58 protein-coding genes, 4 pseudogenes and 1 other annotated feature are annotated in these 57,165 nt (G+C 63.5%); of the genes and pseudogenes, 38 read left to right on the forward strand and 24 right to left on the reverse strand.

All coding sequences use genetic code 11. From position 1 onward, the window contains the following. Both IPP90_14495 and IPP90_14500 read right to left on the reverse strand, forming a co-directional pair. A partial coding sequence (locus tag IPP90_14495) for a DDE-type integrase/transposase/recombinase (GenBank protein MBL0171901.1) occupies positions 1-555 on the reverse strand: 555 nt, incomplete at its 3' end. Positions 556-691: 136 nt separating this feature from the next. Further along, positions 692-807: a sequence feature (AL1L pseudoknot), on the reverse strand. Continuing rightward, positions 765-1,085: a transposase gene (locus IPP90_14500; GenBank protein ID MBL0171902.1), complete on the reverse strand. Its 321-nt coding sequence runs from the start codon at positions 1,083-1,085 to the stop codon at positions 765-767. (Overlaps the previous feature by 43 nt.) Before the next feature lie 1,598 nt (positions 1,086-2,683). On the opposite strand from IPP90_14500, the gene IPP90_14505 reads away from it, so the two are divergent. Beyond that, complete coding sequence (locus IPP90_14505) at positions 2,684-3,766, forward strand: IS630 family transposase (protein ID MBL0171903.1); 1,083 nt, start codon at positions 2,684-2,686, stop codon at positions 3,764-3,766. Between the two features lie 384 nt (positions 3,767-4,150). Here IPP90_14505 and IPP90_14510 read toward each other — a convergent pair whose 3' ends face one another. Together IPP90_14510 and IPP90_14515 are read right to left on the reverse strand one after the other, a co-directional pair. Further along, positions 4,151-4,423: an ADP-ribosylglycohydrolase family protein gene (locus tag IPP90_14510; GenBank protein ID MBL0171904.1), complete on the reverse strand. Its 273-nt coding sequence runs from the start codon at positions 4,421-4,423 to the stop codon at positions 4,151-4,153. A 118-nt stretch (positions 4,424-4,541) separates the two neighbouring features. Continuing rightward, positions 4,542-5,108 (reverse strand): hypothetical protein, encoded by a 567-nt coding sequence (locus IPP90_14515; protein MBL0171905.1) that lies wholly within the window; start codon positions 5,106-5,108, stop codon positions 4,542-4,544. 264 nt (positions 5,109-5,372) lie between these two features. Here IPP90_14515 and IPP90_14520 point away from each other — a divergent pair, with 264 nt between their 5' ends. Further along, complete coding sequence (locus IPP90_14520; GenBank protein ID MBL0171906.1) at positions 5,373-6,122, forward strand: endonuclease/exonuclease/phosphatase family protein; 750 nt, start codon at positions 5,373-5,375, stop codon at positions 6,120-6,122. 59 nt (positions 6,123-6,181) lie between these two features. Here IPP90_14520 and IPP90_14525 read toward each other — a convergent pair whose 3' ends face one another. After that, positions 6,182-6,448 (reverse strand): hypothetical protein, encoded by a 267-nt coding sequence (locus IPP90_14525; GenBank protein ID MBL0171907.1) that lies wholly within the window; start codon positions 6,446-6,448, stop codon positions 6,182-6,184. Between IPP90_14525 and IPP90_14530 the strand changes: the two are divergent. From IPP90_14530 to IPP90_14540, 3 genes and pseudogenes are all read left to right on the forward strand, one after another. Then, a pseudogene (locus IPP90_14530) lies at positions 6,416-6,684 on the forward strand (dual specificity protein phosphatase family protein). The gene IPP90_14525 and the pseudogene IPP90_14530 overlap by 33 nt on opposite strands. Further along, positions 6,681-7,609 (forward strand): annotated as a pseudogene (locus tag IPP90_14535) (ADP-ribosylglycohydrolase family protein). Before IPP90_14530 ends, IPP90_14535 begins: the two co-directional pseudogenes overlap by 4 nt. 337 nt (positions 7,610-7,946) lie before the next feature. Further along, positions 7,947-8,153: a DUF2283 domain-containing protein gene (locus IPP90_14540; GenBank protein MBL0171908.1), complete on the forward strand. Its 207-nt coding sequence runs from the start codon at positions 7,947-7,949 to the stop codon at positions 8,151-8,153. A 385-nt stretch (positions 8,154-8,538) separates the two neighbouring features. Here the strand turns inward: IPP90_14540 and IPP90_14545 are convergent, their stop codons facing one another. Then, entirely contained in the window at positions 8,539-8,751 is a 213-nt protein-coding gene (locus IPP90_14545) for an addiction module protein (GenBank protein MBL0171909.1), read from the reverse strand. A 157-nt stretch (positions 8,752-8,908) separates the two neighbouring features. Between IPP90_14545 and IPP90_14550 the strand changes: the two genes are divergently transcribed. The 3 genes from IPP90_14550 (at position 8,909) to IPP90_14560 (ending at position 9,818) form a co-directional block, all read left to right on the forward strand. After that, positions 8,909-9,160: a helix-turn-helix domain-containing protein gene (locus IPP90_14550; protein MBL0171910.1), complete on the forward strand. Its 252-nt coding sequence runs from the start codon at positions 8,909-8,911 to the stop codon at positions 9,158-9,160. 206 nt (positions 9,161-9,366) lie between these two features. After that, positions 9,367-9,567, forward strand: coding sequence for a hypothetical protein (locus tag IPP90_14555; protein MBL0171911.1), 201 nt, complete (start codon positions 9,367-9,369; stop codon positions 9,565-9,567). Next, a complete protein-coding gene (locus IPP90_14560) occupies positions 9,564-9,818 on the forward strand; it encodes a hypothetical protein (GenBank protein ID MBL0171912.1) in 255 nt (84 codons plus the stop codon). The genes IPP90_14555 and IPP90_14560 overlap by 4 nt, the downstream gene beginning before the upstream one ends. Before the next feature lie 137 nt (positions 9,819-9,955). Here the strand turns inward: IPP90_14560 and IPP90_14565 are convergent, their stop codons facing one another. Both IPP90_14565 and IPP90_14570 read right to left on the reverse strand, forming a co-directional pair. After that, the gene (locus tag IPP90_14565; GenBank protein ID MBL0171913.1) at positions 9,956-10,429 is read right to left on the reverse strand and encodes a hypothetical protein; all 474 of its coding nucleotides are present in this window, start codon (positions 10,427-10,429) and stop codon (positions 9,956-9,958) included. Between the two features lie 580 nt (positions 10,430-11,009). Then, positions 11,010-11,222: a hypothetical protein gene (locus tag IPP90_14570; GenBank protein ID MBL0171914.1), complete on the reverse strand. Its 213-nt coding sequence runs from the start codon at positions 11,220-11,222 to the stop codon at positions 11,010-11,012. Between the two features lie 335 nt (positions 11,223-11,557). On the opposite strand from IPP90_14570, the gene IPP90_14575 reads away from it, so the two are divergent. The 5 genes and pseudogenes from IPP90_14575 to IPP90_14595 all read left to right on the forward strand — a co-directional run bounded on the left by IPP90_14575 (position 11,558) and on the right by IPP90_14595 (position 13,351). Continuing rightward, the gene (locus tag IPP90_14575) at positions 11,558-11,998 is read left to right on the forward strand and encodes a helix-turn-helix domain-containing protein (GenBank protein ID MBL0171915.1); all 441 of its coding nucleotides are present in this window, start codon (positions 11,558-11,560) and stop codon (positions 11,996-11,998) included. 135 nt (positions 11,999-12,133) lie between these two features. Continuing rightward, positions 12,134-12,355, forward strand: coding sequence for a type II toxin-antitoxin system HicB family antitoxin (locus IPP90_14580; GenBank protein MBL0171916.1), 222 nt, complete (start codon positions 12,134-12,136; stop codon positions 12,353-12,355). Between the two features lie 17 nt (positions 12,356-12,372). Further along, positions 12,373-12,507: pseudogene (locus tag IPP90_14585) on the forward strand (type II toxin-antitoxin system HicA family toxin). A gap of 227 nt (positions 12,508-12,734) precedes the next feature. Then, positions 12,735-13,025 carry a type II toxin-antitoxin system RelE/ParE family toxin gene (locus tag IPP90_14590; protein ID MBL0171917.1) on the forward strand — a complete coding sequence of 97 codons (291 nt, stop codon included), beginning with the start codon at positions 12,735-12,737 and terminating at the stop codon, positions 13,023-13,025. A 26-nt stretch (positions 13,026-13,051) separates the two neighbouring features. Continuing rightward, complete coding sequence (locus IPP90_14595; protein MBL0171918.1) at positions 13,052-13,351, forward strand: HigA family addiction module antidote protein; 300 nt, start codon at positions 13,052-13,054, stop codon at positions 13,349-13,351. On the opposite strand, the gene IPP90_14600 is transcribed toward IPP90_14595, so the two are convergent. Together IPP90_14600 and IPP90_14605 are read right to left on the reverse strand one after the other, a co-directional pair. Continuing rightward, on the reverse strand, positions 13,323-13,529 hold the full coding sequence (locus tag IPP90_14600) for a DUF433 domain-containing protein (protein ID MBL0171919.1): 207 nt from the start codon (positions 13,527-13,529) through the stop codon (positions 13,323-13,325). The genes IPP90_14595 and IPP90_14600 overlap by 29 nt on opposite strands. 119 nt (positions 13,530-13,648) lie before the next feature. Beyond that, positions 13,649-14,188, reverse strand: coding sequence for a DUF433 domain-containing protein (locus IPP90_14605; GenBank protein MBL0171920.1), 540 nt, complete (start codon positions 14,186-14,188; stop codon positions 13,649-13,651). A 267-nt stretch (positions 14,189-14,455) separates the two neighbouring features. Between IPP90_14605 and IPP90_14610 the strand changes: the two genes are divergently transcribed. The 7 genes and pseudogenes from IPP90_14610 (at position 14,456) to IPP90_14640 (ending at position 18,215) form a co-directional block, all read left to right on the forward strand. After that, positions 14,456-14,692 carry a DUF433 domain-containing protein gene (locus IPP90_14610; GenBank protein MBL0171921.1) on the forward strand — a complete coding sequence of 79 codons (237 nt, stop codon included), beginning with the start codon at positions 14,456-14,458 and terminating at the stop codon, positions 14,690-14,692. A gap of 7 nt (positions 14,693-14,699) precedes the next feature. After that, positions 14,700-14,996 carry a hypothetical protein gene (locus IPP90_14615; GenBank protein ID MBL0171922.1) on the forward strand — a complete coding sequence of 99 codons (297 nt, stop codon included), beginning with the start codon at positions 14,700-14,702 and terminating at the stop codon, positions 14,994-14,996. A 409-nt stretch (positions 14,997-15,405) separates the two neighbouring features. After that, a pseudogene (locus IPP90_14620) lies at positions 15,406-16,485 on the forward strand (IS630 family transposase). A gap of 357 nt (positions 16,486-16,842) precedes the next feature. Next, positions 16,843-17,019 carry a type II toxin-antitoxin system MqsR family toxin gene (locus IPP90_14625; GenBank protein ID MBL0171923.1) on the forward strand — a complete coding sequence of 59 codons (177 nt, stop codon included), beginning with the start codon at positions 16,843-16,845 and terminating at the stop codon, positions 17,017-17,019. Beyond that, positions 17,016-17,459, forward strand: a complete 444-nt coding sequence (locus IPP90_14630) for a type II toxin-antitoxin system MqsA family antitoxin (protein MBL0171924.1) — start codon at positions 17,016-17,018, stop codon at positions 17,457-17,459. Before IPP90_14625 ends, IPP90_14630 begins: the two co-directional genes overlap by 4 nt. A gap of 214 nt (positions 17,460-17,673) precedes the next feature. After that, positions 17,674-17,901, forward strand: a complete 228-nt coding sequence (locus IPP90_14635) for a DUF433 domain-containing protein (GenBank protein ID MBL0171925.1) — start codon at positions 17,674-17,676, stop codon at positions 17,899-17,901. A 152-nt stretch (positions 17,902-18,053) separates the two neighbouring features. Further along, positions 18,054-18,215 carry a DUF5615 family PIN-like protein gene (locus IPP90_14640; protein ID MBL0171926.1) on the forward strand — a complete coding sequence of 54 codons (162 nt, stop codon included), beginning with the start codon at positions 18,054-18,056 and terminating at the stop codon, positions 18,213-18,215. Positions 18,216-18,465: 250 nt separating this feature from the next. On the opposite strand, the gene IPP90_14645 is transcribed toward IPP90_14640, so the two are convergent. Continuing rightward, a complete protein-coding gene (locus tag IPP90_14645; protein MBL0171927.1) occupies positions 18,466-19,104 on the reverse strand; it encodes a hypothetical protein in 639 nt (212 codons plus the stop codon). Positions 19,105-19,184: 80 nt separating this feature from the next. Beyond that, positions 19,185-19,466 carry a hypothetical protein gene (locus IPP90_14650; protein ID MBL0171928.1) on the reverse strand — a complete coding sequence of 94 codons (282 nt, stop codon included), beginning with the start codon at positions 19,464-19,466 and terminating at the stop codon, positions 19,185-19,187. Between the two features lie 821 nt (positions 19,467-20,287). Here IPP90_14650 and IPP90_14655 point away from each other — a divergent pair. The 8 genes from IPP90_14655 (at position 20,288) to IPP90_14690 (ending at position 27,391) form a co-directional block, all read left to right on the forward strand. Further along, positions 20,288-21,436, forward strand: coding sequence for a Fic family protein (locus tag IPP90_14655; protein ID MBL0171929.1), 1,149 nt, complete (start codon positions 20,288-20,290; stop codon positions 21,434-21,436). Between the two features lie 88 nt (positions 21,437-21,524). Further along, positions 21,525-21,743, forward strand: coding sequence for a DUF4160 domain-containing protein (locus IPP90_14660; GenBank protein MBL0171930.1), 219 nt, complete (start codon positions 21,525-21,527; stop codon positions 21,741-21,743). Positions 21,744-21,786: 43 nt separating this feature from the next. Then, positions 21,787-22,005 (forward strand): DUF2442 domain-containing protein, encoded by a 219-nt coding sequence (locus IPP90_14665; GenBank protein MBL0171931.1) that lies wholly within the window; start codon positions 21,787-21,789, stop codon positions 22,003-22,005. Positions 22,006-22,076: 71 nt separating this feature from the next. Continuing rightward, on the forward strand, positions 22,077-22,892 hold the full coding sequence (locus tag IPP90_14670; GenBank protein ID MBL0171932.1) for a hypothetical protein: 816 nt from the start codon (positions 22,077-22,079) through the stop codon (positions 22,890-22,892). Next, entirely contained in the window at positions 22,889-24,802 is a 1,914-nt protein-coding gene (locus IPP90_14675) for a prolipoprotein diacylglyceryl transferase (protein ID MBL0171933.1), read from the forward strand. The genes IPP90_14670 and IPP90_14675 overlap by 4 nt, the downstream gene beginning before the upstream one ends. A gap of 1,321 nt (positions 24,803-26,123) precedes the next feature. Next, positions 26,124-26,822, forward strand: a complete 699-nt coding sequence (locus tag IPP90_14680) for a DUF2779 domain-containing protein (protein MBL0171934.1) — start codon at positions 26,124-26,126, stop codon at positions 26,820-26,822. Positions 26,823-26,895: 73 nt separating this feature from the next. Continuing rightward, positions 26,896-27,183: a type II toxin-antitoxin system HicA family toxin gene (locus IPP90_14685; protein ID MBL0171935.1), complete on the forward strand. Its 288-nt coding sequence runs from the start codon at positions 26,896-26,898 to the stop codon at positions 27,181-27,183. Further along, positions 27,173-27,391 carry a type II toxin-antitoxin system HicB family antitoxin gene (locus IPP90_14690; protein MBL0171936.1) on the forward strand — a complete coding sequence of 73 codons (219 nt, stop codon included), beginning with the start codon at positions 27,173-27,175 and terminating at the stop codon, positions 27,389-27,391. Before IPP90_14685 ends, IPP90_14690 begins: the two co-directional genes overlap by 11 nt. 75 nt (positions 27,392-27,466) lie before the next feature. Here the strand turns inward: IPP90_14690 and IPP90_14695 are convergent, their stop codons facing one another. Together IPP90_14695 and IPP90_14700 are read right to left on the reverse strand one after the other, a co-directional pair. Further along, a complete protein-coding gene (locus IPP90_14695; protein ID MBL0171937.1) occupies positions 27,467-27,928 on the reverse strand; it encodes a hypothetical protein in 462 nt (153 codons plus the stop codon). Beyond that, on the reverse strand, positions 27,825-28,406 hold the full coding sequence (locus tag IPP90_14700; protein MBL0171938.1) for a DUF2442 domain-containing protein: 582 nt from the start codon (positions 28,404-28,406) through the stop codon (positions 27,825-27,827). Before IPP90_14700 ends, IPP90_14695 begins: the two co-directional genes overlap by 104 nt. 322 nt (positions 28,407-28,728) lie before the next feature. On the opposite strand from IPP90_14700, the gene IPP90_14705 reads away from it, so the two are divergent. Beyond that, a complete protein-coding gene (locus tag IPP90_14705) occupies positions 28,729-29,898 on the forward strand; it encodes a hypothetical protein (protein MBL0171939.1) in 1,170 nt (389 codons plus the stop codon). Between the two features lie 52 nt (positions 29,899-29,950). Here IPP90_14705 and IPP90_14710 read toward each other — a convergent pair whose 3' ends face one another. From IPP90_14710 to IPP90_14720, 3 genes are all read right to left on the reverse strand, one after another. Next, positions 29,951-30,262, reverse strand: coding sequence for a type II toxin-antitoxin system RelE/ParE family toxin (locus tag IPP90_14710; GenBank protein ID MBL0171940.1), 312 nt, complete (start codon positions 30,260-30,262; stop codon positions 29,951-29,953). After that, a complete protein-coding gene (locus IPP90_14715) occupies positions 30,259-30,612 on the reverse strand; it encodes an addiction module protein (GenBank protein MBL0171941.1) in 354 nt (117 codons plus the stop codon). The genes IPP90_14710 and IPP90_14715 overlap by 4 nt, the downstream gene beginning before the upstream one ends. 123 nt (positions 30,613-30,735) lie before the next feature. After that, entirely contained in the window at positions 30,736-34,140 is a 3,405-nt protein-coding gene (locus tag IPP90_14720; GenBank protein ID MBL0171942.1) for a TM0106 family RecB-like putative nuclease, read from the reverse strand. A 197-nt stretch (positions 34,141-34,337) separates the two neighbouring features. On the opposite strand from IPP90_14720, the gene IPP90_14725 reads away from it, so the two are divergent. The 6 genes from IPP90_14725 (at position 34,338) to IPP90_14750 (ending at position 39,500) form a co-directional block, all read left to right on the forward strand. After that, positions 34,338-34,745 carry a hypothetical protein gene (locus IPP90_14725; GenBank protein ID MBL0171943.1) on the forward strand — a complete coding sequence of 136 codons (408 nt, stop codon included), beginning with the start codon at positions 34,338-34,340 and terminating at the stop codon, positions 34,743-34,745. A gap of 44 nt (positions 34,746-34,789) precedes the next feature. Then, positions 34,790-35,062 (forward strand): hypothetical protein, encoded by a 273-nt coding sequence (locus tag IPP90_14730; protein ID MBL0171944.1) that lies wholly within the window; start codon positions 34,790-34,792, stop codon positions 35,060-35,062. 74 nt (positions 35,063-35,136) lie between these two features. Continuing rightward, positions 35,137-36,567 (forward strand): TolC family protein, encoded by a 1,431-nt coding sequence (locus tag IPP90_14735; protein MBL0171945.1) that lies wholly within the window; start codon positions 35,137-35,139, stop codon positions 36,565-36,567. Between the two features lie 115 nt (positions 36,568-36,682). Beyond that, a complete protein-coding gene (locus IPP90_14740; GenBank protein MBL0171946.1) occupies positions 36,683-37,687 on the forward strand; it encodes a flippase-like domain-containing protein in 1,005 nt (334 codons plus the stop codon). Next, entirely contained in the window at positions 37,684-38,808 is a 1,125-nt protein-coding gene (locus tag IPP90_14745; GenBank protein ID MBL0171947.1) for a glycosyltransferase family 4 protein, read from the forward strand. The genes IPP90_14740 and IPP90_14745 overlap by 4 nt, the downstream gene beginning before the upstream one ends. Further along, positions 38,805-39,500, forward strand: coding sequence for a polysaccharide deacetylase family protein (locus tag IPP90_14750; protein ID MBL0171948.1), 696 nt, complete (start codon positions 38,805-38,807; stop codon positions 39,498-39,500). Before IPP90_14745 ends, IPP90_14750 begins: the two co-directional genes overlap by 4 nt. A 56-nt stretch (positions 39,501-39,556) precedes the next feature. Here the strand turns inward: IPP90_14750 and IPP90_14755 are convergent, their stop codons facing one another. The 3 genes from IPP90_14755 to IPP90_14765 all read right to left on the reverse strand — a co-directional run bounded on the left by IPP90_14755 (position 39,557) and on the right by IPP90_14765 (position 47,889). After that, positions 39,557-42,745 carry a hypothetical protein gene (locus IPP90_14755; protein ID MBL0171949.1) on the reverse strand — a complete coding sequence of 1,063 codons (3,189 nt, stop codon included), beginning with the start codon at positions 42,743-42,745 and terminating at the stop codon, positions 39,557-39,559. 167 nt (positions 42,746-42,912) lie between these two features. Then, a complete protein-coding gene (locus tag IPP90_14760) occupies positions 42,913-44,859 on the reverse strand; it encodes a Xaa-Pro dipeptidyl-peptidase (protein MBL0171950.1) in 1,947 nt (648 codons plus the stop codon). 81 nt (positions 44,860-44,940) lie between these two features. Beyond that, complete coding sequence (locus IPP90_14765; protein ID MBL0171951.1) at positions 44,941-47,889, reverse strand: S9 family peptidase; 2,949 nt, start codon at positions 47,887-47,889, stop codon at positions 44,941-44,943. 74 nt (positions 47,890-47,963) lie between these two features. On the opposite strand from IPP90_14765, the gene IPP90_14770 reads away from it, so the two are divergent. After that, a complete protein-coding gene (locus IPP90_14770; protein MBL0171952.1) occupies positions 47,964-49,130 on the forward strand; it encodes a carboxypeptidase regulatory-like domain-containing protein in 1,167 nt (388 codons plus the stop codon). A 9-nt stretch (positions 49,131-49,139) separates the two neighbouring features. Here the strand turns inward: IPP90_14770 and IPP90_14775 are convergent, their stop codons facing one another. The 3 genes from IPP90_14775 to IPP90_14785 are packed head-to-tail and all read right to left on the reverse strand — an operon-like array spanning position 49,140 to position 53,433. Further along, the gene (locus tag IPP90_14775) at positions 49,140-49,421 is read right to left on the reverse strand and encodes a hypothetical protein (GenBank protein MBL0171953.1); all 282 of its coding nucleotides are present in this window, start codon (positions 49,419-49,421) and stop codon (positions 49,140-49,142) included. Further along, a complete protein-coding gene (locus IPP90_14780) occupies positions 49,418-49,954 on the reverse strand; it encodes a hypothetical protein (protein ID MBL0171954.1) in 537 nt (178 codons plus the stop codon). Before IPP90_14780 ends, IPP90_14775 begins: the two co-directional genes overlap by 4 nt. Further along, on the reverse strand, positions 49,951-53,433 hold the full coding sequence (locus IPP90_14785; GenBank protein ID MBL0171955.1) for an Ig-like domain-containing protein: 3,483 nt from the start codon (positions 53,431-53,433) through the stop codon (positions 49,951-49,953). The genes IPP90_14780 and IPP90_14785 overlap by 4 nt, the downstream gene beginning before the upstream one ends. A 178-nt stretch (positions 53,434-53,611) precedes the next feature. Here IPP90_14785 and IPP90_14790 point away from each other — a divergent pair, with 178 nt between their 5' ends. Further along, positions 53,612-55,447 (forward strand): multicopper oxidase domain-containing protein, encoded by a 1,836-nt coding sequence (locus tag IPP90_14790; protein ID MBL0171956.1) that lies wholly within the window; start codon positions 53,612-53,614, stop codon positions 55,445-55,447. 125 nt (positions 55,448-55,572) lie between these two features. Continuing rightward, on the forward strand, positions 55,573-56,037 hold the full coding sequence (locus tag IPP90_14795; protein ID MBL0171957.1) for a ferritin: 465 nt from the start codon (positions 55,573-55,575) through the stop codon (positions 56,035-56,037). Between the two features lie 99 nt (positions 56,038-56,136). On the opposite strand, the gene IPP90_14800 is transcribed toward IPP90_14795, so the two are convergent. Beyond that, positions 56,137-56,298, reverse strand: a complete 162-nt coding sequence (locus tag IPP90_14800) for a hypothetical protein (protein ID MBL0171958.1) — start codon at positions 56,296-56,298, stop codon at positions 56,137-56,139. Positions 56,299-57,165: the final 867 nt, after the last annotated feature.

Genomic DNA, 57,165 nt, shown 5'->3' on the forward strand with positions numbered 1-57,165 from the left:
CATTCGACGGCGTCGAAACTCTTCCACGGTCCGTCGCGATAGATGACCCGTCTTGAAGAGCCCAATGATCGTTCGGCCAGGGCGTTGTCGTAGGAGTCGCCACGGCTGCCGACCGACGGCGCAATGCCGGCTTCCGCCAGCCGCTCGGTGTACCGAATGCAGATACCGCCCGCCGTGGTCGCTGTGATGTACCAGCGGCCCGTCGGTGTCGCGATCCGCCAGCGCTTGTTCGAGTGCATCGAGGGCCAGGTCACTGCGCATCGAGGTACTCGCGCGCCAGCCCACAATACGCCGCGCAAACACGTCAATCACAAACGCGACGTACACGAAGCCGCGCCACGTGGAGACGTACGTGAAGTCCGACACCCACAGCTGATTCGGGCGCGTCGCCGTGAAGTTGCGTTGCACCAGATCGCGCGGCGGTTCGCTGTGCACGTCCGGGATGGTCGTCTGCACGCGTCGCCCGCGCACGACACCGCGCTGCCCATCCGCCTGCATCAGGCGGCTACCGTGCAGCGCGCGACGCTGTGGCGTTCGCGGCGCAGCTCCTTCCACACTTCTTCGCGCCGTACACGCGCCGATTAGCGCGCCAGACGCGCGCAATCTCGGGGCGGAGTTCGGCATCGCGCTGCGCACGCGCCGGCACCCGCGACGGGTCCACCGCACGCGCTTTCTGCTCGTAGTACCAGGACGGAGCGGTCTGCAACTGCGCAGATCGGCTCGACTCCAAACCTCTTCCCGATGCGCGTCGATGAAGGACACGATCACGGCCCGCGGCGGTCGAGCTCCGCCTGGGCAAAATACGCAGACGCCTTGCGGAGGATTTCATTCGCGCGGCGCAGTTCCTTGTTCTCGCGTTCGAGCGCCTTGACGCGCGCGTGTTCCTCGGTGGTCACCCCGGCGCGTCGGCCGGTGTCGACCGCTCGCCGCTTGATCCAGCTGCTGAGCGTCTGCGCCGAGCAGCCAATCTTGGCCGCGACGGACGTGATCGCCGCCCACTGCGAGGTATGCTCCTTCTCGTGCTCATACACCAGCCGCACTGCCCGCTCACGCACTTCTGAGGAAAACCGTGGTCGTTTCGCCATGACTCCAACCTCTCACACTTTGGAGTCTCCTGTAAACCCGGGTCGATTCAAGTCGACAAATCGCCTTGTCCTGGGCGAACGAGACGCTGAGTGATCTACAGAGTCCGAGGGTGGAGTCGGCTGTGGACTCTGCCATAGCGCGCGAGACCTCTGCACGTCTAAGGCCTGATGGATCAGCGCCGAATGCCAACCCGCGAAGCAGGGTCGCTTCCGGCAACTCTGCGCATTCAGTTTTCGGGCGAGGCAGAGTGTTGAGGTCAGCGTTGCGTGCGCCGACGTTGTATGACGGCCATCGCTCGAGCCACCACTCATCTTCGCGGACCTCGACCACGCGAGGCGCTGGACGTTGACGGTGCTCCCTCGCTCTCGGTGTTCGAATGCAAGACCCACGTAGGCCGCGCAGCGAGCAGGCGCGCATCGAGCCAGTCGGCCAATGCGATGCACGCTTTAGACGGCGTCCAACCGTCGGCGTTTTCAGTGAGTCCAGGCAAGTCCGAAAAACCAATCGATAGCCGCCGTACATCCCCGACTGCCTATACCGATCAAACTTTTCATCGGAAAGGCCGAACCGTTTGCCTTCTGGCGATTCCCCTTACACCATGCGGAGACGCCACGAATGCCCGAAAGCGGTCGCGTCTTAGCGTCGTTCGCCAGTAGGTTCGTGCGTGCAATCCACATTAGCTCGAGAGGGCGAAGCCATGCATAGCGATCACGCTGCTCTGACCTACTGCTCACGCCCGTACCGCCAGCTGCTGTGAACGCTGCGTGCGAGCGCACAAGACTCCAAGCGAGAATAGTTACCCAGCGACCATCCGAGATGCGACCACTCATGTTCGGAGCAACCGCATCAGCGAACTGGTCAGCAAGCGCACGAATGCTGGTAAGCGGATCTCCGCGTCGCTCGACGATTGGCTCCCCAAGGCGCGGTAAATAGGGCGCGAGGTTTTGGCGGCCCTTCGATTGACGCAGCAGCGACCATTAGTTTCTCTGCTCAACGTGGATTCAACAAGTCGATGAGCGGCGACGCTCATCGCAAGGCATCAGCGTCCTGCTTTGTGGATGAGTAGGCGATAATCCCCATTCAGGGCGCTACGCGCAAGTCTGCGGTGTACTCTTGTGAAGCGATTGGGGGGAATATGCGGACTGGGTCCGACAGTCGGACCTCACCCCGGTCGGAGAAGTCCTTCCAACAGTTCAGGTCGTCAGAGTCTCCGCGTCCGTATCCATCGTCGCGTACGATGGTTGAGGAAGCGGTGACTTTGTCAGATCCGAGATTTCGCGAATTGCGGTCGCTGAATGTCCCTGTTTCGTGCTCGGATTCGCTCGTGTGAGCGATGCCTGCAACAACAAACGCAAGTGCGCCTGCTCGAAGGCACCAATGCGCTTTGCAAGGTTCTTGCAGTTCTCGACGTCAAACACCAGAAACACTGAACCCGGCACGCTGCCGTAGACGCCTTTCGCACGCTCATCCAGGTCTACTGGATGTAGCGTCCAACCCTTCCCTGAGGATGGCCCACTTGGCAATGCCTCATTTGCTACTAGTGTAGTGTCGCAGAAATAGCGTGCATAATACGGCGAGTGGTGTTATCTTGTGGTCCATGCCACTGCCGATTCGGAAAATCGCATTGCGTCGCGGCGACCGCAGCCAGTTGGAGCACCTGGTGCGGTCGCGGACGACAGCCCACCGCGTCGTCGAGCGGGCGCAGATCGTGTTGGCCTCCGCGGTCGGCGAGGCGGGGAATGCGATCTGTGCGCAGTTCGGCGTGTCGCGGCCCACGGTGTCGCGCTGGTTGGATCGCTATGAGGCGGAGGGGCTGACCGGGCTCGAAGCCGATCGTCCGCGCGCCGGTCGGCCGAAGCAAATCACCCTCGTGGAAGAAGCGGCGATCGTCGAGCGCACGCTGCATACCGCTCCGCCCAGCGGCACGCATTGGAGTACGCGCCTGATGGCGCAGGTCAGCGGCCACCATCACGCGACCATTGCGCGCATCTGGCAGGCGCACGGGCTGAAGCCGCATCGGGTGAAGCGGTTTAAGCTGTCGACCGATCCTGAGTTCGTCAGCAAGCTGCGCGATGTGGTGGGGCTCTATCTGAATCCGCCGGAACGCGCCGTCGTCTTTTCGTTCGACGAGAAGAGTCAGATCCAGGCGCTCGATCGCACGCAACCGGGGCTGCCCTTGAAGAAAGGCCGCGCCGGCACGATGACGCACGACTACAAACGGCATGGGACGACGACGCTGTTCGCCGCGCTCGACGTCGCCACCGGGAAGATTCTGCAGGACTGCATGCCGCAGCACCGCCATCAGGAATTCCTCGTGTTTCTCAAGCAGATGGCGCGCAGCGTCCCGAAAGAATTCGCCATCCATGTCATCCTCGACAACTACGCCACGCACAAACATGCGGACGTAAAGCGGTGGTTGCAGCGCAATAAGCGCGTGCACTTCCACTTCACACCCACGTCCGCCTCTTGGCTCAATCTGGTCGAGCGCTTCTTCGGTGAGCTGACCGAACGCCAGATTCGTCGCCTCGCCGTCACCAGCGTCGATCAACTCATTGCGGCGATCACCGCGTACATCGACCGCCGCAACGCACACCCCACCCCGTTTGTTTGGACCGCCACCGTGCAACAGATTCTCAAGAAGGTCGGGAAAGCGAACGCAACTTTGGCGACACTACACTAGTAGGATAAGTCTGGTCGGCGACACCCCTCATGACTTCGATCATCCCAAGGTTCAAGCGGCAGCTTGGGAAGTGCTGATAAGCCCCACCTTGCGGGCGCGAGCGTGTGCGCCTTCAGGATCGATGCAGCCAGGCGTTTCAAAACGATCAGTCCGGTGTCACCTGGCGGGAAGTAGCTGGCGATGGCTTTGTTCAGCTTTGGCATCGGTCCATCAAGAGTGGGAGGGTGATTGCGACGCAGCCAAGTCCTTGGAAGTATTGCAGCTTGGCAAGGTGATACTAGCACGGCGGGCTAACTCAGGCATCTCCACTTTCGTAGACACGATGTCAATGGAAATCCTGCTTCCGAGGCGGGCGGAAACTCTACAGTGCTGATCAGCCAAGGACTACTCCACCGTCGCGCGAGGCACAAACCGTTCCACCGCCCCCTCAATAAGCTCAAACACGCGTCCATCATCATCCGCCTGCGTCCGCCCCAGCAACCCATCCACCCAGCGCTGCGGAATCCACGCGGTCCCATGCGCCGCCCCCAGCGCCCCGCCCACAATCGACGCAATCGTGTCGTTGTCCCGTGTCTCGTTCACGGCCTGCTCCATGGCCACCACCGGTTCGTGACCGTGCCGAGCGAGGATGTACATCACACTCGGCACCGTCTCCATAGAGCCGGAGACACCTGCTTCAGTGGCTCAGCATTCGTGCCGATGATGGCGGAGATGACGAGCCGTACGGTACTTTGTGCGTGGCGGGAGTAAGGCCGCTGGCCGGTTGCACATCAGCCTATATCGCGAACTCAGCAGGAAGCCCGTAAAGCCTGTGCTGGCACGAGAGCACCACCTCGATCGGCTCCTCAATGGCATGGCGTGGCGCAAGCATCATCCCGCGATCCGGTATGTCACACAAGGGATTGGGTTGCGCATAAAGAAACTGCATGACCGCTGCTTCAAATCTCTCAAGTATTCTGGGAGCGGTTCCCACGTCCACCACGAAAATTCGAAAGCTTGACAACTGTCTTCGCGCAGCCGCCTCGAGTTCCAGTCGACGTACCTCGTACTCAGCAACCCGCTCCCGTGGGCGCGCCTTTGTCCAGAATCCATGCCAATGCTCGACGCGCTTCCCGTCTCGCAGCGCGTCAACATCAAGGATGGTGTACACGCCGTTCAAGTATCCCCGAGTGTGCTCCCTCAATCGAGTGGAGACCGGACGCCTAGTGATGCCCGCGCCATACAGCAGGAACCCATCGGCGTATTCAAACGTCCAAAGGTAGACTCCGGGGGTTGAGGGCGCGCCTGGCAGTATTGATTCGGTGTTGGGCCACGCAAATGGTCCTTCCCAGACAGATTCGATGCGTTTCGTCACTAGGCGCAAGACCGGGTTTGGAGTTCTTGTCGGCACAATATAGAACGACCACTGGGAAACGTTCAAAGGATCGGACGTCGAACAAGTTTGACATACGATTCTGCGCGGTCGCAGCGACATTGGCAATGACGTGCGTGACCAATGCGCAGCGACGTCGCTTACTCTACCTTGGGGCGCGACAGTCAGTGGCGCGCATCCCTCACCCGATACGATCGCCTTAGTCGAGATCCATCAGCTCGTTCAATCCTCCCCGTGCGCATTGTCTCCTGGAATGTCCTCATCGGCGGTGGCCTTCGCATCAGGTCCATCGTTGACTGCCTGCTTCAGCGTCAACCCGATGTGATCGTCCTGCAGGAAACCCTCGCCAAGCGCGAGGATGCACTCTGCGGACGGCTGCGTGACGCCGGATTCTCACATCATGCGACCGCCCCTCGTGAATCCGGCCAACGCGGGCTTTGTGTGCTGTCCCGTCACGCATTCGAGGTATTGGACTCCCCGTCGCACGCCGCCCTGCACACCCGCGGATGGTTGGAGTTGAGACTCCCGCATGCCGGCATCGACGTCGGCGCGGTATACGCGCCTGCATCGGCGCCAAAGCTTCCGGCATTCTGGTCGGCCGCTCAGGCGTGGTGGCCGGCGTGTGTTGATCGGCCGTACCTGCTCATTGGAGACTTCAATGCCGGAGAGTCCCACGTCGACTCCAACCATCGGTTCCAGGCCGACGCAGGTATGGTCGCTCTTCGCAATTCCGGCCTGGTCGACGCTTGGCGACTCATGCACCGCGACAAGCGCGAGTTCACATGGCACGTGACGAACAGGGGAAAGACTTTTCCGTTCCGCCTCGACCATGCATTTGTGTCACCTGCGCTGGCATCGCAGGTCTCTGCGTGCACCTACGATCACACCGTGCGCGAGACGAAACTATCCGACCACTCGATGCTGTTGCTCGATATCGATGTTGCCGTCGCTTCGCCCCTGGCACCGATTGGTGAGGCGTCATGAACCCTGATCGACTCGTGACCCAGCCGCCTATCGTCAATGCGTATTGCGTCTCCCCCGGCCTAGTGTACGCCGGCGAATATCCCGGGAGCCGGCCGCACACACCCGATGCGCAAACCAATGCGAGACTCGCGGCTTTTCTCGACGCTGGCATCACCGCCTACATCGACCTCACCGAGCCGCAGGAACTCAATCCGTACGCCGAGTCGCTTCACCAGCTCGCCCGCGCACGCCATAGCGCGATCATCCATCAGCGTCACGCGATTCGCGATGTCAGCACCTGCACCGAGTCCACCATGCGCGGCATCCTCGATACTATCGATGCGCACCACGCCGCGCCGGGCGCTCGGTCTATGTCCACTGCTGGGGTGGCATTGGCCGTACCGGCATGGTGGTCGGTTGCTGGTTGGTCCGGCAAGGCGCCACGCCCGAACAGGCGCTGGCCCAGGTGAGCGCCGGCTGGCAGTCCATGTCGCCCCACAAATTGCACCGTAACGCCGGCAAGACGTCACCGGAAACCGCTGAGCAGATTGCCATGGTGCGCGCGTGGCAGCCAAACACATGACCCAATCCTCCACGCGCGATCGCGCCGTTGGCGCACTGCTCGGCCTCGCCGTCGGTGACGCACTCGGCACCACCCTCGAGTTCAAGCGTCCTGGCAGCTTCACTCCGCTCACCGACATGATCGGTGGTGGCCCATTCGACCTGCAACCGGGGCAGTGGACCGACGACACGTCCATGGCGCTCTGCCTCGGCGAAAGTCTGCTCGCGTGCAACGGGTTCGACGCGCACGATCAGATGTCGCGCTACCTGCGCTGGTATCGCGACGGATATTGGTCCAGCACCGGCCACTGCTTCGACATCGGCAACACGGTGCGCGAAGCGCTCTCGGCACCTTTGAGCGCGGTGGCGCGCCACCGTGGGGCCCCACCCGCGAGCAATCCGCCGGGAACGGGTCACTCATGCGTCTCGCCCCGGTGCCCATCTACTGGCATCGCGATCCGGCAACCGCCATTGCGCGCGCTGCCGACAGTTCGCGCACCACGCATGGCGCGCCCGTCGCCGTCGATGCATGTCGCTTCGCCAGTGGCCTGATCGTCGGCGCAATCAACGGCGCCACCAGGGAACAACTGCTTGCGCCGCGATACGCGCCGGTGCCCGACGCATGGGTGGCCGAGCCGTTGCATCCGCTCATCGATGCCATTGCCGGCGGCTCGTACGCGCGCAAGTCGCCGCCAGACATCCAAGGCACTGGCTATGTCGTGCACTCGCTCGAAGCCGCGCTCTGGGCGTTCGCCACCACCAGTGACTTTCGCACTGGCGCGCTGGCCGCCGTCAACCTCGGAGATGATGCGGACACCACTGGGGCGATCTATGGGCAGCTGGCCGGTGCGTACTACGGCGTGGACGGGATTCCGCAGGCGTGGCGCGAACGCGTGACACGCGCGGACGAGATCGTGGAGATGGCGGAGCGGTTGGCGCGCGGATAGCGGGGTCTGTTGAAGGATCAAGCATGATTCCACTCGGCTGTAGGCCGACCCATCCGGCAAGCAGTCAGCCATGCAATGATTTGATCATGGCGGCCCGTGCGCGGGCTCACGATGTTGCGAATGTTTGAGCGTTCGCCGTCCGACGGAGCGTGAACATTTCAAGTCCAGCGCGGTCCGCTACACTCGCCGCCGTCCCGAGACCGATTGGCGATTCGGGACGAATGGATCGGGCGGGCGGGCCCCCGCCGGCGGGCGCCCCGCGGGGGGCGCCGCGGGGGGGCCGGGGCGGGCCGCCGGGGGCGGCGGGGGGGGCGTTCCTCGACCGCAGGTTCCGCCCATGAACGTGAAGTACTTCAAGGACACCGATACCGCACTTTTGGAGTTCTCTGACGCGCCCGTGGACGAGACGCGCGAGATCGCCGAAAACGTGGTGGTGGACCTCGACAAAGATGGCAACCTGGTCAGCATGACCATCGAGCACGCGGCCGTCGTCGCCAAGCTCCCGCAGCTCAGTCTCGAGGAGTTCGATGTCAGCGCGGCGTAACGCAGATCGTTCGGTTACTGCTCGACGCTGGTCGAACTCGCGCGGCCGAATCAAGCCCAGCACGCATGTGGTCCGGCTGCGCAAGCCAGACCTGCCAGTCGCCGATGAAGCCGGGGGCGGGTGCTCGCGCAGCCGTGTTTGGGCACGCCCCGCGCCATCGCGATCTTCGTCTTTGGCGACTCCCTGACGAAGAAGCCGTAGGGCATGCGACCTGCGGCTTCGCGAGCGGCGTGTCGATGAAGTCCTCGTCGCGAGGGGATTCAGCGTGCCCGAAGCAGCCGGTCTACGTTTCGTCGTTGATGAAGGCAGGCGCGAACTTCGATCATGTCGGCGGTGACGCGATAGTAGATCGAGTACGGGAAGCGCCGCAGCAGAATCCGCCGAACTACGGCGTCTTCAATCGCTGCTTGAGCTCGTCCCAGGGCTCCGACGGCTGTTCAGATGGATCACGCAGTCGTGACTCCAACGTCTCGCGATGCCATTCGGGCACCGGCACCGCCTGCGGGTCGTCAAGACTGTCCCACACCTCCTCGAGGAGGCGGAGGCGTGCCTCCGAGGGCAAGCTCAGAATTTCGTCGCGCAGCGGTCGGGATGCCATGTATGGAGTCTCGCGCAAAGATCCAGCCGAATCAAGCCGTGCGTGATTTTGATGCGCCATGAACGCGTGTCGTTGTCCCCCACCACATCGTCACGCGAGATGGTATTCGTGACATCTTGAACCTCCAGCCACGTCGCGGCGGTGAGGCAAAGCGGAGATTGCGCGTGCCGACCATGGGCTGCTGACACCGCAGGAGCTCCGCGACATTCGCGGTCAGCACGATCTCACCCAGCAACAACTCGAGCAGTTGCTCAACGTGGGACCAAAGACCGTCGTGCGGTGGGAGAAGGGGACGGTCGTGCAGAATGCAGCCACCGTTACTCTGCTGCGCTTGTTGCGCGATGTGCCGGCCGTCTATCGGCATCTCCGTCGTACCCGCCACCACGCAATCCGCGAGACCACACCGTAGCCAAGGGTAGCGGGCCTTCTCTTCGAACCGCATGCAATGATTCGATGATGGCGGATGGCGTTCGAAATCACGAAGTTGGGAGAGCCATCCTGCGGACATAGCTGAGGAACGGCGGCTGGCTGGCAGTCCGGACGGGTACGCCCTATTGTTAGGAGTATGGAAACGAACTGGCCACTTCTACGATTCGCGAACACGGGAGGACAGCTGTGACCAAAGTCGAGCAACTAGAACACGAAAGCCAAAAACTCTCAGCCGGCGAACTCGCGAACTTCCGCGACTGGTTTGCGGAGTTTGACGCCGCCGTCTGGGATCAACAGATCGACGCCGATGCGTCCAACGGAAACCTGGATCGACTCGCCGATGCGGCGCTCGCGGATCATGTCGCGGGTCGTTCGCGCAAACTTTGATCCATCACGCCGCGCCGAGTTTCTGGCGGTGCTACGACGCGCTGCCCGCTATCGTGCGCGCGCTCGCTGACAAGCAATTCCAACTCCTCAAGGCCGACCCACGCCATCCATCGTTGCACTTCAAGCACGTGAAGCGCTTTCACTCGGTTCGCATCGGCGCACATTACCGCGCGTTGGCCGTCGACGCACCCGATGGCGTCCTGTGGTTCTGGATCGGATCGCATTCAGATTACGATCGCCTCGTCACCTAACAACACGCGCAAAGTTCTGCGACGACAATGACCCGATGGGGGCGGCCAGGCGAAGCGAGATCACGAGGCCGTGAGATTCCCGCCTGCAGCGGTGCCCGATTGTCTCATTGCGGATTTCCGAACGGCCTCGAATCGGCCTACGCCTGTTCTTCTATCCAGCCCGCCAGCGCCCGCACAGACCGTTCGACGAAGTCCGCCCAATCGTTCACCGGTGAATGCGCACTCCATACGGCCACCATGTCGTTCGCGCAGAAGGCGCGCCGGTGTTGCTCCAGCAGTTCACGTCCGTGCACGCCGAAGGCATAGCCGCTGAGCGGTCGCGAGTTCGCAGCGTCTGCCCAGTGCATGAAGGACGCCACGAACAGGACTCGCTCATGCCAGCTCGCCCATTGCGGTGTTGGCTCTACTGGCGCGAGAAGCGGAGCCCAGGCGGCCGAGAGCGCCCGGTATCCCGCCGGCTGCCCTTCGCGCGATTCGATGAGTCGCGCAGTAGCCAGGTCGTCGGCAGCCCGCCGAACGGCTGCCGGTGGTAGACGGTGGCGTCGGCTATCGCGGACGGTCGCCCACTCATCGCGCCGCGAGAGCAGCATCGCGATTAGGTCTGCCTTCATCCCCACGCCGATGCCAAGGCGCAGGCGAAGGAGTAACGACGCGCCCTCGGTCAGGCGGGCACGCGTCGCTCGTTGCTTTGGATCGGAGCGCCGTCCGGCCCCCGGATTCCTGCGTCTTACTCCTCGCCGCCCACGCTTGTGCGACGGCGCGCCAACGGAGGTCCTTGCCCGCATCCCTCGCGATCGCCGCGAACCAGGCAATCTCCTGGTCCAGCGCATGGCGAATGGAGTCCGGGTAGCGCGCCACGAGGTTCTTCATGCGCTGCACGCTCAGCAAGTCGGCGTTCTTCGCGGCCCAGTCGTGCAGGAGATCGCCGAGACGGCGTTCGACCGGCAGGAGCACCAACGAGATGAGCACCAACGATTCCGGGTCAATCAGGAGTGCAACGTTCGCCCGGCACTTCCATTGGTTGAGATGCCGTTCGTGGAGCGCCCTGATGCCCCCGCTCCCAGCGCACGCCATTGGCGCCACACGACGTGCAGCGTGGACTCGCGCAAGACGCCGGCCAGACGTTGCAGTCGAACGCGCGCGTCATGATCAGGGACGTCTGGAGCGTCACCCGTCGGTGCGCCCGGAGTCCTAGGTGAGTTGTTGTACATGTGCCAGCAGTCGTTGAAGAACATCGGCAAATGCCAGGATATCCACGTCCGAAGTGGCGCGTTCGACGATGCCGAGCATGTTGAGCGCGGCTCCGCCGAGGATGGTCACCGCATACTGGTGCCCTTCCGCGGCCAGCAATTCGCCAACCAATGTCAGCGCTTCGTTGATGTCCGATGAGCCTGAAAGAACCATTATAGTCCGTTACGAGATGTATTATGTATCGTTATAGCAACGTTAAGGGTGTGTCAAGCCTATCGCAAGAGGGCTAACTCGCTGGAGCAATGGATCGCGGGCTTAATTGCTCGCCACCTGAGGAACGTGACGGGCGATCGACATGGGCCTGCCGATCACAACCGCCGATGCGATCATCGAGCACCTTGCTCGCTATGTGAGTGAGATCGTTCGCGACGTTGCATACGTTGGCCATGAACTCTGACGTTACCTGACAACATGGCTCCATAAGAGTCTTGTTACTTTCGTTTGCTGCGGTTGTTGCGGTTACTGCGAATGGTCGTAGATTGTATACCATGACCGCAGCCACCGTACCTGTCCCTACCCCTGAGCAAGCCGAAGAGGCAAAACGCGCACTTCGTTCGCTGTCTCCCGCGTCCCGCGGGACTCAGCCCACCGTGCGCGTTCGCGCGGGCAACAAAGACGCCATCGTTCCCAGAGAGGCCTTCGAACTGCTGCTGGAGATTCTCGGGCAGATGGCCAATGGTAACGCCGTCACGATCGTGCCAGTACAGGCAGAGTTCACCACCCAACAAGCCGCCGATTTCTTGAACGTCTCGCGCCCGCATTTCATCGCGCTACTGGAATCCCGTGAACTGCCGTACCGCAAAGTGGGTACGCATCGACGCGTGCGATTCGAAGATCTGCTGCGGTACAAACAGATCGACGATGCGCGTCGTCAGGACGTGCTCGACGAGTTGGCGGCTGACGCTCAAGTGCATCGCCTGGGATACTGACACGCAAATAGCCATACCATGCATTGATTTGATGATGGCAGCCGGTGTGCGGATTCACGATCTTGGAGATTCGCACCAGCCGTCCACCCTCTCTCGGTGTCTTATGAGGTCATCGCCAGGCTTATGAGGACCATCATGCATCTGGAACTGAGCGCCGTCTTTCGCCGCGTGCCACTCGGCTATGTCGCCTATGTCGAGGAACTACCCGGCGCCAATACGCAGGGCGCAACGCTCGAGGAGGCACGCATCAATCTGCGTGAAGCGGTCGAGCTCATCATCGAAAGCAACCGCGCGCTCGCGCAGCTGGATGCCGCCGGTGCCGACGTGATTCGCGAGCCGCTGAGTCTATCGGCGTAGGCGCAAGGGATCGCGCGATGAAGCGAGCCGATCTTGTGCGCCATCTCGAGGCATGTGGCGGCCGACTTCTCCGAGAAGGGGGCAGCCACTCTGTCTACGTGAACGCCGCCGCCGCGCGGACCTCGACGGTGCCGCGTCATCGACGCATTTCGCTCACGACGTTGAAGACGTCCCTGCTGCGCTTGCTGCGCGATGTGTCGGTCGTCTATCGGTATCTTCGTCGTGCCCGCGACCACGCAATCCGCGAGACCACACCGTAACCAAGGGTAGCGGGCCTTCTCTTCGAACCGCATGCAACGATTCGATGATGGCGCCCGGCGCGAGCGGCTGTCTCGGTGCAATCTCCATTTGACACTTGTAACGTTACGGGCTACACTTAGTGAAGATCAGAAATATCGTACATAAAACCCTGCGGCGGTTGCATTCAGAGGATAGTGCGAAAGGCCTGCCCCCCGACTGTGTGCCGAAGCTGCGCAACATGCTGGCGTTCCTTCAGGACATGAACGATCCCGAAGAACTCGTGAGCCTTCCGACGTGGAATGCCCACCGGCTGAGCGGATCGCGCGCCGGAACGTGGAGCCTCCATGTGACACGCAACTGGCGTCTGACGTTCTGGATTAACACTGATGATGCGACGGTATGCGATGTCGACTTTGAAGACTACCACTAGGCAAGAACGAGAGACCAACCATGCGCATGCACAATCCACCGCACCCCGGGTGCTTCATTCGAAATGAGATCATTGAACCGTTGAACCTCACCGTGACAGCGGCCGCGCGCGTGCTCGGGGTCTCGCGCCCGGCGATCTCCAATCTCCTAAACGGTCACGCCGATCTCTCTGGTGAAATGGCCATGCGCTTCGAGAAGGCGTTTGGTGTCCACATGGATACGTTGCTTCGCATGCAGCTCTCCTACGACATCGCGCTCACGCGGCAAAACGAGAAGAAAATCAAAGTGAAACGCTATGTCAGAGACCACGTCGAAGCTGGTGTCTGATGAGACATGCGCGAATATCGTCGCGCTCGAGATCGGGAAAATCCGCAAGGATCTCATCTTCCGACATCCCGGAGGCCAGGTACTCGAGGACGTCGTAGACCGTGATCCGAAGCCCGCGAATACAGGGCTTGCCGCCCCGCTTGTCCGGCTCAATGGTGATGCGTTCTTGATAGTGCATGGATTGACGCTGCTGCGCGCGTGAACTAGACGTCAGGGGTTAACGATCAAGCTCCGAATCATCAAAGATGTCGCCAGGAAACTCACGGCCAAGGTTGCGATCGGTGAAGAACTCACGGGTCAAGCGGCTCGCTCGAGGAGCACGGCAGCCGAGACTTCGGCCTCATTGATCTCGTAGTCCATCGCGAGATCGGCAACGCTTTCTCCGGCGTCGATACGATCGGCAATCACGCTGGTCGAAATGCCGCGTCGGAGAATGATCGGCCTGCCGAACGCGATGCCGGCTTCGATGGCAATTGTCGGCGTAACTTCATTGCCGACGCCAGCGACAAACGGAAAGAGTCGCACCGGAAACTGCGCAACATCCCATTCGACCCGCCGAAGGTGCGACTCGAACAACTTCCGCATGGCAAGTTGCCCCGATGCCGTGAGATCGGTGAGCGCACCGTAGCGATCGAGGAACAGCCGACCGGCATTGGTCTTGAGTTCAGGACTCAGGAGTAGACGGTCGATGCCGAGTTCGTGCTCTGCGTACCGCATGGCTGTCCGGACGGCGGGCAGCGACACGCCATGATCAGTGCGTAACGCGCGCAGCACATGGGCTTCTACGAGATTCCAGAATGACAACATGACGGGATCGCGGCCAGCAGGACGAATCACACGCGTCGAACCCGCGGTGACACCATGCGTGGCCGCAACGACCCCGGTCACCCAAGTACGCAATGTCGCAACCGGCAAGCGAAGATAGCGAGCAGCCTCAGCGACCGGATACGCCGGAGCTTCCCGGTTATCGCGCGCTTGGGTAGGTGAACGTCGGTGGGCAGTCTGAGTCATGGGTTTACGTTATCGCTACGGCTATCCGCCCGCAACATCCGCGCGCCAGCGCCGCGCGCGCACACAGGCTCCGGACCGTTTAGATTTTCAGGTATGGCCACTTCGTTGCGGTTTCCGGAGGACGTTGTTCACAGCGATCCAGAACGCCTAGGCGGCACGCCGGTCTTCGTAGGCACGCGCGTCCCAGTCCAATCTCTCTTCGACTACCTCGAAGCTGGCGACGGTCTTGAGGAATTTCTGCATCAGTTCCCGTCCGTTCGCCGCGAGCAGGCCGTCGCAGCGCTGGAATACGCGCGGGACCAAGTAGTGGCCGGTGCGCGTCCTTCTTGACGAGTCGATTGCGATCGACTTCGCGCTCGACCTACCAGAACTCAAGGCGCAAACTGTTATCGGTTTCGGCTGGGCCGGTCTGAAGAACGGCGCGCTGCTGCGCCAAGCCGTCGGACAGTTTGAAGCGCTCATCACCATGGACAAGAATTTGCAGTTCCAGCAGAACCTTGCCGCGCACGCCATTGCCGTGGTGCTGATCCGCGCTCGTAGCAACCGCATTGACGATCTCCGTCCGCTTGTACCGCAGATTCTGGCTGCAGTTGCCGCAAGTGAACCAGGCGCGATCCGCGTCGTGGGTGCGTAACGGAGGGTTTGATCGAAAGAGGCTCAGGCGCTCCGACTCGAACAGTCGGTCTTGCACGATGCGATACTTCTCGAATTCGCTTTCGGCGTGGGCGTGGGCAATTTCGGCAGTAACTCTGCCGGCATCCTGCAAGATTTCCCGGTCGGTCGCGGCTCGGAATTGACCTTGTAACCGACTGCGATGATGGCGGTGAGGTTGCAGTGCTGGTGTCGTAGGATTTGCCGTCGGTGGCAGTTATTCGAAAATTTCGAACAACTGCACCCTCCGTCAGCTCTTGGTCGGCGAAGACCTTCTTCAGATGGTAGTTGATGGTGTGGGTTTCCACATCGTAGAGCAGCCCCATCATCTTCTAGTGTAGTGTCGCAGAAATAACGTGCATAATACGGCGAGTGGTGTTATCTTGTGGTCCATGCCACTGCCGATTCGGAAAATCGCATTGCGTCGCGGCGACCGCAGCCAGTTGGAGCACTTGGTGCGGTCGCGGACGACAGCCCACCGCGTCGTCGAGCGGGCGCAGATCGTGTTGGCCTCCGCGGCCGGCGAGGCGGGGAATGCGATCTGTGCGCAGTTCGGCGTGTCGCGGCCCACGGTGTCGCGCTGGTTGGATCGCTATGAGGCGGAGGGGCTGACCGGGCTCGAAGCCGATCGTCCGCGCGCCGGTCGGCCGAAGCAAATCACCCTCGTGGAAGAAGCGGCGATCGTCGAGCGCACGCTGCATACCGCTCCGCCCAGCGGCACGCATTGGAGTACGCGCCTGATGGCGCAGGTCAGCGGCCACCATCACGCGACCATTGCGCGCATCTGGCAGGCGCACGGGCTGAAGCCGCATCGGGTGAAGCGGTTTAAGCTGTCGACCGATCCTGAGTTCGTCAGCAAGCTGCGCGATGTGGTGGGGCTCTATCTGAATCCGCCGGAACGCGCCGTCGTCTTTCGTTCGACGAGAAGAGTCAGATCCAGGCGCTCGATCGCACGCAACCGGGGCTGCCCTTGAAGAAAGGCCGCGCCGGCACGATGACGCACGACTACAAACGGCATGGGACGACGACGCTGTTCGCCGCGCTCGACGTCGCCACCGGGAAGATTCTGCAGGACTGCATGCCGCAGCACCGCCATCAGGAATTCCTCGTGTTTCTCAAGCAGATGGCGCGCAGCGTCCCGAAAGAATTCGCCATCCATGTCATCCTCGACAACTACGCCACGCACAAACATGCGGACGTAGCGGTGGTTGCAGCGCAATAAGCGCGTGCACTTCCACTTCACACCCACGTCCGCCTCTTGGCTCAATCTGGTCGAGCGCTTCTTCGGTGAGCTGACCGAACGCCAGATTCGTCGCCTCGCCGTCACCAGCGTCGATCAACTCATTGCGGCGATCACCGCGTACATCGACTGCCGCAACGCACACCCCACCCCGTTTGTTTGGACCGCCACCGTGCAACAGATTCTCAAGAAGGTCGGGAAAGCGAACGCAACTTTGGCGACACTACACTAGGTGAGCCAGACATTTTCATCGGCGTAAACGGCTTCGACACCACCCTGGCCGCTGGCAAGCAGCTGGCCGGCGTGTACTACGGTGTGGATGGGATTCCGCAGGCGTGGCGCGAACGCGTGACACGCGCGGACGAGATCGTGGAAATGGCTGAGCGGTTGGCGCGCGGATAGCGGGGTCCATTGATGGATCAAGCATGATTCCGCTCGGCTGTAAGCCGACCCATCCGGCAAGCAGCCATGCCATGCAATGATTCGATGATGGCGACCAAACCTTCTGGTCACGACGTTGAAGGCGTCGCTCAGGGGCGCCAAACCCCTTTCCAGTTAAGTAGCACTATGCTACCTTATCTATTCTGTTGTGCTTGCTCGTCTCCCCCGGTACTCGCTGGATCGCGTTCAACAGCTGGTGGCAGCCGACCGCTATCGCGTCACCGACAGCGCACGGCGAGGCGCCCTCGAGCTGGGCTTGGACGAATCTGATATCGTCGAGTGTGTGGCCGGGCTGACGGTGGTCATCTCGTTCAAACGACTGTGACAACATCCACGTTGAATCGCTGTCCTGAGTGCGGTGGCAACATCAAACGGACTCGCACAGTCGTCACCACGCGCGTCGGACGGCGGGCGATTCCTGTCACTGGCAAGTTCTTGCAGTGTCAGGGCGAATGTCGAGAGGTCTACTTTGAACCGGGCGAGGCCAATGAAGTCTCGCAGCGCGCGGCAGAGATTGCGCGCACCGGCGATGGACTGCTCACCCCGCAGGAGATCCGCGACATTCGCCATCAGCACGATCTCACCCAGCAACAGTTCGAGCAGTTGCTCAACGTGGGGCCGAAGACCGTCGTCCGGTGGGAAAGGGGAACGGTCGTGCAAAACGCGGCCACCGATACCCTGCTGCGCCTGCTGCGCGATGTGCCGGCCGTCTATCGGCATCTCCGTCGTATACGCGACCTCGCAACCCCCGAGACTACACCGTAAACAAGGGGCGCTACTAAACGTCGAGATAGACGTTGACTGACGCCGCCAGTCTGGACCAGGGTCGCGGGCGTTCGCATCGAACCGCCTGCAATGATTCGATGATGGCAGATCGTTCGCGAAATCACGAGGTTTGGAGAGCCATCCTGCGGCCATGGCTGAGGAACGGCTACTGGCTGGCTGGCAGGCCGGACGGGGACGCCCTATTGTTAGGAGCATGGATCTCTTGAACCGCATTTCCGTGGACGCCGACATTCGCTTCGGAAAGCCCTGTGTGCGCGGAACGCCTATTTCAGTGGGCGAGGTGCTGAGCTATCTGGCATCCGGGATGACAGAGACGGAGTTGCGCGAGGAGTTTCCGCAACTTGCCCATGAGGACATCCTTGCTCGCTTCGCCTTCGCGGCCGAGCGTGAGCGTCGCCTGCAGGTTATCCCGGCGGCGTAGTGGTCCTTCGGTTACTCCTCGACGAGAACCTGTCGGAGCAGTTGGTTCGGGCGTTGGCGCCGCGATTCGCGGACTCACTGCATGTGAGGTTGCTCCGGACTCGGCGGTGCTTCCGATCTCCAGCTTTGGAATCTGGCTATTGCTGAAGACCTGTGCTCGTCACGAAGGACGAGGACTTTGTGAAGCTCAGCGTACTGCGCGGGCCGCCGCCGAAGGTGATTTTGCTCAATGCCGGCAATGTCGCGAACTCCATTGTCTCGAACCTCATCTTGCAGAACGCAGCAGCGATCGAGGCATTCGGTTGCACATCCTGAACTCGGCGTCTTGGCGCTCGGCCTCGGCCCACGGTCGCGGTAGGCGGTACCTGCAGCGCCGATCCCGATGCGACAGGTGTTCGTTACTTGAGAGTTGACGTCCGCGATGGCCTGGCGATCCAGCTGTCTCTCGACGAAGGAGCCGACGATGAAGCCTGAGTTGCGCTACGAGGTCGTCCTCTACTGGTCCGAGCCCGACGAGGCGTTCATCGCCGAGGTGCCGGAGCTGCCAGGCTGTGCGGCGGACATTTCAGGCCCCGCTGCCGACCGCCAGCAGACGCAGATCGTGCTTCATGGCCTCGCGCTGTCTCGGGGCGGCGAGCAAGACGTCGACGGTGAGGATGGCCCCCCGGAGGATCGCTGACAGATCGTATATGCCGGACTCGTGCGCGACGGCCATGGCCTGTTGCGGGAGTGCTGCCTCAGCACGGAACTTCACGCGCGCACCGGCAGTACCCTTCGCCTCCGCGCTTTGCGCATGCTTCCACACCAGCCGCGCGAACTTCTTATCGCGAACGATCCTCGACAGGGCATAGCGACACAACGCGCCCTTGAACGGCTCCGGCCGAACGTCCAGCTCGGCCGCCATCATGTTCAATCGGTCCTCAAGCTCCAGCGAGATCCGCGCATTTTGCTCCTTCATTACCCGCTGTCGAGCCTCCTTGATCCGCGGCATGGATTGCGCCGGAACCGACACGGTGTTGTCGCACTGCAGGCACACGCCAACCAAGACATTCGGCACGCTCACTTTCGACTTTTCAAGCTTCAGGAGGCGGTACTGATATTCGGTCTCCCGCATTGTCCCACAGTGCCGGCAGGTCGCTCGAGACCGATCCCCGGCACTGAGGAACCGAATCCTTTTCGGCGTCGGCGGAATGATGACCTTCACGGAACGGCTAGTTCCTCTACTGGGCTGTGCAGTTGTTGTCGTCACGGAGCGACGTTCGAGAGGTTGAGGGACGCCTGATTTCAAGCCCGTGGGAACTTGCTCTTGTGCACACTGATGAACATCGCCACGTCCGCCGGCAGCTCCACGAAGTAGAACCGAATGAACCACTGCTCCCCGGCCATCACCGGCTTCATCTCATGCTTCATGATGCTCGGATCTTCCGTCATTGGTTTGGCGGTGTACTGCCCGCCGTTACACCGGCTGATCAACCGCTTCACGTCCTCGACCGTGACCTGCCCGGTCGCCAGCAAGTTGTTTTCGGATATCGCCTCTCGGGCCTCCGACTCAAAGGCTTGAGTCACGCGGCACCTCCAAAGTGTACACCACTTGGGGTACGATATGCAAGCGGCCGGAACGCGCGCTGATGGCATGCTCGATCACGAGCCTTGGGGGACGGGCGTCAGTGAAGTTCCTCGTCATTGATTCACGTAATCGCATCGGGTTGGCGCTTGCCACCGATGCGCGATTTCGGTAACAGTACGAAACTCGCCAGCGTCGCGCGCGCATTGGAACCCCGATAAAGCGAACGCCCCGAGGAGATCACTCTCCCCGGGGCGTGGAAGCCCGCTGGCCGTGCGCGCCGTTTCGGCATCTGTGTCGCGACCCATCGCTGGGTACGCCTGGCGGTACGCGACTTTCCGCCCTCAGCGTTCGGCTTCCCAATCGACTGCATGTAAGTTCCCGCTGCGCTGGAGCCGAGTCAAGGATCGCCCGCCCAACGGGAATGCGCTGATCACCCAGAGCTCTTCGGCCTGCCCCTCAGCCATGCCGACGCCCATCAGTAGCGTGCACGCGCAAAACGACTGTGACAACATCCACGTTAGATCACTGTCCTGAGTGCGGCGGAGATTGCGCGAACCGCCATGGGCTGCTGACACCGCAGGAGATCCGCGTGAGGACATCCTTGCCTGCTTCGCCTTCGCGGCCGAGCGCGAGCGTCGCCTGCAGGCAATCCCGGCGGCGTAGTAGTGGCCGTTCGAGAGTTCTCGTTCGAAGCCGCAGAGCAGTAGACGGCGTCAGCGATTGCGGTGAATGCAGACACAATCGCCGCAGTATTTGCGGTGAATATTGCATTTCGCGGAAAGGATCGTCATATTCACCGCATAGTTCACGGTGAATAAAGATGCCCTACATCCACGAACTTCCTGGTTGGCCACAACTCGCTTGGGACAGCAGCGCCCTGGAAGCGATACTGGCCAGCGTCCGTCACCGGCAAGGTCTCTTGCTGGGCAGCATGGCGACGCTGGGCATCGAGCTGCGCGCTGAAGCAAGCTTGGTGGTGCTGACTAACGATGTGGTCAAATCTTCGGCGATCGAGGGAGAGGTGCTCCCCTCAAGCGAAGTACGCTCGTCGATTGCTCGTCGGCTCGGACTGGACATCGGTGGCCTGAGCCAGCCGAGTCGCGCCGTTGAAGGGATTGTCGAGATGATGCTCGATGCCACCCAGCGGTATGACGAACCGCTCAGTAGTGAACGGCTCTTTGGCTGGCATGCCGCGCTCTTTCCGACCGGGCGTCGAGGTGCGCGACGGATTACGGTGGGTGCGTGGCGCACCGCGGCTTCCGGTGCGATGCAGGTGGTCTCGGGACCGATCGGTCGCGAACACGTACACTTTGAAGCGCCGGTCGCCGACCGTCTCGAGCGTGAGATGACGCAGTTCATCGACTGGTTCAACGCACCGGTCTCCATCGATCCGGTGCTCAAGGCGGCACTCGCGCACTTTTGGTTTGTCACGATCCATCCGTTCGAGGATGGCAACGGCCGCATCGCGCGAGCGATTGCCGACATGTCGCTGGCGCGTGCGGACGGCGCCAGGGAACGGTGCTACAGCATGTCATCGCAGATCGAGTCGGAGCGACGGGAATACTATCGGCAGTTGGAGGCGGCGCAGCGCGGCACCCTCGACGTGACCGAGTGGCTGGCGTGGTTTCTTGGATGCCTCGATCGGTCCGTGCAGGGGGCCGCGGATATTCTTTCGTCTGTGCTGTACAAAGCCGAGCTCTGGCGGCGCATCAATCGCCACCCGGTGAACGATCGGCAGCAGCTGATCATCAATAGAATGCTTGGTGACTTTCAGGGATTTCTGACGACGTCCAAGTATGCGACACTGGCGAAGTGCTCCGAAGACACGGCATTGCGGGATGTGCGCGAGCTCTTGGAGTGGGGCGCACTGGTGAAGAATGCGAGTGGCGGGCGGAGTACGAGCTATCGGTTGGCGGATATGGACTCATCGCGGAGCCCCGACCTTGCTGCTTCTCAAACCGTCCGGTAAGGCGAACGCCCACTTCCCGCGGCGCTGGGACGATGTGGTGACGCTGCTCGCGGGAATCCGGTGAAGCACCTTCGGCATCGTTATCGTCATGCTCTATCGCGATCACGAGCCACCGCACTTTCACGCGACCTATGCCGAATTCGAAATCATCGTCGGGATCACGGACGGCCTCGTGACCGGCCGCTTCCCGCGACGGGCACTGGTGCATGTGCTCGAATGGTGGGAACTTCATAGGCAGGAGCTGTTGGCAAACTGGGAACGCGCGCGCTCTCTCGTTCCGCTCGAACCTATTCCCTCATTGGAGTAGCGATGTAACGTCGCGAGGAGCATGTGTGCTGCACGTGGTCGATATGCGAGTGCTGCAGGACTGCCGGATCTGGCTCCGCTTCAACGACGGTGTCGAAGGCGTTGCCGACCTCGCACAGTCGCTCGACGGCCCGGTGTTTGAGCCGCTCCGCGATCCGGAGGTCTTTGCCAACGCGCGGCTCGATCCGGAGCTGCGCACCGTGGCGTGGGCGAATGGTGCCGACCTGGCACCGGAGTTCCTGCACGCGCTGGTGACCTCCTGACGCACGGAAGCAACGACATCAGACCCTACAGGGCCCAGTAACGACGGACATCGTCATGCGCTATCATGATCATGAGTCAACCACAACGCTTCGCCGATCGGCGTGTGCCATTCGCGTTCACCAAGTGGTACCTCGACGGCGTCAATGAAGGCGGTGACGTGTGCACCATGTACTGCACACACTTGGAGGTCGGGGACCTCGCACTGACCTGGCACGCCGTCGCCGACTACCCCGTAACCGGCGAACCGCAACAGCGCTGGAGCCTTGCACGGGTGGCCGCACCCGAGTTGGTCGGCGCGCGACTGATCTGGGAGGCCCCTGCGCTCGACCTGTCGCTGGTGATGGACCCGTTCGACCGTCCTCGCGATGTGCGCCTGCTGGACCGGGCCGACGGAGCGGTGGCGTGGCACGGCGCCACCATGGCCGCGAACCTGCGGCTTGAGCGACCCGGGCAACCGGTGTTTGCGGGTGCCGGATACGCCGAGTGCCTCTCGCTCACGATCCCTCCGTGGCAGCTGCCGATTGACACCATGGAGTGGGGGCACTGGATGTCGGATGATCGGGCCCATGCCAGCACGTGGTTTCGCTGGCGCGACACCCATCCACTCGACCGCGTGATCGAGGATGGCGGTGACGCCGCGTCCGTCGTGATCGATGGCGCGCGCATCACGACGGCGAACAGTGCGCTCGAGATCTCGCGCGAACGACCGCTTGAGCGACGGTCGTTGCGGGATATCATCCGCGCGATTCCGCTGGTTTCGCGCGTCGTGCCGGAACGTCTGCTGGGACTCGTGGAAACCACCTGGGTGGGGCGCGGCATACGCCGCGACGCCGACGGATCGACGCACGAGGGATGGGCCATTCGGGAAACGGTGCGCTTTCGATGATTGCCCGCCTCACGTACGGCGCGTTGTTCACGCTGCTGCTGCCGCTCGCGTTGCTGGCGTGGGCGGCGCGGCTCGATGATCTGCTTTCGCTGCCGATGCCGCCGGTTGCTGCAGCGGGCCCCTGGGTGCTGGCGGCGGGCATCGCGTTCATGGTGGCCGGCACACAAGCGCTCTGGCGACACGGACACGGACTGCCCATGAGCGCGTTCCCGCCGACACAACTCGTGTCACGCGGCGTGTACCGACTCGTCGCCAATCCGTTGTATGTCGGGGCGGTGCTCGCCGCATGTGGCGTCGCACTCGTGCGTCATTCGCCCGCCGGCACGTGGATCGTGGCGCCGTTGTTGGCCGCGCTGGCGACGGCCTGGGTGATGGGATTCGAAGCGGCGCACACGCGGGCACTCTTCGGGGAATCGCCCCGCCCCGCGCTGCACCTGCCCGACGACGTCGAGCGCGCGCCGTCGACGTGGGAACGCTGGGCGGTTGTTGTGCGCGTGTTGATGCCGTGGTTGCTGGCCTTCCTCGCCGTCGAGTGGCTGGGTGTCCCGCCCGATGCGCGCCCCGTGCCGCGGTTGCCGGGCGAGCTCGCGTGGACGGTGATTCCGTGGACAGAGTCCGTGTATCTGCTGACGTACGTGATGGTCATCGCCACACCATTTGTGTTGCACCGGGCGCGCGACCTGCGTCGGTTTGCCATTGACGGAATGGTGTCGACGGCGATGATCATCCCGTTCTATGTGCTGGTGCCGCTGGTCGTGCAGGCGAAACCGGTGCCGATGGACTCCTTCTGGACTGCGCCGTTGATGTGGGAGCGCGCCGGAGACCTGCCGGTCACCGCATTTCCCGCGTTCCACGTGGTGTGGACGCTGATTGCCGCCGGCGCCCTCGCTGCGCGCTGGCCTCGCACGCGATGGCTCTGGACTGCGGTGAGCATCGCGGTGTGTGTGAGCTGCGTGACCACGGGCATGCACGCCGTGCTCGATGTGGTGGCCGGTGTCGCTGCGTACGCGCTCGTGCGTCGTGCCGCGCCAATCTGGCGCGCGCTCTGCCGAGGGGCCGAAGCGGTTGCGAACTCGTGGCGTGAATGGCGCATCGGGCCGGTTCGCGTTCTCAATCATGGCGTCTACGCTGCAATCGGCGGCGTCGGCGGCGCCGCCATCGCCATCATGCTTGCCGGTGCGCAGACGTCCGCGTGGATCATGGCCAGCACCGTTGTCGCAATCGTCGGGGCCGCACTGTGGGCGCAGGTGGTGGAAGGATCGACGCAACTGCTGCGTCCATACGGCTACTTCGGGTCGGTGATCGGCGCACTGCTCGTGAGCCTGGGCGCGATGGTGGCCGGGCATGACCCTTGGTTGCTGCTGGCCGCCATGAGTGTGGGCGGGTGCGTGACGACGGCGCTTGGCCGGTTGCGCTGCCTCGTGCAAGGGTGCTGCCATGGACGCACCGTTAGTGCGTCGTGGGGCATTCACTACCGACATCCGCGGTCGCGTGTGGTGCGCCTGAGCGCGCTGGGCGGCCTCGCGGTGCATCCGACGCCGTTGTACTCAGCGCTGTGGGCGATGGCCAGCGGCCTCGTGCTGGCGCGACTGTGGTGGCTTGCCGCGCCACTGCCGTTCATCGCCGGCGCGGCACTCATTCTTGCCGGACTTGGGCGATTCGTTGAGGAGCACTACCGCGGCGAGCCGCAGACCGCGCAGTTTGCCGGCCTGCGATTGTATCAGTGGCTGGCCATCGCGCTGGTGGTGACGGGCGGCGCCTTCACCTGTGTTTCAGGTCGCGCGGCGCCGTCGCCGACGGTGCTGGAGGCCGGCCTGTGGCCGACGCTGGTGCTGCTGTTTGCCTTCACGATGGTGGCGTACGGTGTGGACTTTCCGGAATCGAACCGGCGGTTCTCCCGCCTGGTGTAACGGGCGCGTCGCGCAGACGCAGTAGGTCATGAACACCGTGTCGACACGGCGATAGTACGGGTCTGTCAGACCCCTGCCGTATTCTCTTTCGTGCACCACGATCGGGGCACGTCCGCCGCACTCGCGATGCATGCCCTTCATGATCATCCCGGATAATGCATGCCCACTGACACCCGCACCCTGTCAAAATCCGACTTCAAGGTCGCCCGCACGTGCCCCACCAAACTCTTCTACAAAGAGTCCGGCGGCTACGCCAGCGTGAACGACGATGACCCCTACTTGGCGCTGCTCGCGCAGGGGGGATACATGATCGAGCAGCTGGCCAAGGCGCGGTATCCCGAGGGCCGCGAGATGGGTGACTGGCGGGACTCCGCGCAGGCGTGGGCGGCCACCGAGGCCGCCATTCGCAGCGGCAACGTCACGCTGTTTGAAGCGACGTTGCTGCACGGTCGTCAACTCGCCCGCGTCGATATTCTTGAGCGTCGCGGGAACACACTGCGTCTCATTGAGGTCAAGGCGAAATCATGGGACGCCGCAGACGACCGTGAGCGCGCCGAGCAGGGCAAGCCTCGTGCATTCCGCACTGGGAAACGCGGAGAGAACATTGCGTCGGCGTGGCAACCGTATCTGGAAGACGTCACCTACCAGTGCCTGCTGCTGGAGTCGTTGTTCCCGGAGTTTCGCGTTGAGCCCCATCTGTGCCTGGTGGATAAATCCGCGCGCTGCATCACCGATGCACTGCCGGAGCACTTTGACATTGTGCGTGAGGCCGAGGGTGATGGTCGCACCCAATTGGTAAGCGTCAGCTTTCAGGGTGATGCCAGCATGGCGGCGCAGGAGCAGCTCACCATCGAGCTTCCGGTACGCGAAGAGGTGGACATGCTGCGCGATGAAGTGCAGCTGGCCACCACAGTGCTGCTGGCGTCGTACGAGCCGACGCCCACCCGTATTGCCACGCCCATCAGCTCGGCCTGCCGCGACTGCGAGTATCGCGTGCCGCCATCGGCGATGCCTGCGGGGCAGAAGAACGGATTCGCCGAATGCTGGGGCGCACAGGCCCAAGTCCAGCCGTCCATCCTTGAGCTGTACAAGGTCTCACTGATGCGAGACGCCAACGCGCTGATTGCCGGCGGCACGGTGGGTTTGCTCGATATTCCCGACGAGCGCGCTGGGCGCCGGCAGCGCCACGGCGGCGCGGCAATCTCTGCAAATCGTCCACACAAAATCTGGCCACCCGTATATCGGCCACGGACTCCGGCCGGCGATGGAGCGGGCCGAGTATCCGCTGTACTTTTTGGACTTCGAGGCGGCGCGCATTGCGGTGCCGTTTCATACGGGCATGCGTCCCTACGGACTGCTCGCGTTTCAGTGGAGCTGTCACGTGCTGGATGCACCGGGTGCACCGCTGCGTCACCTGGAGTGGATCAACACCAACCGCTCGTGGCCCAATGAAGCCTTCGCGCGCTCACTGGCTCAGGCTATCGGGCGGGCAGGCACGGTGCTCACGTGGTCGCCGTTTGAAGTCAGCATACTGCGCACCGTTCGCGACGAGCTGGCAGAGCGCGGGCTGCTGGACGCTGAGCTTTCGCAGCTGTTTGCCATGGTCGACAAAGAGTCACCGGCGGCGTCGCGGGTGCTGGACATGCATAAGCTGGCCGCCACGGAGTATTTCCATCCTGGCATGGGCGGTCGCACCAGCATCAAGGTGGTGCTGGACGCGCTGTGGCGTTCGGACGCCGTCATGCGCGATCAGTTCTTCGCGCTTACGGGCACGCGCGGTGATGCGGCAACAGGGCCCTATGCCGCGCTGGCGCCGTTGCTGATTGCCGGGGTGGAACAGGAGGTGGCTGAAGGCACCGGAGCGATTCGCGCGTATGAGGCGCTGATGTTTGGCGCGGAGCGGAACGATGCGGCGGTGCAGGGGGCGTGGCGGCAGTTGCTGCTGGAGTACTGCAAGCTGGATACGCTGGCGATGGTGTTGATTTGGGAGCACTGGGGGCGAGTGACTCGACGGCAATGATTCGATGATGGCGGCAGGTGCACGGGCTCATGATGTTGCAAGCTCGCCCCCTGTCTTCTTACCGCCCCTCTTTGTGACCCGTTTCACCAAACTGCTCGAACGCCTGATCAGTGGCGACGCCGATCGCGCGTACGCCTTCGACGATCTGTGCACCGTACTATTCAGGCTTGGCTTCAGCTGCCGGGTCCGCGGTAGCCACTACATCTTCACGCGGGGCGGAATTCGTGACATCTTGAACCTCCAATCCGGTCGCGGTGGGGAGGCGAAGCCGTATCAGGTGCGTCAGGTTCGCGACGTGATTGTCCGCTATGGGCTGGCAATCCAGCTGTCTCTCGACGAAGGTGCCGACAATGAAGCCTGAGTTGCGCTACGAGGTGGTCCTGTACTGGTCCGAGGCAGACGAGGCGTTTATCGCGGAAGTGCCGGAGCTGCCGGGATGCGCGGCCGACGGGGCGACCTACGCGGAGGCGTTAGCCGCCGCCGAAGTGGTAATTCGAGAGTGGATTGACACAGCCACTGCACTTGGACGGCCGATCCCGACTGCGAAGGATCGGTTGCGGCTCGCGTAGCACGGGATGGCCATCGAGCACGCGGCGTCCCGATGACACCCCATCAATAACCGCGCACCCCCATCATTCGCCGTGTCAGGAGGTGCTCACCGTCAGCGTGGTGATCGCCCGTACCGCGCACCCTTGGTACACCGCCGGCCAGTACACCCATTTCTGCAACGTCGCACGGAACTCGCGCATATACGACGCCTCGGCGTTGCCGGTCACGAACACACTGTCGCGCATCACCTGCCCGCGCTCGTCCACGCGCAGGCGTATGGTGAACTGCCGGTCGATCTCCCGTCCTTTGGCGAACGGAGGCACCGTGACGCTTCGTGCCGCCGCACGCTGCAACCCGTCGACATCCCACGTGGTCCAACTCGCCGAGCGAGTCACCAGTTCCGTACACTCGGCCGCACTGCGCGAGGCCGGCACGTAGCCGGGCGGCGGTTGGTCAGAAACGGTTCGCGGCGCGCTCCGCGGCGGCGACAGTGGTTGACAGGCCAGCGCGGTAGCGGCGAGCACCACCAGCGCCAGGCGAATAGTCGGAGGTGACATCGGGTGTACCCGGGCTTGAAGTGGGCGGTAGTGGTATTTCGCGGGTCCAACGCGTCGCCCGGCGCGGCCGTCCGCCCCTTTTCCCGTTCTCACGCGCGGCAACTGCTTTGGCCGCCGAACGCACCCGCCCGCCGGCCGCGCCGGCCGCCTGCATCAGCGCGCGCGTGCCAAGCGCCGCGCGAGCGAGTCCGCCAACAGTGAGATCGACGTTCAGCCGATCCCAATGCAAGCCGATACCGGCGGGCCCTACCTCAACTCGGCTCAACTCCACATCGGACACCTGCGCGAGCTCCGGTATGAGCGACACGGGAATTGAAAATGTCACGTCGTTCGTGAGGCGCACACGCAGCGTTCGCGTGGCGCGATCGTACCGCGCCGCCTTGGCGTACGGCTTGGTACGCCGAGCGCGTGCCGCTCGCGCGATTGCGCCCGGAATCTGCGCCAGAATTTCGGCGTCGGTGACGCGCGACTTAGTCATGAATTCTCTCCCAGGCCGCCCACAATTCCACCGATGGGTGCTCTCGTGGCGGCCCGTACACTTTGGTCGTGAATTCGCCGTCACGAACGATGGTCGGCATCGAATGGGTAATCCAAGCGTTGGGTTTATGCAATACCGGCACTCTCGAACCGAACAGCGCCAAGTCAGTCGTGCAGTGCGGCAGCGATGGTGAGCATTACCCGGGGCAGGGTCTCAACAAGAATTGCTGCAATGTGGTAACGTCAGCCACGGCACGTACCGGCGTGAATACCTATGCATTCGCGCTGACCGTCTCGATCTATGCGACGACATCCCCATCCCCATGACCTCACCTCGCCATCTTGTCACCGTCTGGAACCCGTCCTACGCCGCCGACGCGCTGGAGGCGCACCTGCGAGTGCTGCTGGACTGGGACGCGCGTGCCACCGCCGGCACCGGCGTCGGCGGCGATGACGACGTGTATGTGTGGTGGGGCAAGGTGCGCTCGGGCCAGCGGCAGCAAGCCATGCCGCATCTCGCCGACATCCTGGCCCTGGGACACGAAGCCGACGCTGACCCCAGCGAATCGCGCGAAACACATTTGTATCTCACCGACTATCGCTCGCTGTACGTGGCCGACATCACGCACATCACCACCACCGATCCGCGCGACCGCGACGCCGAGCATGTGCCCGGCTACTACGCGCGCAGCAATCTCAATTGCGACTGCTGGTTCATGCTGGGCGACATTCGCGCCCTGGTACGCGACGATCTGGAAGGCGTGGCCGCCGAACTCGCGCTGCTGCGCAACACGCGTTACCACGACCGACCGGTGTCCATGTACGGCGGCATGGTGGACCTGCCACTCTTGGTCTCGCGTCCCGACGGCCGCTGCTACTTTGACGAGCGCGAACGAGAGTTGCTGACTGACCGCGCGCTGTGGGCGCGATTCGATGCGGAGCAGGGCGGTGTGGGCGCGCTGGAAGCCACGTTGCGCGATGATCATCTCGGACCGCGCGTGTGGAACGCCCTCGATGCTTCGGCGCGGCGGTTTCTGACAATGGCCGAGCGGACCATGCGCGAGGATCGTCGCGACCCGGCGGCCGACTTGTCATCAGTGGTGGTGAGTTATGGCAAGGCCATCGAGGTGCAGGTGAACGAGGTATTGCGTCGCGCCATGGGCGGCGCACCCGAGGCCGCCCGTCGCGTGAAGATTGGCGACAGCACGCGACTACTGCCCGAGGCGCTGCCGCTGTCACTGGGCCAGTTGGCCTTCGTGCTCGGTGGCGAGCCGGCGCTGGGCGAACACTTGCGACGCGTGCTTGAGGAGGGCGCGTACTTCACCGGAGCGTTTGCTGCGGTGCTGGATGCATTTGCAGACGTGCGGAATTCGGCGGCGCACGGCGGCGTGATTGATCGCGCGGTGGTGGGGCACTGGCGCGATCGGATGCTGGGGGTGGGCATGGAGAGTGTGGTGACGCGGTTGGCGGCGGTGCGTGTGCGGCAGGCGTAGCGCAAACGTTTCAGGTAGGGCCCCTCCGCAGAATGAATGAGATCCAACGACGCTACGGCGGCAGTCGCCAGGCATTTGGGTCTCGCCGGTGATGCGCGCAGGCGAGGACAACGATCTCACCTGATGGCGTCAGATGGTAGACGAGGCTGTACGGAAACCGCTTGAGCAGCGCGCGTCGAACGCCATCGGCATTTTCAACCATCCGGAAGCTGGCCGGCTGCTCAATAACTCGAGCCAGCGTGGCATCAAGGTCGGCAAGGAAGCGGCTTCCCAATCCACCCACCTGTGCCTCGTACCAAAGCCTCGCCTCGCGAATCTCCACCCTGGCACCCGGTCGAAACATCAGGCGCCGGGACTGACTCATCCTCGAGGCTCCTGTAATTCGCTCCGCGCGCGATGGTCGGCATCCTGATCCGCCTCCAGTTCCGCCCTGATACGCTCCCACGGAATCGCGCTGTCAGGATCGTTTGAGTGCTCCGCTAGTCGCTCAACGAAGAGTGCCGTTTGCGCGGCAGTGAACGGGAGCGTCTCGGGGCGATGAGCGAGCGACGCCCACAGCTCTTCAATAAGCTCAAGCCGTTCGGATACGGTAAGCAAGGAGATATCCAGCGCCGGGCGGACCATGCTGACAATTTGTCGGCTCGGCTCGGAGCCGGCAAGCAGCGGATGTGATGCCATGGCTGAGAGTCTGGTGAATATGACTTCGCCGATCAAGCGATGCGTGAACGTGATACGGTGCGCAGTGCATTCCACGCGAGTGGCGGGAGCGTGTGACGCGGGTGCGCGAGATCGAGGTGATGGCCGAGCGGTTGGTGGAGGGCGTTTAGAAGGTTCGCGTTACGGTGCCTGTGACGCCATCTCCTGATACCGGCACAACCCGTTCGCCAACTGCATCTGCCGCGGCGTGTTGCAGTCGGGCTCGAACAACCGCCTGCTCGCCACCAGCACCGCGAGGCACTTGGCCCGCGACGTGGCCACGTTCAGTCGATTGAGACTGTACAGGAACTCCATGCCGCGTGGCGCGTCTTCGGGGCGCGATGTCGCCATGCTGTAAATCACCACCGGCGCTTCCTGCCCCTGGAACTTGTCTACGGTGCCCACGCGCCCGCCCGTTACGGCCAGGCGTTCGGTGAGCCGCGTGACCTGTGAGTTGTAAGGGGCCACCACCAGGATGTCTTCGCCGCGCATGTCGTGCACCGCGCCTTCGCGATCCGTCCATGTGGCGCCAGGCTGCGTGAGCTTGCTCACGAGATCCGCCACCACGTCCATCTCTTCGTTCGACCAGTTCTTGTTGCCGTCGTGCTCGACGGCAATCAGCGCAAGCCCGCTGGCGGGAAGCCCGGAAACGCCGCTGAGTTGCTGCAAAGCGAGCCCCGGCCGCGACGCGAGGCGTCCCTCGTAGAACAGCTCCGACGTGAATGCGGTGATGCTGGGCGCCAACCGCCACGTTTCAGGCAGAAAGATGCCGCGATCACTGGGAATTGTTTGATGACCCGCGAGCACGTGCTCCAGCGCAGAGATGCCGACACCGTCGGGGTGGGTGCCTTTGCGTGGTTGCTCCAGTTGCTGCGGATCGCCAAGCAATACGACGCTGTTGGCGGCCTGCGAAACGGCGATGACATTGGCCAGCGCCATCTGTCCGGCTTCGTCCACGAACAGCACGTCTACCGCGGCCGCCATGTCTTCGCGACTCCAGAACCAAGCCGTGCCGCCCAACACGTTGACCGTGCCATCGGCGAGAGCGTCGCGCGCGGCTTCGTTCGTTTCGAACGCTGCGATGTCTGTGGGCTTGCCTTCGGCGTCGGCGTCTTCGCCGCCCTTGTGCCCGAGTTTCACGGCGACGCCGCTTTCCTTGCCCTCCTTGGCAACGGCGTCCAGCAAGTTGCGGATGACCTTGTGACTGTTGGCGGTGACGCCAACCTTCCTGCCGAGTTTCAGGAGTTGGCAGATCATTTTCGATCCGCAGTAGGTTTTGCCCGATCCGGGCGGACCCTGGATGGGCAACACACTCTCGGCAATTGTCGCGCCGGCGCGAACGGCAAAGTCCAGCACGGCCTCGCCGTCGCGCGGCGCGAATGACTGACCGGACAGCACCGGTGGATGTGCCGCCAGCAGTGAACGCGCGGCGCCGTATGCCGTACCGCCATTGGCCACGCTCTCGCCAATGCGCAGGAGTGCGCCTTCCATCACATCGGGTTTCACCATTCGGAACTCGAACATCGCCGACGGATGGATGTTGGCGCGGGACGGTCCCTTCTTCACATCGATGGTGCCATGGACGCGATCGACCGCTTGCACTGTACCAAAGACCTTTTCGTCCTGCAGCCTCACTTCGTCGTCGGGTCCGATTTCCATCTCCTGCGTTGGGTACGAATATCGGTCGATGACGGACCGCGCCACCGTGCCGACTTGCCCGACAAGCGTGAGGCCTGCCACTGCTTCGCGTTCGTCCAGCAGATCTTCCTCGGGCAACTCACACAGTCGGAAGAACTCCCACCAGGTGGCTTTGTCCTCGCGACGGTGGTAGTCCAGCAGGTAAGCCAGTATCCACCGCCCCTGCGTTTCGGCGTCACGTTCGAGACGATCGGTCGGCACGCCATCCAGCAATCGCTCGCGCAGCGCCTCCACGCGCTGGGCTTTCTCGTCCACCTTGTCTGATGCCGCGCCGTCTTCCGGCGTCGGCCGAGGCACTTCGGTGCCCTGCGCCATTACCTGCGTTCGCACCGTCTCCAGCCAGTCACGCAGCCGCAGCGTGGACACGCAATCGTCCGTGTTGTACCCCTCCACCACATCGCGCACTTCCACGGGCACCTCGTGCGCCGACTGCGTCATCAGCCCCAGCTCCATCACACGCAGACTGCGATTCGCGTCGGCCAGTGCAACCTCGCGCGTGTAACCGTACAAGGGCTCGAGATTCTTGATGGAGTATCGTTCGATGCCGGCGCGCACGCCCTGACGAATCACGCCGTAGAGATCCACAAAACGACCCGAGCGCAGCATCGCGTCCAGCTCGCGCTCGCGCGTGGCATGACGCCCCATCAGGCGCTTGAACGCGGCCGGCTCGTACGGCGCGTAGTGATACACGTGCATGTCGGGGTGCCTTTGCAAGGCCGCGGCGATTTCGTCCATCACCCATTCGAACCCGATCTTCTCGTCGTGCTCCGTGAACGCCCATCGCGACTGGTAGCGGCCGTCGGCAGCCACTAATCCAAACAGGTATTCACGACCGCCTTCGGCGGCAAACGGGTCGCCCTCCAGGTCAAGAAACAGATCCCCCGGCGACTGCTCGGGCAGCCGGCACAGTCCTTCGCCGGGTACCACGGGCAGCGTCTCGTACAACGGCGTCGTGAGGTCGCGAGACTCCAGCTGCAATCGCGCCTGCTCACGCACCCGCACATACGATTCCTTCGATCCGCGTTGCGGCTTGAACTCGATGGGCAAGGGCATACGCGCCAGCGACGTCAGCGTACGAACGTCGCGCGATTCCAGTTCACGTCGCTGCACCCGCGCGATGCCGGCCACCAGCGACAGATGGTCGTCGGCGCGCCGCTTATCCTTGCAGGTGCTGTACCATTTGCACACGTCGCACTGATCCACCGGCTCGGGATAGTGCTGTGTGGCCACTGCGTCCCAATCCTGCGCCACGGTGTCCAGCAGTTGCGCCCGCACCAGCCGCACGTAGGCGGCGTAGTCGTTCACCCGATACGACTGCCGCGGCGCAACGGGATCGGGTGTTATCACATGAAACTGCTGGGGAACGGCGCCTTGCACGGTGGCCAGCATGTCGGAGTACAGCGCCAACTGCAGAATGGTGCCGGCGCGCGTCTCTCTCGACAGCTTGGTGTCTTCGACTTCGTAACTCCACTCGCCCAATCCACTCGCCGTCTCCATGCGCTGCAGGATGTCGGGATAGCCCATCCATTCTCCGTCGGCCAGCGCGCCTTGCACGATGACCTCTACGCCATCGCGCATCGCCTGCCGCGTGGCCTCGTGGCGTTCATTGAACGTGCCCGCACTGAGATCCACGATGCCACGGGCGCGCGCGCGGAGTGCTTCGACGTATCGTGCCTCGTGGGCCTTGCCGCGCTCAATCAGGGCATCGAGCAGCGGGTCGGGGGCCTCATGCAGTCGTTCCCGCGCCCCGGTGGCAACCGCCATGTCCAGTGCCGTGCGGTGAGCGCACCCCAGGAACGCCGCGAGATCGCTGGCAGACAGGGTGTACGAGCCATTGGTGTGGCGCATTGGTGATCAGGAGGTGGGGCGTGGCGCCGGGATATCGAACGGGAATTCGATGAAGAATGCACTACGGGTCTGACCGTGGTAACGACCGGTGGGCGTCAGACACGCGCATGGCGGTTGTCAGGTTTCCCCCGCTGGCCTCAAACGCCGAGTGCTGCGCATGCTTCGGTGCAGGAATCACGAATCATGAGTGCCTGACCATGTCTGTCACGTGGGTCCGTCTTCGGGCGCGGCAGTGGGCATTGCTGCCAGGCGCGCTGGTCGCGTTGGGCTGCGCCACCGACCCCGACGGGGTTGCCTCAGTGGCGGTGACGCCGTCGACTTTGAGTTTTGCCACTATTCACGCGCCCGCGGAAACGATCACGGTGACCGTGACGGGCACCAATGGCAGGATACGTACCGACATCCCTGTCACGTGGACGTTTTGGGAATCGTCCGGGGACCCGATTGCGACCAGCCGCGTGATCGTCATCCAGCGCGCTGCCAATAGCGCCAACCGCTGGACCGTCCGACCCTTCGGCGAGCCAGGCGTCTCGTTCTATTACGCGAACGCCGGCGGCCAACGCACGCCGCCCCTCAGCGCGGCGGTGTGGGCCGGCCCCCGGTAGCGCTGAAATTTGATCGTCAACCGCCGCCGACCGCACAGAGCGGAGTGCCGATCCCGTTCCTCATCTCGGTCCTGACGGTCGACGCCGATGGATTCCCCACCAGCAGCGAGGTCCCCGTAACCGTCACGATTGCCAGCGGCAACGGCACGTTGGCGGGCACCACCACCGTCAACACCAGAAGCGGTTCGGCGGGATTCAGCAACCTGATCATTCAGGGTTCGGGTGCGTTCACCCTGCGATTCTCCTCGCCCGGGCTCACCAGCGTGGACTCCAATCCGATCTCGGTCACCGGCTCGGCGATCTCAGCGATTCGGTGACGAACGCGACACTGTTAAACTGAACGGAGCCCGTCGTCGCACCTCCTCAGGCCTGACCGTTCATCGAGTCGCCCATGATCCTCCCCCTCCTCGCCTCGCTGTTGCTGGTGCAGACCACCGATACCGTCCGCATTTCGTACCCGGACGCGATGGAGCTGGCCCGGCAGTCGAACCCGCGATTCGTGCGCCAGCAGTTGCAGGCGAAGAACGCGGAGCTGTGGATGGCATCGGCGCGCGCCGCCCGCTATCTGCCCACGGTCAACGTGGACGTCACCACCCCGGAGTACGTCTCGGCGCTGACTCGCGTGACGACCACCGAGGGCGAAGTGTACGTGCCCACAAAGCGTCGCACACTGCAGTCGGGGCTCTCGGTGACGCAACCGCTGCCCACCGGCGGCGTGCTTCGGGTGACGGGGAGCGTGGCGTCGCTGAGTCAGCCGCTGCTGCTGGACCAGCGGTATACCGGCCGCACGTTTCTCGGCTTCCGCCTCGATCAGACGCTGTTTGGCGTCAACTACAGCATTCGCAATTACCGCCTGTCGCGCGAATCGTACGCGCGGTCGCAAGCCGAGTTTGCCGATCAGGAACGCAACCTGCAGCGCAACGTGCTGGGCGCGTATTTCGGGCTGGTGGCCTCGCGCAAGCAGGTGCAGATCGACAGTGTGCTGTTCGTGCGCGACTCGCTGCGCGTGGCGGGGATGTTCACTGGCGCCGCCGGCACCGACATCAGCGAGGTGGACTCGCTCAAGTTTGAGTTGGAAGTCTCTCGCTCGGCTTTCAATCGCACGCGTTCGCAACAGGCGCTGCTGCGCGCGCAGGCCAGTCTGAACGAGGTGCTGGGCTATCCGGCCACCACCGTCGTCATGCCCGATTCCACACTCTCGGTGGAGCGACAGTCGATTGATGTGGAGCGGGGGGTGTCGGCAGCCATTGATAATCGATGGGACTATGTGCTGGCCGTGATGGGCGTGGAGAACCGGAAGATGGGGTTGCGCGACGCGCATCGCACGTCGCCGGTGACGGTATCGGTGAACAGCACCATCGGTTTTGACGGATCGGCACGCTCAAACGCCGCGACGGCCTCATTGCGCGATGCGCTTGAAGGGCAGAATCGCTCGCAGAATATCGTGCTGGGCGTGTCCATTCCGGTATTCGATCGGTTCGAGGAACGCAATGCGGTGGGCCGAGCGCAGAACGATCTGCGGGTGGCAGAATCGAACCTGGCCGAGCAGCGCCGTCAGTTGGAGAACGAGGTGCGGCTGGCCGCGCAGCGCGTGGCGAATGCGTCACTGCAACTGGACTTGGCTGAAAAGCAGTCGCGGATCACGCGGCGCACGCTGGAGATTCAGAGCTCGCGCTTCGCGCGGGGAGAGATTACCTCTGTGGAACTGCTGATTGACCAGGCCAACCAGCGGCAGGCGGAGATTGGCCTGCTGCAGGCGCAGGTGGAGCTGCTGACAGCGAACGAGGAGTGGCGGAGAGCGATAGGCGTGGGGAGAAACTAGGAACCAAGTACGTGGTACTAAGTACTAAGTACTGAGTACTAAGTACTGAGTTCTCACAATGAGTTCTTGTTCCGGAGCCGTATTGGCATCACGAGAGATCCTCGCCCCGCACACTGTGGAGGCCGCTGCGTCTGTATCGCTCATTGGCTGGCGAAGGCCAGCGGTGGTGCTTGGCGCGCTGGTGATTGTCACGTGGGTGGTGCTGCCGCGCCTGTTCAAGGTCAACCCGGTCGCACCGCTGCGATCCCTTCAATGGACGTGGGTGCTGGTGGCGGTCATGGCTCAGGTCGGCATGCAGTGGGGACGGGGCCTGCTGGTGCGCGGTATCACTTCCGGACCCTCGGCGCTTCTGGGCCACGTGCGCGCCACCATGGTTGTGCTTGGTGCGTCCAGTGTCGGGCTGTTGGGCGGTGGCTTCCCTGGGTATGCGGCGGCGTTGTATCGCTGGAGTCGTTCCAACGGCGTGCCGGTTGCCGCGGCGGCAATGGCCGGGTGGGTTCCCTCGTTGCTGTTCAGCGCGGCGGTGTCCATGATCGCCGTGGTCAGTGGTGCAATGGTGCTGACGACTGGTCTTCTCAGTTCGCGCGAGGAAGCGGGGATCGCGTTGGGGCTGCTGCTGGTGGTGGCTCCGTTGGCAACCGTGGGTTGGGTGGTACGCGACCGGGCGCGCGCCGAACGGTGGCTCACCGCTGGCGCACGCCGGTGGGCCGGACTGCGACGTCGCGCGTTCGACGACGAGGCGTCCCGCCTGCTGTCCACTCGCATCGAGTCGGCCTGGCTGGCGATGCAGCAGCGCGGCTGGTGGTCATTGGTGTTTGCCGCCCTCTTCAGCGCTTGCTGTGACGCGTTGTCGGTGTGGGCGCTGCTGGCCGCGGCCGGTCAGCACCTGTCGTTCGTGGCCACCTGTGCAGCGTGGGGTATTCCGCACCTGCTGGGCAACGCCAGCATGCTGCCCGGCGGCGCCGGCGTGGTGGAACTCACCATGACGCCGCTGTTGACGCGACTAGGCGTGAGCGCGGCCCCCGCGCTGGCGGTGGTGCTGGGCTATCGCGCCCTTTCCTTCTGGGTCCCCATGCTGGCGGGACTGCCAGTCATCCTTTGGTTCGAGCGTAAAAAATGATGCGCATTGCACTGGTCTCCGAGTACTACTATCCGCACTTCGGCGGCGTGTGCGAGCACGTTCACTTCCTGGCGCGCGAGCTGCGCACTCGCGGGCACGAGGTTGACATTGTCACCTCGCGCATTGGTAACGCCCCTGACGAACCGGGTGTCATCAAGCTGGGCCGCAGCGTTCCCCTGTACATCAACGGTTCGCAGGCACGCGTCACGCTGGGTGTTGGACGGGCGACGTTGCGAAAACTGTTTCGTGAACGCGAGTACGACCTGATTCACGTGCATACGCCACTCACGCCGGCGTTGCCGATGTTTTCGGTGGAGGCGGCCGAAGTACCGGTGGTGGGCACCTTTCACACCAACTTCGACCGATCGCTGCTGTATTCAGTGTTTCACCGTCGCATGAGTCGCGTTGCGAAACGACTCGATGCCGCGATTGCCGTGTCTCCCACGGCGGCAGCGGCAATCAACCGGTACTTCCCACTCGATTGCCGTATCGTGCCAAACGGTGTCGACCTGGCCAGTTTCCATCCGGGCGTTGCGGCGCCGGCCTCGATGCGTGACGTCAATCCGTACATCCTGTTCCTGGGTCGCCTCGATCCGCGCAACGGTCTGGCCGAACTCATTCGCGCGTTCACCATAGTGAGCGAGCAGGTGCCCGACGCGCGGCTCATTGTCGTGGGCGATGGTCCGCTGCGGGCGCACTATCAGCGCGCCGCCGAGGGCAATCCGGCTATCCGGTTCGAGGGCGCCGTGAAGGATGCGCGTCCGGCGTTCTACGCCAACGCCACCATTTACGCCTGTCCCACCACCAAGGCGTCGTTCGGCATCACGCTGCTGGAGGCGATGGCGTGTGGGGCGCCCATTGTCTGCTCCGACATTCCCGGTTTTGGCGACGTCGTGCGTGACGGCCGTGACTGCCTGATGGTGCGGGCCAGCGATGCGCACTCGCTGGCCAACGGGCTGCTGCGTCTGCTGCGGGACAGTGCGTTGCGTCTGCGGCTGGCCGAGTCGGGGTTGGCGGGCGTGCAACGGTACGACTGGCCGCGGGTGACCGATGCCATTGTCGCGATTTACGAGGAGTTGCTGGGCGGCGTTGCGGCAGAGCCGCTGGTGGCGGTGCCGTGAGCGCGTTGGCCATGAGCGGCGCGGCGCTGGCTATGGTGGGAGCGCTGGCGCATGGCACATGGTATCGCAACAGCCCGGTATTCGGTCGTGTCATCTCCCGCGTGCCAGGTGACGGTCTCCGCGTGGCCCTCACGTTCGATGACGGGCCCAACCCCGAGGCGACGCCGCGCATTCTCGACGCGCTGGCGTCGCTGCAAGTGCAGGCGACGTTCTTCCTGCTGGGCAAGCACGTGGATCGCTGGCCCGATATCGCCGCCCGCGTGGCGGCAGAGGGGCATACCGTTGGCAATCACGGGTGGCATCACCGCAAGTTGCATGTGCGTTCGCCGTCGTATGTGCGCGACGACATCACGCGTGGCGCCGCATCGATTGAGCAGGCCACGGGTGTCACGCCGCACCTGTTCCGCGCCCCGCACGGCTTTCGCAATCCGTGGGTGTCGCCCATTGCGCGCGCCTTGGGTGAACAGGTGGTGGGGTGGTCGCTGGGGGTGTGGGATTCCGCGTGTCCCGGCGTGGACGTAATCGTGCAGCGTACGCTGAACGGCGTGCGACCAGGCAGCATTGTGCTGCTGCACGATGGCGACGGCTATGATGCAACGGGCGATCGGTTGCAGACAGCGGCCGCCGTCACGCCGATCGTGCAAAGACTGCGCGAGCGGGGATATGGGGAATACTCAGTACTAAGTACCTAGTACCTAGTACCTAGTACCTGGTACTGAGTACTTGGTACTTGGTACTTGGTACTGAGTTACCTCCCCATCCATCGGTCTTCGAGCACCTGCGCCGGCTTCACGTAGTCCTTGCCGCCGACGCTGAGTTTCACGATGTAGCTGCCGGGTGCGGCGCTTGCGCCACCGCCGCCGCGACCACCGCCGGCACTGCCCGAGCAGCTGGTGTCGGGTGCGGGCGTGGGGGGCTGTGGTGGTGTCGGAGTCGCTGGCGGCGCGGGATTCGCACCAGCGGTGGGCGGGGCACCGGCAGCGGCGCCTGCACCGCGACCGCCGCCGCCACCCGGCGCACCACCGCGTCCGCCGCCGGGAGCTGCGGCGGTCAACATGGGCGTCACCAGTGACCACTGGATGCGATTGATCCCCGCGATGGCTTTCACGGTGGTCTCGCACACGGTGCGACCGGTTGCATCGGCGATGGAGATCTTGGCCTCGCCCGCGTTCTTCAGGTGGAACTGGATGGCGGTGCCGCGCGCCGGGTTCTCGCCCTCAAACTGTTTCTCGCCGCCGGTGTAAATGTCCGCGCGCACGTCCGTCGCGTATGCCACGGCAGCACGCACGTCGAACAAGGTGGCGTCCGCGGCGGCAACGGCGGGCGTGAACTGCTGCAGGGGGGTGATGTCGTCGGCAATCCAGATGCTCCGACCATGCGACGCGACGATGAGGTCGCCATCGCGCGGATGCACCAGGATGTCATCAGTGCGCACGGTGGGGTATCCGGTCATGAACGGTTCCCACTTGCTGCCGCCGTTCAGCGACAGGAACAGTCCGAACTCGGTGCCGGCGTACAGCAGCTGCGGGTTCTTCGGATCTTCGCGAATGACCTGCACGTTGCCGCTGGCCGGCAGCGATGTGCTCACGCTCGACCAGGTCTTGCCGTAGTCCCGCGTGACAAACACATACGGTTTGAGATCGTCGCTGCGATGTCCGTCCACCGCCACATACGCGGTGGCAGCATCAAAGTGCGACGCGTCGATGCGCGAAATCCAGTAGGGATTGTCGCCACTCAGCGCACCACTTGGCAGCCCGGTGATGTTCTTGCCCACCTCGGTGAACGTGACGCCGTTGTCCCGGCTCACTTGCACGTTGCCGTCGTCGGTGCCGGCCCACACCACTCCGGCCAATGCCGGTGACTCGCTCACGCTGATGATGGTGCTGTAGTTGGTCATGCCGTCGTTCTTGCCCATTTGCAGCGTGGTGCCGGCCGCACCCATCACGGTGATCTTGCACCGGTCGACTTGCTTGGTGAGATCGGCGCTGGCCACCCACATGTCACCCTGATCACTGCTCCGGAACAGACGATTGCCACCCAGCCAGATCACGTTGGGGCTGTGCGGTGACAATACAAACGGCGTGTTCCAGTTGAAGCGGTAGGTGTCACCCGGTTGCGCATTGATCACGTTGGCGGCGCCGCCGCCGCGTCCACCAAATCCACCGCCAGCGCCGGCCGCGCCGGCGGCACCGGTAGCGGGTGCGGCAATGATGCGCCCGTCAACGCACGACCCTGGCGCCGGCGCGGCCGCGACGTTCGCGCCGCCGCCACCGCGGCCAGCCGGTGGTGCGCTGGGTCGAATGCTTTTGCCGATACCGGTGCTCAAATCAGTGCGTTGCGTGTTGCCGTCCTGCGACTCGCTGAAAATCATCTGGCGATTGGTGGGATCGACGGCCGTCTGGAAACCGTCACCGCCGCCAATGCGGAACCAGTTGTGATCGCGAATGCCGTTGCGACTGCGCAGCGCGCTCGCGCCGCCCCAGCTGTCGTTGTCCTGCAGGCCGAAATACACGTTGTACGGACGGTGCATGTCGGCGCTCACCCAATAGGCGAGACCGGTGGCCATGGTGTGCACGTAGTCCCACGTGGCGCCCTGATCCCAGGTGATGGCAAAGCCGGCGTCTGCGCCGCGCAGAATGTGATCGCTGTTGGCGGGATCAATCCAGAACGCGTGCTGATCGACCATCTCGTTGCCGCTGCCCAGCCCCTCGTCGATGGGCGCAAACGTCTTGCCGCCATCCAGTGACTTGGCGGCGCGCACATTGGCCAGGTACACGGTTTTGTCGTTGGTGGGATCGACGCGAATGTTACTGAAATACATGGGACGGCCGTTGCAATTGCTCACCAGCGTCCACGTCTTGCCCTTGTTCTCGCTGCGATACAATCCCGGCCGATGACGGCTGAGTGGCGGCACCTTGCGCGTGGAGTCGGCGGGCGCCGGAGCGCCCGGCAATCCACCGCCAAACCCTTTGCTCTCGCTGCCATTACTGCACCAGTCGTATCCGCCACGCCCGCCACCGCCACCACCCGCGCCGCCCAGCACCACCGAGATGGAGTCGGCGCCGTCGTTTTCAATCTGCGCGTACACCACCTTGGGATTGGAGCGCGCGACATCCACCGCAATGCGCCCGTACGTGCCCGGCGGCAGCCCGCCGTCGGTGAGCTTGCTCCACGACTTGCCGCCGTTTTCGGTTTTCCAGAGTGCGCTACCGGGGCCGCCGCCATTGAAGCAGCATCCGGTGCGACGACGCTGATAGCTGGCCGCGTACATCACGCTGGAGTTGCCGGGGTCCATCACCAGGTCGGTGAAGCCCGTGTTCTCGTCGATGAACTTGATGTTGTTCCAGCTCTTGCCACCGTCGGTGGTTTTATAGATGCCGCGTTCGCGGTTGGGCCCGAACAGGTGTCCGGGTGACACGACATACACGGTGTTCGTGTTGCGCGGATCGATCACGATGCGCGCGATGGTCTGTGTTTCGCGCAGACCGATGTGCGTGAAGCTCTTGCCGCCATCGGTGGACTTGTACATCCCGTCACCGAACGTCGATGTCTGCCGGTTATTGGGTTCACCGGTGCCCACGTACACGACGTTCGGATTAGACTGGTCGACAGCAATGTCGCCGATACTGGCGCTGCTGTAACGCTCGAAGATGGGCGTGAAGCTGGTGCCCGCATTCGTGGACTTGAACACGCCGCCCGCGGCGTAGCCGATGAAGATGATGCGCGGGTCCTTTTCGTAGACCGCGATGTCATCCACGCGACCGCCCATGCTGGCCGGCCCGATTGAACGGAACCGGAACGGCGCGAGCACGGGATTCGTGCTGCGGTTCACGTCGGCAGTATCGCGCTTTCGGAAGTTGGACTGGGCGCCGACGGTGCCGAGTGGCGCCAGCAGGGTCAGCGCAGCGAGGGCGGAAAGGCGGGCAGGGAAGCGCACGAACGAGCTCCAATTGAGGGTGCCGGAATCTGTGGCCGAATGGTGCACGCGGCGAGGGGGGGGGATTGAGACGGGAGACGGGAGACGGAAGACGGGAGACGTCCAGCGAACCGGATGTCTCCCGTCTTCCTTCTCCCGTCTCCCGTCTTAAAACACCAATGTGGGCCCTATTTCATCCCCGCTTTCTGCAGCGCGCCCACCCCTCCCACAATCGGAATCGAGAAGCTCGACTTCGCCAGATCAATGGTCAGCTCCGCACCAGCCTTCGGCCACAGCGTGAATTCGCGATCGCTGGACATGATCATCACGGCCAACTGCTTGCCGGCAGGCACAAACTCGTCATCGGGTTCGAGATCAAACGTAAGATCGTAGAACTTGCCCGGCGACAGCGCCTTCCCGGACTTCTTGGAGGCGTACACACCGCCCTTCTTGAGCGACTTGGCGTTCTGGATGTCGGCCCATCCGTGCGTGATGCTGCCCACGTGACTTTGCGATCCGGCGCGCGCCGAATCGTACGGCAGCATCACCAACCACACACTCAGGTTGGCCGCCTTCACGCTGGAGGCCACACGCAGCGTGACGCGCGCGGTGCCGGAGATGTGCACGGTATCGGTGAGCACCGGTGTGGCGTACAGCAGTCGATTCGGTGACTGCGCCGCACTGGCCAACGCACTGCCGCTGAATGCCACATCGTCCACAAGCTTCTCGTTGCCGGTGCCACTGGAGGCGTACGACAGCGCGCCGATGCTCGATCCACCGGCCAATGGGCGAAGCGTCACCGGCACCGAACCCGGCACCGGGAACGAGGCGAATGGCGTGGGTGGTGTGCTCACTCGGCCGCGACCCGGTGCCGCGGCCACCGCGCCGGGTGCCTGGGCGCTGGCGTCCTGCACAATCCACGCGGAGGCATCGTTCTGCACGCCATTGTCCACGCCGTACAGATAGTGGCTGAACCACCGGTTGAGCATGTCTGCCGGCGGGTTGCCGCCATGGCCGCCCTGATGCAGGTAGATGGACACCGGCAGTCCGCGCGCCTTCATCTCGTTGTAGATGCGCACGCTGTGATCGGGCGTGACGTTGTAGTCGTTGAGTCCATGCGCCAGCAGCACGGCCGCCTTGATGTTCTTCACATGCGGCAACAGATCGCGCGACGCCCAGAAATCGTTGAAGTCGCCGGTGGCGCGATCCTGACCCTTTGGTCCCGCCATAATGCCGTCGCGCCAGATGGAGTCGCACTTCGCGCGCACGGTGGGCTCGCCGCTCACGATGAAGTCGTACAGCACGTCCACGTCTTCACCCAGATAACCACCGGGCGAGCGCACCAGGCCATTCGCGCGATAGTAGTGGTAGTACGAGGTGTTCGGCGACACCGGCACCACCACCTCAAGACCCTTCACGCCCGAGGTGGCTGCGGCCAATGGCAGCGTGCCCTCGTACGACGTGCCGATCATCCCGACTTTCCCGGTGGACCAGCTGGTCGCGCTCACTTCGTCGCCGCCCGTTGGCGTGGTATAACCCTTGGCGCTGCCGTTGAGCCAGTCGATGACAAACTTCATTGGCGCGCGTTCCGGGTAGTCACCAACGGTAGCGCAGCCCTGTGACAAGCCCGTACCCGTGGCCGACGAGTGTACCACGGCAAAACCGCGCGGCACCCACTCGTTTACCAGCGCGTTGGAAATGCGATGACGGTCGGGCTGATACTGTGGCGGAACCAACGGCCGTCGCTTGGGTGACGGTTCGCCCAGTTCCTGCTTCACATCCCAGTTGGAATCGTCGCGAGATGTGCCGGCGAAGTACGGGCTTGAGCCGTACAGGATGGACACCTTGAGACCGTCAGTGGCCGTCTGACCCGGACGCGTGACGTCCACGTGCACACGGTCCTTCTTGCCGTCGCGATCGGTGTCGAGGTCAGTCTCCACCCAGAGATCCTGACGAATCCACTTCGTGGTGTCCTGGAATGCCGGGACGACCTGCGCCATCCCGTTTGCGAAGACGGGTGCGGCGGGCATGCCAGAGGCGGGCGGCGCAGGTTGCGCCGACGCGAGTTGCGCCGAGGTGAGGTGCGCGGGAAGCAGAACGGCGAACGCTACGGCGAAACGGGAAGTGACAAGCACGATGGGGCTCCACAGAGAGTGTCCAGCAAATCTGGCGTCGTGAACTGAAAAAACGAACTGGTTGGGCCCGACGGCAACGACCTACCGAGCCGTCCCACCCTTGTTCACCTGCCCCAGCCCGTCCGTCATCCACTTGGGGGCCGGCTTGTCCATCAGGTAGTGATCGAAAAACTGCTTCATCCGAATGGTGAAGTACTTCTGATTATCCCGATTGGTGAGGTTGTGCGCTTCGCCGGGATACGACAACAGGATCACCTGCTTTCCGTTCTGTCGCGCCGCATTGAAGAACTGCAGCCCTTCCACATAGTCCACCGCGCCGTCTTCCATCCCCTGCAGGATCATCAGCGGCGTGTTGATCTTGCGCACATGAAAGATGGGCGACTGATCTTCGTACAAGTCGTGCGCGTTCCACGGCGTGACGTTGGCACCCATGCGCACCTGGCCCACCGTGGTGATGCCCTGCTGTACCGTGCCTGAGCTCTTGTACAACTCATCGTAAAAGCTGATGAGATTGGTCGGCGGCGCACCGGTGACGACCGCCGCAAACATGTTGGTCTGCGTGACGATATACGACGACTGATAGCCGCTCCAGCTGTGGCCGTGCAATCCGATGCGCTTGGGATCGGCGTATCCCAGCTCGATGACTTTCTTCACCGCACTCGTCATGCAATCCAGTGCGGACGAACCCGGTTTGCCGATTTCGTACACCATATCCGGCTGAAACACGAGATAGCCGTTGCTGGCGTACGTGGAGAGCTGCGGACTGTTGCTGTACCCCGGCGTGGAGAAATTGTTGTGCGTGTTGGACATGATCTCGTAGAACTCCACGAGCATCGGATACTTCTTGCCCGGCTGATAGTCGGGCGGCAGCATCAGCGTGCCCTGCAACTTCTTCCCCTTGGACGTGGTGTAGTCAATCAGCACCTTCTTGCTGGCCCAGGTGTATTCGGCCAGAATCGGATTCGCGTCGGTCACCTTGCGTGGCGATGCAAACGCCGTGGTGGACACCCAATAGTCCGGGAACTCGGCGAAGTCCTGTTGCGTGTACAGAATGCGATCCGCACTGTCGGCCTTCGTCACACCACCAATGTTCTTGTCCGCCCAGATGCTTGGCGTAGGTGCCTGTCCGGCCGTCACCTTCCAGTAGCCTGACTTCTTGGTGCGATCGCCGTAGGCCGAGAGCATCACCGGCTGGCTGAGATCGACGCCGTCGTCATCGGCGGTGCCGGCGCCACCGAAGCCACCCCCGCCCCCGCGACCGCCGCCGCCCGCCGGTGCATCAAGGCGCACGACACGGAACTGCACGGCCTGCGCGCGTCCAACACCCTGCGTGAGGTTCGTGGCCTTGCCACCATCCAGCGGCACCTGCCACACATCGAACTTGTCGTACAGCAACACCGACTTCCCGTCCTTCGACCACCCGCCCACGCCCCAGATAGGCTTCTCGTAGGCATGGTCGTCATCCTCATTCACATAACTCCTGCCGGGAATCGACGAGGCATCGAGCACCACCGAGTTGGCATTTTCCAGGTTGAACGCGCGCACCTGCTTGTCCTTGAGGTACAAAAACCAGCGCGAGTTGGGCGACGTGCCGTAGGTGCGTGACAGCCCCTTGTCGATGAGTGTACGGGCGCCGCTGGCGGCATCGACTTTGTACAGGTCGGCGCGACTGCCGCCCCAGGCCACCTCGCCGCGATAGGCGAAATCGTCACGACCCACGCCCACGCTGGAATTTGCCGCCATCGTCACCGTGCGCATGCTGTCGTTGCCCAGGCGCACGAACGCGCCGGTCTCCAGGAGATACACGGCGGGGATGGTGGCGCGACGCAGTTGCGTCAGCTGCACAATTTGCTGTGACTGCGGCATCGCGTCCTTCCAGTGCCAGACATCCACGTTGGCCTTGGTGGAATCCGCGGCGGGAATCTCGGGCTCCTGTTCCTTGATGCCCACGAACACGCGCGATCCATCCTTGCTGAAGCGCGGCGCGGTGTACTCGCTGAGTACCATGCCCTTCGGGAAGGACGTCGCCTTTGCGGGATCAAAGGCCAGTGCCTTCACATTGCCGGTGCCGAACCCGCTCCACGTGAGCAGCGCATTGCTCTTCTGCTTCATGTCCTTGACCTTGTCCCCGCGCAACACGGCGAGACGTCCGCCAGTGGTGCTCCAGGTGAGCTGATCGTAGTCGGCCGACAGGGCATCCAACTGCCGCGTGTCACCGGTTGCTGGATCCAGCAGATACACGCCGTTCCCAAGTCGCTCGGCGGCATCCACCGTGTACGCCAGCATCTTGCCGCTGTCGTCAAACTCAAACTGGTTGGCACTGCCGACCAGCCGATTGGTGCCGGTGGCGAGATCACGCACGATGAGATCGGCGCCGTTGTGTTTGGCGTCGGCCTGCGCCTTGTTGAGTCGCGTGGCCAGCCACTTGGAGTTCGCCGAGAATTTCCAGGAACTCGCGTTCGCGATGGACGTCTTTTCGCCGGTGGCGACGTTGAGCAACTCGAGATGCCCCGGGGTAACGGCCGCCGGCGTTGTCCCGCGACCCGCGGCAGGTGGTGCCCCACCGCCTCGACCACCACGCCCGGCCGTGCGATCGGGCGGATTCACGAAGTAGGTGATCCACCGTGAGTCATTGGAGAATTGCGGGGCGTTGCCACCACCACCGCCGCGTCCGCCTCCACCACCGGCGCGCCCCGCACCACCGCCGGCAGTTCCCAACGACATGGAATACACCTTGTCGCCATCCAGCGACTTCACATGCAGCGTGGGCTCACCGTCGTTGGGCGTGTAGGTGAACGTCGTCCACTTGCCGTCATTGGAGATGGACGCGGCATTGATGCGATTCCAGCGCCCGTAGTCTTCCAGATTCAGCACTTTGCGCGCCGTGCCGCCGGCGCCATTCGCAGACGGTGCGGCGGCGGCTTTGCCGGAACTCGGCTGTGCCGACAGACGTGAATGAGGCAGCAGGACGGCGACCGTGGCGACGAGGCCCGCGACGGCCCTCAGGAGCGGCACACGAATGGTGAACATGGGCGGTTCTCTGGAAGAGGAGGATTGAACACGGAAAATGTGGCATGCCGGGAGGCGGGGGGCCATACTTGGCCATGCCTGTCCTCCGCGTTTCCATTGGCCTGGCCGAATTTCTCGCAGTGCTGGCCTTGGTAATGACCACGCCCATTGCCGCGCAGGATCAGCCGGATCGCGGCGTGCTGCAACTGTCGGTGGTTGACGCGCGCACTGATGCGCCGCTGGCGTACGCCGTGGTGGGGATCGCCCAGGCCAATGTCGAACGCTTTACCGATGGACGCGGCCGTCTGGCCGTGCCGGCACTGTCACCAGGTGTGTATCAGGTGACAGTCCGTCGACTGGGATTCGTGCCCTATCGCGTGCAAGTGAGCGTCACACCGGGCGCGCCAACGGTGCTTGAGGTGCGAATGTCACGCGTCCCGCAACAGTTGACCCGCGTACGGGTTGTTGCGGCCAGCTACTGCACCAGTCCCGGCGCTCCCGACGCGGTGCGAGACCCCGAGGTGTTCACGCTGGTGTCGCTATTGCGGGAGAATGCCGATCGGTATCGACTGCTGGCGTATCAGTATCCGTTCGTGTCCATGCACGCGCGCGCGCTGGGCGAGGTGCGCGACGATGCGCTGTTCATCCAGAACGTGGACATCCAGCCGATTCCCAGCAAGACGCGCGTGGAGTATCGGGCGGGCAGCGTGGTGCGTCGCCGGGGGAATCAGTACAGCATGGGGCTCCCGACCATTCTCGATTTGGCGGATGACGGCTTCGCGCGCACGCACTGCTTCTTCTACGGCGGTGCCACACCGCAAACCACGGTGACGGGCGAGGAGACGTGGTACCGACTGGATGTGCGTGCCGACGACAAGATGGACACGCCGGATGTGCACGGTGCGTTCTACCTGGACAGCGCCACGTCACAGCTGCGCAAGATGGATCTCGAGCTCAGTCGGCCCGATAAACTGCCACGACAACTCGCCACGATCGCCACCGTGCACGTGTCCACGGGATTCGTGGAGATTGCCAGCGGCCTGTCGGTGATTCAGACGGTCTGCGCGGTCACGCGACTTCGCCCCAGCGACAAGGCGGCCGATTCCGCCAGCCGCGCCGTCCTGCCAACCGAACTGCAGCAATTGACCAGCTACGTGTTCACGACACCGCCACCCGATGTGCCGACCAAGCAAAGTTTCGAAGCACCCGAGTGGCGGTCGCAAACGTACATGTCGCGCAAGGCGATCTGGTGCGAAGAGTAGCCGCCGTCGTCACCGCGGCGGCGTACTCTTGGAGGGCTTGGCGCGCGGATGCACGGTTGGCAGCGGGGTCGCCGAAGTTGAGACGCTCGCCGAGTTCCGAGCTGCTGCGGTCTGCTCGCCCGACTTGGCCGCGCTGTTCTTGGCGCGCGTGCTGGCCGCCACCTTGGCTTTGGGGTGGCGCGCCAGATGCGAATCGAGCGAGGCCACCGGCAGGGTGGGCTGCACGGGTGGCTGAGCGGGTTGCGCCAGTGCGATCAGCAACGGCGCCGCGATGTAGAGCATGGTCTTCACTTGTTGTCTCCTTTGCCGGCGATCCAGGCGCTCGTCCGAGCGACGCTGTCCACCTGGGCAGCCAGGGTTTTCAGGTAAGTCGGGGCGCCCATGCAACCCGCTTCGAGATGGACCGATTTGAGCGTGGCACCAATCGGCGTGGACAACACCAACTGCGGACCGTCGGTGAAGTACTGCCCGCAATTGGCGCTCCCTCCCACGTACGCAGTGTCCGCCGATGCAAAGCCCGCATCCAGCAACCGCTTCCGCAGCGCGCCCACATCGGCCGCCGCCACCGTCGCCTTCTGCGCGCCCAACGACGCGACGTTTTTAAGCCCAACGAAATGCACCGCGCCGTCATCGAACAGCTCCACCGTGTACTCCGGGCAGCGCCCGTAACACGGGCCGCGTTCCAGTCGCAACGCCAGCGCCCCTGACGCACTCGCCCCGTTGGCGGCTGCGGATTTGTCGGCCCCGGCGCGCGACCGGCAGGACAGGGCCACAACCGCAATCAGCAGCACAGCGCGCATCGACACTCCGGTTCGCGTGATCATTTACGGATGGCTCCGGTGATGGGGTCAACGGTGGCACGGGTACTCTTGACACCATCGGACAGCAGCAACTCCACCCGATCGGCCGGGCCAAACTGCGACAACTCGGCGGTGCCGTTGCGCAGCATCGCCAGCACTTCGCCGTTGACGCGGTCGCGCACGATCACCAACGGCACCTCCGACGGCGCCCATGTCATCTGCAACTTGGCACCGGGAAGACGCGACGTGGATAGCGTGGCGGTTCCGCCGGCGGTGGATGGGAGTCGGCGTGATGTCCCGCGCGCCAGGGAACCGGTGCCACTGAGCTCACGCACGCCAAGCCGGGCAACCTGTGCTTGCACCGCTTCCGGCACCGGCACGGCGATCACGAATGCCTCGGCTTCCGCGTCGTCCACGCGATACGGATTGAAGCGCCGCGAGAACAGCAGTTTGTCATCAGCCGAGAAGCCTTCAATCACAAAGCGTCCGTTGGCATCGTTGCTGGCCGGCGCGGCCTTCACCGAGAACGCCGGGTCAACCGTAAGCACTCCACGCTGAATGCCACCCGACACCATCAGCACGCTGGTGGGTGCCGAAATTCCCGTGCCATTGGGATTGGCCTGTCGGAAGTCCATCACCTTGCGGTAGTTGAACGCGCTCACCCATTGGTTGGGGCAATACGTCATCACATCCTTCGCGTTGGGCAACTTGATCGCGTTGCCGTTGAACGTATCCATGCCGTACGCGCCGGTGCTGCCATCGGCGAATGGATACGTGGGCTCGGGTCCGGCGGCACCGCCGCACGGCGAATGACGTAGCGACAGGGTGTGTCCCATCTCATGCGCAAAGGTGAGTTTCGCTTCAGCGGCGCCAAAGTCGGAGCCCTCATCCACGCCGATGGCCGTGCGGGCCGGAATGCCGTTGGCGAGACCCAGGACACCGCTGGTGCCGCGCGTGCGCACCAATCCATAGTAGTAGGCACCGCCACCTTCCGTCTGTCGCAGAATCTCGACGTCCCGCACCAGGCGACCCCAATCGTCAAATGTCTGGGTGCCGATAGTGTAGTCGATCACCAGCGGCTGACGTACCGTGGCGTTGATGACGCTGAGCGGCCACATCGACTTGAACACATCAAACAGCGAGGCCGCGCCGGCACCCACCGGGCCGTTGCGATTCTGCTGCACAGGAATGAGACGGACATTCATCGGCGGCACCGCCACCACGTTCAGCGATTGCGCGGTGCCTGACAACGGAAACTGGTTGTCCGCTTCATTCGATTCTGCGACCGCGTTGTCCGGGTCGACATCGGCCAGCACAGAAATGCCGGTGCGTATCGCCGTGGAAGGAATGACGATGTTGGCCGAACAGCAGCCTTCATCGACCGTCGTGGTGGGCGTGGCCGTGCCGGTAAACGTGCCGAGCACGGTGGCACCCTGCAGAATGCGGAGACGCACCGTTGCCGCGGCAAGTCCGGTGCGATTGCCGCGCAGGAACACGCGGGCTACGGCGCCGCGGTCGGCCACCAGCGGCACGCGGCCGTCCAACTGCTGTACCGACTGCACCAGATACAGCGCGGCGATATCGAGATTGGTCACGCCGGTTGATGCGCCGACCGTAACGGTGAGCGACGCGGTCTTGGACGGATCGGCTTGCGAGGTGGCGGTGATGGTGGACGTGCCGCCGGTGATGGCGCGAATGACGCCCGTTCCCGTGATAGAGGCAACGCCGGGCTCGCTGCTCTGCCAGGTGACCGCGATGTTGGCCGAGCCGGTGACGGTACTGGAGGCCTGCTGGGACTGTCCCGCCTGCAGGGAGAGATTCTGTGGTCCAACCGATATCGTGACACCCGACGCCTGAATGCTACCGGCCGCCAGTTGATACGGTCCGACCTCGCCGGCGTTGTACGTGGTGGTGTTCACGATGTACTGACCGGCGGGCAGATTGATGAGCACGCGCGCATTAGTGGTTTGCGACGAGGCGTCATCGTTTTCCGCAATCACGGCACCCGTTTGCGCGTTCTGGATGACGAGATAGGCGTCGACGACACCACTGGTCATGTCGAACTGCATAGCCGTGGTGGTGGCCAGCGTCAGTCCGTACCGTTGGAAATACCGGTTGGGGCCGCCGCCATCACTGATCGCGCAGTCGCCCGGGGCGAAGGTGCCCGACTGCACCTGGCCCGCGGCAATCGTTCGCGTGACCGCACACGGATCGACGAGGGGCGCCACCACCAGTCGATAGGCGCCGGTCTGGCCGGGCTGTCCACGGGCGAGAATGGTGTAATTGCCTGGTTCGAGCGGCACTTCGAGACTGGCGTTCAAACCGGCGCCGGAGTCGTCATCCTGATCGACCACGCGCCCGGCGTTGTCGATCACGACCAGAAACGGATCGAGCACCGTACTGGTCATGTTGACGGTGAGTGTGGTGCGCGCGCCAACCGTGATGTCGTATCGATCTTCGTAGCTCTCGTCGCGCTGGAGACACGAGGCGGCTGACAACGAGGCGTCGATGGTGGACGGCAGCGTGGTGGTGCGACCGATGAAACACGCGGCCGGCGCTTGCCGCACGGTCAACTGATAGGCGCCGAAGGTGTTGGCGTTGTACGTGTTGGCGATGACGAAATAGCGACCGGCCGGAATGGTGCGCAGAATGCGGGCATTGATGCCCGTGCCACCGTCGTCGTCTTCGTCAATCACATTCAGCGCGGCGTCGGTGAGGAACAGGTAGGCGTCCACCGCACTGCTGGTCATCAGCACTTCAATTTTCGTGGGCGCGGTGACGGTGAATTCATAGCGCTGGATGGCGGTGCTGTCGCTAAGCTTGCAGTCGTTCGCCACCAGCGTGCCGGACAGCGTCTGTCCCACTGCCACGGCGCGAATCACGTTGCAGGGATTGGGGGACACCTGTATGGTGGCCGAGCCGACAATCCCGTCCGCGGTGGCGGTAATGTTGGCGGCGCCGGCCGCAACGCCGGTCACGAGACCGGTGGATGATACCGATGCAATAGTGGGGCTGGCGCTGGCCCACGTCACGGTGCGCCCGGCGATGGCGGCACCAGCGGGACTCTTGGGCACGGCGGTGAGTTGCAGTGGTGCGCCGCCCAGAAACAGTTCGGCGGTGGCTGGCGTGACCGTCACCGAGGCGACGGGTGTGCGCACGGTCGCTGCCGCGCCACCCACCTTGCCATCGATGGTGGCGGAGATGGAGGCGATACCGTCGGTGATGGCGGTGGCGACACCGACGGCCGATACCGTCAATACCGACGGATTGGATGACGACCACGTGGCCGTCTTGCCGCTGATGGGAATGCCCGCCGCGTCGTGGGCCGTTGCCGTGAGGGTGGTGGTCTGACCGGGCACCAGATTGAGCAACGACGGGGACACGTCCACCGTGGCCACGATGCGTGGAGCGGCCGCGTCGCCGCCACCTCCGCAAGCGGCGAACACCGCCAATGGCGTCACCACGAGGATCCTGCTGGCTAACCGCCGAAACGCCGTGCCCATTCGGACTATCCTCTTTCTTGACGGGGTAGGGACCACCTCCGATTCGTCGAACGGGCACGACTCACCCGGTCCACGAATTCGCTCGTTCAGTAAAGCGCAGGAATCATGGAGAAAGGATCATGGTTCCGTGAGGCCGTTGGTCGTGGCGGGCTGAGGCGCCGGACTGCATGCTTAGCCGATGACAATTCCCTCCCGGAGCCGGGCGGCCACCATCGGCCTCATGATGGCGCTTGCGGCATGTGGTCGGTCGGCAAATCACGCGCCCGTGGCAGTAGTGCCGAATGACAACCGGGTCGCGGGCGGCACGCGGCGTGGTGATACGCTGGTGTTTGCGCTCAACGCCACTATGGGGGCCTGGCGACCGGACACCGATGTGGACAGCTCAGTCACCGTGCAGGCGTTTGCGGCTCCCGATGGTGTGCCGCGTATTCCCGGCCCGCTGTTGCGTGTGGCCACAAGCACGGTGGTCGAGATTCACGTCACGAACAGCCTGACCGATTCCACGCTGGTCGTACACGGTCTGCGGCCTGGCACCAGCGGAGATGACACGCTGCAGGTGAAGGCCGGTGAATCGCGCACCGTGCATTTTGTGGCGGGCGCACCGGGCACGTACCTGTACTGGGGACGCACCAGCGGTGACCGGATGGAACGCTCGGAGGGACGCGACGGCCCGCTGGCCGGTGCCATCGTGGTGGACGCGGCCGGCGTGGCGCCGGATACGAGCGAACGCGTGTTCGTGATCACCACGCTGGACGTGTTGCCGGACACCACCAGACCCGAGCCGCAAGACGACATGTTCGATCTGGCCGTGAATGGTTTGTCGTGGCCGCACACCGAGGCGCTGCACTATGCCGTCGGTGACACCGTGCGCTGGCGTTGGCTCAACGCGACGGGGACCCCGCATCCCATGCACTTGCATGGGTTTCATTTCACGGCGCTGGCCAAGGGCGACGGCCGAGTCGACACCACCTACGCCCCCGACGCGCGCCGTACGGAAGTCACCGAATACCTTTCGCCGGGGACCACGGCACAGATGCGGTGGCAGCCCACACGGGCGGGGAACTGGCTGTTTCACTGTCACATCGTGTTTCACGTCATCCCGTTTCCCGTGCGACCCGATTCGGTGCGGGTGAGCATGGCCGACATGCACGACGCGTCGTCGCATGTCACGCGTTCGATGTCGGGACTGGTGATGGGGATTGCGGTGCACGAGCGCGGCGCGACGACAACCGTGTCGCCGACGGTGGGGGTGATTGCGAAGCGCCTTCGGCTGTTCGCCCAGCAGGCGTCGGGGCCGGCCGTTGACGACACGGCGCACGCGCGGGGATACGCGCTGCAGCAGGGCCCCATGCCGCCAAAGGTCGACTCCATCAACGTACCGGGGCCGATGCTGGTGCTCACACGCGGCCAACGCACCGCCATTACCGTGATCAATCGACTGTCAGAACCCACCAGCGTGCACTGGCACGGCATGGAGTTGGAGAGCTACTACGATGGCGTGTCGGGTTGGAGCGGTGCCGATTCACGGCGCGCGCCGATGATTGCCCCCGGCGATTCGTTTGTGGCCGTGATGACGCCGCCGCGGGCCGGAACATTCATGTATCACCCGCACATGGAAGAAGAAGACCAACTTTCGGCCGGCATGTTCGGGCCGCTGATTGTGATGGAGCCCCGTGAACGCTTTGATCCGGCAACGGATTTGTTGTTCGTGATTGGCGATGCCATATTGGACGGCAAGCGTGGCGCGACGTTGAATGGTGCGCGCGCTGCGACGCCACTGCGGTTGCACGTTGGGACCACCTATCGATTGCGTTTCCTGAACATCGGCGAAGCGGCCTCGGGCGAGGCGATGCTGCATACCGACTCGATCCCGCTGCGCTGGCGCCCGCGTGCCAAGGATGGCGCCGATCTGCCCGCCACTCGGCGCGCGGAGCAAGCGTCGACGTTGCGGAAGATCGGTGTTGAGAACGTGACTTCACCTGACACCCACGCGGCCGCTGCGGGCCATGCTTGACGTTTCGGTGACTGATGTGAAGGCGCCGTTCAGAGTACCCATCGACGTTCGCTGAACTGCGCGCCGCGTCGGTGACCTCTCTGCCCACTGTAGTTCAAAACACAATCCAATACAACGGAGTTCCCATGTTGATCAGCAGCACGCTCGCACAAGCCATCAATACGCAGATCGGCAACGAGATGGCCGCCAGTTTGCAGTACTACGCCATCGCCGCGCATTTCCAGAAAGCCAACCTGTCGTTGCTGGCCACGCTGTTCTTCAAGCAGGCCGACGAAGAACGGGAGCACGCGCAAAAACTGCTGCACTATGTCGTCGACACCAAGGGAGACCTGCGCATTCCCGCCGTGCGGGAGCCGGTGCACACGTTCGCGTCTGCCGAAGCGGCGGTCGAGGCCGCGCTCAACTGGGAAGTCGAAGTCACGGGACAGATTCGCGGCCTGATGGATATTGCCGCTGACGAGCGCGACTATCTCGCGCAGGGGTTCCTGCAGTGGTTTGTGGCACCAGCAGCCAGGAGGAGGGTCAACAAGGGATGGACCGCCCCCGATCGCTCAATCGCGCGGACCGGGGATGTCGGGCCACGGGCCTGACACGGGTGGAGGCGTGGGAAGGGCGTACCGCTGCACGGCGGCTGGACGGCAAGCGGTCTGGCGACGCGCCCCGGCGGATGGCCAGCCGCCACGGTCTGCTTAACCGCCGGCCGCCGACGTGTTGGGAACTCGGCCTTTGAAGAACGCCACCGTCCTCGAAAACGCATCCTCCGCCACGGTCTTGCCGTACGCCTGACGCGGTGGGGTTGGCTCAAAACACGCCTCGGGGCTGCCGATTGCCTCACCATCACCGCGATCCACGACGCAACCGGGGCGCAAAGAAAAAAAACCCCCCCCCCCCCCCCCCCCCCCCCCCCCCCCCCGCGCCCCGGGGAGAGGAGGGGGGGGGAAGCCCCCCGCGGTACCAGGGGGCCGAAGAACGCCACCGCGCAAACGACCGCCACGGTCTTGTCACGCCACGGACCGGTTCGGGCTTTCGCGACCGCTTCCATCGCGCGAACGCTGTCAACCGGTATGCCGGTGTCCTTGCCAGCATAGAGGCCAAGCACGGGCGCTTTCAGGCGCGCGAGTTCCGTGGCATTGGTGATCGGCGCGCCGTAGTAGATCACCACGGCATCGATGTTGGCGCCGCCCACGAGCCCGGTGCGCAGCGACCAGTGTCCACCGAAACAGTAGCCTACTGACCCAATGGAGGTGGCGCCGGCCTTCTTGAGATAGGCGATGGCTTCACCAAGATTGCGCTCACCACCGCCAATGTCTGCCATGCCGGCCTGATACAGCTTCATGGCGGCATCAGGGGTCGTGGCCACCGATCCAAAAAGGTCAACGGCGAGCACCGTGTACCCTTCGCCGGCAAAGCGTTTGGCCATGGCCTCAATGTTCGCATTGAGCCCCCACCACTCGTGTACCATCACGATGGCTTTCCCAGTCTTCGCCCCTGCGGCGGGTTTCGCGAGATAGCCCTTGATGGGCTTTCCGTTGAGTGTGCCGTACACAACGCTCTCTCCAACCACTTCCATGCGCGGTGCCACGAGTGCAGCGGGTGACGCAGTCGGTGTCTCGTTCATATGCGCGCGGTGCATCGCGGCGGCATAGTCGGGCTGGGTGGCCTGGGCGTTGGCAGTGCCAGCAACGAAGAGGAGCAGCGTAGCGCTGATGGTGAGGCGC

Source organism: Gemmatimonadaceae bacterium, from assembly GCA_016720905.1.
Classification (GTDB): domain Bacteria; phylum Gemmatimonadota; class Gemmatimonadetes; order Gemmatimonadales; family Gemmatimonadaceae; genus Gemmatimonas.

Bases quoted from the DNA above. Each gene is read 5' to 3' on its own strand.
- IPP90_14500 (MBL0171902.1), bottom strand. From the start codon at position 1,085: ATGGCGAAACGACCACGGTTTTCCTCAGAAGTGCGTGAGCGGGCAGTG.
- IPP90_14505 (MBL0171903.1), top strand. From the start codon at position 2,684: ATGCCACTGCCGATTCGGAAAATCGCATTGCGTCGCGGCGACCGCAGC.
- IPP90_14510 (MBL0171904.1), bottom strand. From the start codon at position 4,423: ATGGAGACGGTGCCGAGTGTGATGTACATCCTCGCTCGGCACGGTCAC.
- IPP90_14540 (MBL0171908.1), top strand. From the start codon at position 7,947: ATGAACGTGAAGTACTTCAAGGACACCGATACCGCACTTTTGGAGTTC.
- IPP90_14545 (MBL0171909.1), bottom strand. From the start codon at position 8,751: ATGGCATCCCGACCGCTGCGCGACGAAATTCTGAGCTTGCCCTCGGAG.
- IPP90_14565 (MBL0171913.1), bottom strand. From the start codon at position 10,429: ATGAAGGCAGACCTAATCGCGATGCTGCTCTCGCGGCGCGATGAGTGG.
- IPP90_14570 (MBL0171914.1), bottom strand. From the start codon at position 11,222: ATGGTTCTTTCAGGCTCATCGGACATCAACGAAGCGCTGACATTGGTT.
- IPP90_14575 (MBL0171915.1), top strand. From the start codon at position 11,558: ATGACCGCAGCCACCGTACCTGTCCCTACCCCTGAGCAAGCCGAAGAG.
- IPP90_14580 (MBL0171916.1), top strand. From the start codon at position 12,134: ATGCATCTGGAACTGAGCGCCGTCTTTCGCCGCGTGCCACTCGGCTAT.
- IPP90_14595 (MBL0171918.1), top strand. From the start codon at position 13,052: ATGCACAATCCACCGCACCCCGGGTGCTTCATTCGAAATGAGATCATT.
- IPP90_14600 (MBL0171919.1), bottom strand. From the start codon at position 13,529: ATGCACTATCAAGAACGCATCACCATTGAGCCGGACAAGCGGGGCGGC.
- IPP90_14610 (MBL0171921.1), top strand. From the start codon at position 14,456: ATGGCCACTTCGTTGCGGTTTCCGGAGGACGTTGTTCACAGCGATCCA.
- IPP90_14635 (MBL0171925.1), top strand. From the start codon at position 17,674: ATGGATCTCTTGAACCGCATTTCCGTGGACGCCGACATTCGCTTCGGA.
- IPP90_14655 (MBL0171929.1), top strand. From the start codon at position 20,288: ATGCCCTACATCCACGAACTTCCTGGTTGGCCACAACTCGCTTGGGAC.
- IPP90_14660 (MBL0171930.1), top strand. From the start codon at position 21,525: ATGCTCTATCGCGATCACGAGCCACCGCACTTTCACGCGACCTATGCC.
- IPP90_14665 (MBL0171931.1), top strand. From the start codon at position 21,787: ATGCGAGTGCTGCAGGACTGCCGGATCTGGCTCCGCTTCAACGACGGT.
- IPP90_14670 (MBL0171932.1), top strand. From the start codon at position 22,077: ATGAGTCAACCACAACGCTTCGCCGATCGGCGTGTGCCATTCGCGTTC.
- IPP90_14675 (MBL0171933.1), top strand. From the start codon at position 22,889: ATGATTGCCCGCCTCACGTACGGCGCGTTGTTCACGCTGCTGCTGCCG.
- IPP90_14690 (MBL0171936.1), top strand. From the start codon at position 27,173: ATGAAGCCTGAGTTGCGCTACGAGGTGGTCCTGTACTGGTCCGAGGCA.
- IPP90_14695 (MBL0171937.1), bottom strand. From the start codon at position 27,928: ATGTCACCTCCGACTATTCGCCTGGCGCTGGTGGTGCTCGCCGCTACC.
- IPP90_14700 (MBL0171938.1), bottom strand. From the start codon at position 28,406: ATGACTAAGTCGCGCGTCACCGACGCCGAAATTCTGGCGCAGATTCCG.
- IPP90_14705 (MBL0171939.1), top strand. From the start codon at position 28,729: ATGACCTCACCTCGCCATCTTGTCACCGTCTGGAACCCGTCCTACGCC.
- IPP90_14710 (MBL0171940.1), bottom strand. From the start codon at position 30,262: ATGAGTCAGTCCCGGCGCCTGATGTTTCGACCGGGTGCCAGGGTGGAG.
- IPP90_14720 (MBL0171942.1), bottom strand. From the start codon at position 34,140: ATGCGCCACACCAATGGCTCGTACACCCTGTCTGCCAGCGATCTCGCG.
- IPP90_14725 (MBL0171943.1), top strand. From the start codon at position 34,338: ATGTCTGTCACGTGGGTCCGTCTTCGGGCGCGGCAGTGGGCATTGCTG.
- IPP90_14735 (MBL0171945.1), top strand. From the start codon at position 35,137: ATGATCCTCCCCCTCCTCGCCTCGCTGTTGCTGGTGCAGACCACCGAT.
- IPP90_14745 (MBL0171947.1), top strand. From the start codon at position 37,684: ATGATGCGCATTGCACTGGTCTCCGAGTACTACTATCCGCACTTCGGC.
- IPP90_14765 (MBL0171951.1), bottom strand. From the start codon at position 47,889: ATGTTCACCATTCGTGTGCCGCTCCTGAGGGCCGTCGCGGGCCTCGTC.
- IPP90_14770 (MBL0171952.1), top strand. From the start codon at position 47,964: ATGCCTGTCCTCCGCGTTTCCATTGGCCTGGCCGAATTTCTCGCAGTG.
- IPP90_14780 (MBL0171954.1), bottom strand. From the start codon at position 49,954: ATGATCACGCGAACCGGAGTGTCGATGCGCGCTGTGCTGCTGATTGCG.
- IPP90_14785 (MBL0171955.1), bottom strand. From the start codon at position 53,433: ATGGGCACGGCGTTTCGGCGGTTAGCCAGCAGGATCCTCGTGGTGACG.
- IPP90_14790 (MBL0171956.1), top strand. From the start codon at position 53,612: ATGACAATTCCCTCCCGGAGCCGGGCGGCCACCATCGGCCTCATGATG.
- IPP90_14795 (MBL0171957.1), top strand. From the start codon at position 55,573: ATGTTGATCAGCAGCACGCTCGCACAAGCCATCAATACGCAGATCGGC.